The organism is Chryseolinea sp. T2 (genome assembly GCF_037203685.1).
Taxonomy (GTDB): Bacteria; Bacteroidota; Bacteroidia; order Cytophagales; family Cyclobacteriaceae; genus Chryseolinea.
Genome location: NZ_JBBCAU010000002.1, coordinates 57,672 through 115,342, shown reverse-complemented (window position 1 = coordinate 115,342; position 57,671 = coordinate 57,672). Strand labels below are relative to the sequence as shown.

Annotated in this window: 43 protein-coding genes and 1 tRNA gene (2 of these 44 cut by a window edge); 18 read left to right on the top strand and 26 right to left on the bottom strand. The window is 48.0% G+C overall.

Features of this window, described 5'->3' with window-relative positions:
• On the bottom strand, nucleotides 1-934 hold the beginning of the coding sequence (locus tag WBG78_RS05445; RefSeq protein ID WP_337325374.1) for a DUF7133 domain-containing protein. The gene continues 1,382 nt to the left of window position 1, outside the view; 934 of the gene's 2,316 nt are visible here — the first part of the coding sequence; it begins with the start codon at nucleotides 932-934; its stop codon lies beyond the left edge, outside the window.
• A 122-nt stretch (nucleotides 935-1,056) separates the two neighbouring features.
• Nucleotides 1,057-2,508: a DEAD/DEAH box helicase gene (locus tag WBG78_RS05440; protein WP_337325373.1), complete on the bottom strand. Its 1,452-nt coding sequence runs from the start codon at nucleotides 2,506-2,508 to the stop codon at nucleotides 1,057-1,059.
• A gap of 194 nt (nucleotides 2,509-2,702) precedes the next feature.
• Between WBG78_RS05440 and WBG78_RS05435 the strand changes: the two genes are divergently transcribed.
• Both WBG78_RS05435 and WBG78_RS05430 read left to right on the top strand, forming a co-directional pair.
• Entirely contained in the window at nucleotides 2,703-2,909 is a 207-nt protein-coding gene (locus WBG78_RS05435) for a hypothetical protein (protein ID WP_337325372.1), read from the top strand.
• A gap of 156 nt (nucleotides 2,910-3,065) precedes the next feature.
• Nucleotides 3,066-3,350: a hypothetical protein gene (locus WBG78_RS05430; protein ID WP_337325371.1), complete on the top strand. Its 285-nt coding sequence runs from the start codon at nucleotides 3,066-3,068 to the stop codon at nucleotides 3,348-3,350.
• Between the two features lie 64 nt (nucleotides 3,351-3,414).
• Here WBG78_RS05430 and WBG78_RS05425 read toward each other — a convergent pair whose 3' ends face one another.
• From WBG78_RS05425 to WBG78_RS05405, 5 genes are all read right to left on the bottom strand, one after another.
• Entirely contained in the window at nucleotides 3,415-3,675 is a 261-nt protein-coding gene (locus WBG78_RS05425; protein ID WP_337325370.1) for an Ada metal-binding domain-containing protein, read from the bottom strand.
• Between the two features lie 104 nt (nucleotides 3,676-3,779).
• On the bottom strand, nucleotides 3,780-3,998 hold the full coding sequence (locus tag WBG78_RS05420) for a hypothetical protein (protein ID WP_337325369.1): 219 nt from the start codon (nucleotides 3,996-3,998) through the stop codon (nucleotides 3,780-3,782).
• A gap of 156 nt (nucleotides 3,999-4,154) precedes the next feature.
• Nucleotides 4,155-4,889, bottom strand: coding sequence for a hypothetical protein (locus tag WBG78_RS05415; RefSeq protein WP_337325368.1), 735 nt, complete (start codon nucleotides 4,887-4,889; stop codon nucleotides 4,155-4,157).
• Nucleotides 4,890-4,914: 25 nt separating this feature from the next.
• A complete protein-coding gene (locus WBG78_RS05410; RefSeq protein ID WP_337325367.1) occupies nucleotides 4,915-5,721 on the bottom strand; it encodes an LVIVD repeat-containing protein in 807 nt (268 codons plus the stop codon).
• Nucleotides 5,721-6,251 carry a hypothetical protein gene (locus WBG78_RS05405; protein ID WP_337325366.1) on the bottom strand — a complete coding sequence of 177 codons (531 nt, stop codon included), beginning with the start codon at nucleotides 6,249-6,251 and terminating at the stop codon, nucleotides 5,721-5,723. The genes WBG78_RS05410 and WBG78_RS05405 overlap by 1 nt, the downstream gene beginning before the upstream one ends.
• A gap of 196 nt (nucleotides 6,252-6,447) precedes the next feature.
• On the opposite strand from WBG78_RS05405, the gene WBG78_RS05400 reads away from it, so the two are divergent.
• Complete coding sequence (locus tag WBG78_RS05400; RefSeq protein WP_337325365.1) at nucleotides 6,448-7,929, top strand: aminopeptidase P family protein; 1,482 nt, start codon at nucleotides 6,448-6,450, stop codon at nucleotides 7,927-7,929.
• A 477-nt stretch (nucleotides 7,930-8,406) separates the two neighbouring features.
• Here WBG78_RS05400 and WBG78_RS05395 read toward each other — a convergent pair whose 3' ends face one another.
• From WBG78_RS05395 to WBG78_RS05375, 5 genes are all read right to left on the bottom strand, one after another.
• Entirely contained in the window at nucleotides 8,407-10,419 is a 2,013-nt protein-coding gene (locus tag WBG78_RS05395) for a beta-L-arabinofuranosidase domain-containing protein (protein ID WP_337325364.1), read from the bottom strand.
• Nucleotides 10,420-10,441: 22 nt separating this feature from the next.
• The gene (locus tag WBG78_RS05390; RefSeq protein ID WP_337325363.1) at nucleotides 10,442-11,482 is read right to left on the bottom strand and encodes a glycoside hydrolase family 43 protein; all 1,041 of its coding nucleotides are present in this window, start codon (nucleotides 11,480-11,482) and stop codon (nucleotides 10,442-10,444) included.
• Nucleotides 11,483-11,636: 154 nt separating this feature from the next.
• On the bottom strand, nucleotides 11,637-14,096 hold the full coding sequence (locus WBG78_RS05385; RefSeq protein ID WP_337325362.1) for a glutaminase family protein: 2,460 nt from the start codon (nucleotides 14,094-14,096) through the stop codon (nucleotides 11,637-11,639).
• A 57-nt stretch (nucleotides 14,097-14,153) separates the two neighbouring features.
• Nucleotides 14,154-16,199 (bottom strand): plastocyanin/azurin family copper-binding protein, encoded by a 2,046-nt coding sequence (locus WBG78_RS05380; RefSeq protein ID WP_337325361.1) that lies wholly within the window; start codon nucleotides 16,197-16,199, stop codon nucleotides 14,154-14,156.
• Between the two features lie 8 nt (nucleotides 16,200-16,207).
• Nucleotides 16,208-18,043: a 3-keto-disaccharide hydrolase gene (locus WBG78_RS05375; RefSeq protein ID WP_337325360.1), complete on the bottom strand. Its 1,836-nt coding sequence runs from the start codon at nucleotides 18,041-18,043 to the stop codon at nucleotides 16,208-16,210.
• Between the two features lie 398 nt (nucleotides 18,044-18,441).
• Between WBG78_RS05375 and WBG78_RS05370 the strand changes: the two genes are divergently transcribed.
• The 9 genes from WBG78_RS05370 (at nucleotide 18,442) to WBG78_RS05330 (ending at nucleotide 30,504) form a co-directional block, all read left to right on the top strand.
• Entirely contained in the window at nucleotides 18,442-19,287 is an 846-nt protein-coding gene (locus WBG78_RS05370; RefSeq protein ID WP_337325359.1) for a PAS domain-containing protein, read from the top strand.
• A gap of 361 nt (nucleotides 19,288-19,648) precedes the next feature.
• Entirely contained in the window at nucleotides 19,649-21,478 is a 1,830-nt protein-coding gene (locus WBG78_RS05365) for an ABC transporter ATP-binding protein (RefSeq protein ID WP_337325358.1), read from the top strand.
• Between the two features lie 202 nt (nucleotides 21,479-21,680).
• On the top strand, nucleotides 21,681-22,109 hold the full coding sequence (locus WBG78_RS05360) for a DUF302 domain-containing protein (RefSeq protein ID WP_337325357.1): 429 nt from the start codon (nucleotides 21,681-21,683) through the stop codon (nucleotides 22,107-22,109).
• Nucleotides 22,110-22,427: 318 nt separating this feature from the next.
• On the top strand, nucleotides 22,428-25,088 hold the full coding sequence (locus WBG78_RS05355; RefSeq protein WP_337325356.1) for a c-type cytochrome: 2,661 nt from the start codon (nucleotides 22,428-22,430) through the stop codon (nucleotides 25,086-25,088).
• A 36-nt stretch (nucleotides 25,089-25,124) separates the two neighbouring features.
• Nucleotides 25,125-25,943: a 3-keto-disaccharide hydrolase gene (locus WBG78_RS05350; protein WP_337325355.1), complete on the top strand. Its 819-nt coding sequence runs from the start codon at nucleotides 25,125-25,127 to the stop codon at nucleotides 25,941-25,943.
• A gap of 5 nt (nucleotides 25,944-25,948) precedes the next feature.
• The gene (locus tag WBG78_RS05345; RefSeq protein ID WP_337325354.1) at nucleotides 25,949-27,010 is read left to right on the top strand and encodes an aldose 1-epimerase family protein; all 1,062 of its coding nucleotides are present in this window, start codon (nucleotides 25,949-25,951) and stop codon (nucleotides 27,008-27,010) included.
• Nucleotides 27,010-28,233 carry a hypothetical protein gene (locus WBG78_RS05340; RefSeq protein ID WP_337325353.1) on the top strand — a complete coding sequence of 408 codons (1,224 nt, stop codon included), beginning with the start codon at nucleotides 27,010-27,012 and terminating at the stop codon, nucleotides 28,231-28,233. Before WBG78_RS05345 ends, WBG78_RS05340 begins: the two co-directional genes overlap by 1 nt.
• Nucleotides 28,234-28,274: 41 nt before the next feature.
• Nucleotides 28,275-29,306, top strand: coding sequence for a sugar phosphate isomerase/epimerase family protein (locus tag WBG78_RS05335; protein WP_337325352.1), 1,032 nt, complete (start codon nucleotides 28,275-28,277; stop codon nucleotides 29,304-29,306).
• A gap of 37 nt (nucleotides 29,307-29,343) precedes the next feature.
• A complete protein-coding gene (locus tag WBG78_RS05330) occupies nucleotides 29,344-30,504 on the top strand; it encodes a Gfo/Idh/MocA family protein (protein ID WP_337325351.1) in 1,161 nt (386 codons plus the stop codon).
• Between the two features lie 153 nt (nucleotides 30,505-30,657).
• Here WBG78_RS05330 and WBG78_RS05325 read toward each other — a convergent pair whose 3' ends face one another.
• Nucleotides 30,658-31,347 carry a flavin reductase family protein gene (locus WBG78_RS05325; protein ID WP_337325350.1) on the bottom strand — a complete coding sequence of 230 codons (690 nt, stop codon included), beginning with the start codon at nucleotides 31,345-31,347 and terminating at the stop codon, nucleotides 30,658-30,660.
• A gap of 102 nt (nucleotides 31,348-31,449) precedes the next feature.
• Complete coding sequence (locus WBG78_RS05320; RefSeq protein ID WP_337325349.1) at nucleotides 31,450-34,467, bottom strand: PAS domain S-box protein; 3,018 nt, start codon at nucleotides 34,465-34,467, stop codon at nucleotides 31,450-31,452.
• Nucleotides 34,468-34,845: 378 nt separating this feature from the next.
• Here WBG78_RS05320 and WBG78_RS05315 point away from each other — a divergent pair, with 378 nt between their 5' ends.
• On the top strand, nucleotides 34,846-36,024 hold the full coding sequence (locus tag WBG78_RS05315) for an FAD-dependent oxidoreductase (protein WP_337325348.1): 1,179 nt from the start codon (nucleotides 34,846-34,848) through the stop codon (nucleotides 36,022-36,024).
• 168 nt (nucleotides 36,025-36,192) lie between these two features.
• Here WBG78_RS05315 and WBG78_RS05310 read toward each other — a convergent pair.
• Nucleotides 36,193-36,263 (bottom strand) — tRNA-Cys (locus WBG78_RS05310).
• A gap of 303 nt (nucleotides 36,264-36,566) precedes the next feature.
• Between WBG78_RS05310 and WBG78_RS05305 the strand changes: the two genes are divergently transcribed.
• Nucleotides 36,567-36,950: a DoxX family protein gene (locus WBG78_RS05305; RefSeq protein ID WP_337325347.1), complete on the top strand. Its 384-nt coding sequence runs from the start codon at nucleotides 36,567-36,569 to the stop codon at nucleotides 36,948-36,950.
• 183 nt (nucleotides 36,951-37,133) lie between these two features.
• On the opposite strand, the gene WBG78_RS05300 is transcribed toward WBG78_RS05305, so the two are convergent.
• Together WBG78_RS05300 and WBG78_RS05295 are read right to left on the bottom strand one after the other, a co-directional pair.
• A complete protein-coding gene (locus WBG78_RS05300) occupies nucleotides 37,134-37,901 on the bottom strand; it encodes a glycerophosphodiester phosphodiesterase (RefSeq protein WP_337325346.1) in 768 nt (255 codons plus the stop codon).
• A gap of 175 nt (nucleotides 37,902-38,076) precedes the next feature.
• Nucleotides 38,077-41,280 carry a TonB-dependent receptor gene (locus WBG78_RS05295; protein ID WP_337325345.1) on the bottom strand — a complete coding sequence of 1,068 codons (3,204 nt, stop codon included), beginning with the start codon at nucleotides 41,278-41,280 and terminating at the stop codon, nucleotides 38,077-38,079.
• Nucleotides 41,281-41,740: 460 nt separating this feature from the next.
• On the opposite strand from WBG78_RS05295, the gene WBG78_RS05290 reads away from it, so the two are divergent.
• A complete protein-coding gene (locus tag WBG78_RS05290; RefSeq protein WP_337325344.1) occupies nucleotides 41,741-42,355 on the top strand; it encodes a hypothetical protein in 615 nt (204 codons plus the stop codon).
• A 128-nt stretch (nucleotides 42,356-42,483) separates the two neighbouring features.
• On the opposite strand, the gene rpsA is transcribed toward WBG78_RS05290, so the two are convergent.
• The 5 genes from rpsA to WBG78_RS05265 all read right to left on the bottom strand — a co-directional run bounded on the left by rpsA (nucleotide 42,484) and on the right by WBG78_RS05265 (nucleotide 48,214).
• Nucleotides 42,484-44,490 carry a 30S ribosomal protein S1 gene (gene rpsA / locus WBG78_RS05285; protein WP_337325343.1) on the bottom strand — a complete coding sequence of 669 codons (2,007 nt, stop codon included), beginning with the start codon at nucleotides 44,488-44,490 and terminating at the stop codon, nucleotides 42,484-42,486.
• Between the two features lie 513 nt (nucleotides 44,491-45,003).
• On the bottom strand, nucleotides 45,004-46,356 hold the full coding sequence (locus tag WBG78_RS05280) for a TolC family protein (protein ID WP_337325342.1): 1,353 nt from the start codon (nucleotides 46,354-46,356) through the stop codon (nucleotides 45,004-45,006).
• Between the two features lie 43 nt (nucleotides 46,357-46,399).
• Nucleotides 46,400-47,092 carry an ABC transporter ATP-binding protein gene (locus WBG78_RS05275; RefSeq protein ID WP_337325341.1) on the bottom strand — a complete coding sequence of 231 codons (693 nt, stop codon included), beginning with the start codon at nucleotides 47,090-47,092 and terminating at the stop codon, nucleotides 46,400-46,402.
• Between the two features lie 285 nt (nucleotides 47,093-47,377).
• Nucleotides 47,378-47,788 (bottom strand): OmpA family protein, encoded by a 411-nt coding sequence (locus WBG78_RS05270; protein ID WP_337325340.1) that lies wholly within the window; start codon nucleotides 47,786-47,788, stop codon nucleotides 47,378-47,380.
• A gap of 60 nt (nucleotides 47,789-47,848) precedes the next feature.
• The gene (locus WBG78_RS05265; RefSeq protein ID WP_337325339.1) at nucleotides 47,849-48,214 is read right to left on the bottom strand and encodes a hypothetical protein; all 366 of its coding nucleotides are present in this window, start codon (nucleotides 48,212-48,214) and stop codon (nucleotides 47,849-47,851) included.
• On the opposite strand from WBG78_RS05265, the gene WBG78_RS05260 reads away from it, so the two are divergent.
• Together WBG78_RS05260 and WBG78_RS05255 are read left to right on the top strand one after the other, a co-directional pair.
• Nucleotides 48,122-48,916, top strand: a complete 795-nt coding sequence (locus WBG78_RS05260; RefSeq protein ID WP_443092777.1) for a helix-turn-helix domain-containing protein — start codon at nucleotides 48,122-48,124, stop codon at nucleotides 48,914-48,916. The two genes, WBG78_RS05265 and WBG78_RS05260, sit on opposite strands and share 93 nt — an antisense overlap.
• 85 nt (nucleotides 48,917-49,001) lie before the next feature.
• Nucleotides 49,002-49,838 (top strand): class I SAM-dependent methyltransferase, encoded by an 837-nt coding sequence (locus tag WBG78_RS05255; RefSeq protein ID WP_337325337.1) that lies wholly within the window; start codon nucleotides 49,002-49,004, stop codon nucleotides 49,836-49,838.
• A 169-nt stretch (nucleotides 49,839-50,007) separates the two neighbouring features.
• Here the strand turns inward: WBG78_RS05255 and ligD are convergent, their stop codons facing one another.
• From ligD to WBG78_RS05235, 4 genes are all read right to left on the bottom strand, one after another.
• Nucleotides 50,008-52,899 carry a DNA ligase D gene (ligD, locus tag WBG78_RS05250; protein WP_337325336.1) on the bottom strand — a complete coding sequence of 964 codons (2,892 nt, stop codon included), beginning with the start codon at nucleotides 52,897-52,899 and terminating at the stop codon, nucleotides 50,008-50,010.
• Nucleotides 52,900-53,198: 299 nt separating this feature from the next.
• Entirely contained in the window at nucleotides 53,199-54,776 is a 1,578-nt protein-coding gene (locus WBG78_RS05245) for an ATP-dependent DNA ligase (protein ID WP_337325335.1), read from the bottom strand.
• Nucleotides 54,777-55,919: a ligase-associated DNA damage response exonuclease gene (locus WBG78_RS05240; protein WP_337325334.1), complete on the bottom strand. Its 1,143-nt coding sequence runs from the start codon at nucleotides 55,917-55,919 to the stop codon at nucleotides 54,777-54,779.
• Between the two features lie 169 nt (nucleotides 55,920-56,088).
• Nucleotides 56,089-56,643 (bottom strand): nuclear transport factor 2 family protein, encoded by a 555-nt coding sequence (locus WBG78_RS05235; RefSeq protein WP_337325333.1) that lies wholly within the window; start codon nucleotides 56,641-56,643, stop codon nucleotides 56,089-56,091.
• Between the two features lie 83 nt (nucleotides 56,644-56,726).
• Between WBG78_RS05235 and WBG78_RS05230 the strand changes: the two genes are divergently transcribed.
• Nucleotides 56,727-57,671: the 5' portion of a tetratricopeptide repeat protein gene (locus tag WBG78_RS05230; protein ID WP_337325332.1), read on the top strand. Its footprint extends 258 nt past the window's final position; the window shows 945 of its 1,203 coding nt (coding positions 1-945); the start codon lies at nucleotides 56,727-56,729; its stop codon lies off the right edge, out of view.

Below are 57,671 nucleotides of genomic sequence, written 5' to 3'. Positions count from 1 at the left end.
ACGTAGTGTCAGGACGAATACGGGGCAGCCCGCCCTGAACGTCTGGAGTTTTTACGATTGGCCAAACCTGTCCAAATACTGAATCCACATAGGCATCGTTGAATTCAAGTTGCCCATAGGCAGGATTGATATGAAATCCGGAGCCGGCATTTTCCGCTCCTCCCCTTGCGTAAAAGAGACGACCATAGTTATCGTGGGTCAATCCCCACTGACCATTCGATCCGCTTAAAAGAGAATCAGCTGTTAATTGATTGTTTCTATATTTGAAACGAACAGGGTCTACCGTAATGTATATATAGTTGTCGAGGTTCCAGTCGAGTCCGCTTCGCTGATGTTCGAGATTTCCAAATGCGCGTTTGCCTGGATGATACACTAACCTCTTCTCATCTGCAACGCCATCGTTATTCGTGTCCTTGTATGCGTAGATATCATAGGTGTCGGTTACGTTCACCAGCAGCTCGTTGCCAACTGCGAGTATCATGCGCGGTAGCATGAGCTTATCGATATAGACGGTACGCTTGTCCATGCGGCCGTCATTATCGGTGTCTTCAAGCAGCAATATCCTGCTGGTGGCCACGTGCTCGCCGGTAGTATCTACGCTTTGCATGTACGTTTCCATCTGCGTCACGAACATGCGACCATTCCCGTCCCACGATATGGCTACAGGCTCGTTGAGCATGTCGTCATCAGCAACCACTTCAACATGATAACCTTTCGGCATGCGGAAGGATGAGAGACTTTCCTCGGTATTGAGATACGTTGGAGTCGCATCATTTTTTACTGTTCGGGGAGTTTTGAACCCAGGCTCCGGTGATGCTTTCTCCTCAGATGGTGCAGTCCGGCAACCACTGAGGAATGCGATAAGCAACACCGTAAACAGCGTTGTTGCAATCCAGCGATACGACAAATACGAATATGAAAGAATGGCACTCATACAATGATTCATTGTGAGTAACCAATTTAACGAACCCTGTGAAATAGACAATCTAATTTACGCGGCGCATTTAAGCCGCGCTTACAGGAGGCCACACAGGCGGATCAAGAGCTGGGCAATGCTCACGAAGGACGACGGCCGTGTTCTCCAGGTCGTCCGTTGCCGGCCGTACTCTTCTTCTTTGGATTGAAGTAACGACGCTTCTTTGGTCGTCCGGAAGTATCACCTGCCTTGTTCTGACTATGTCCCGGCTTGGTCTGTGAACTCTGACCTGATTTGTTCTGTGAACTATGACCGGAATTGTTCTGTGAATTATGGCCACTCCTATGTTGAGGATTGTATCCTCTCTCGCCCCTGCCGCCACCTTCGGATTGATTCTGCCGTTCCCTTTGGAGCGATACCACCTGCGCCGTTTTACCATTGGCATTAACAGAACTGCCCCCTTTGGTAAAAGGATGACTTACCACTTTTATATCACGCTTGATAAGCTTTTGAATGTCTTTCATCAAAGACTTCTCTTCATCATCACAAAACGACAGCGCAACACCCTGCTCCCCTGCCCGGCCAGTACGGCCAATGCGATGAACATAGGTCTCTGCAACATGCGGAATTTCGAAGTTAATAACATGAGAAAGCTTATCAACATCAATCCCCCGCGCCGCTATATCAGTAGCAATGAGCACACGCGTCTTTCCGCTCTTGAAGTTCGTTAATGCTGTCTGTCGCGCGCCCTGTGATTTGTCGCCGTGTATAGCCAGTGCGTTAATACCTTCCTTGCTTAGAAACTTCGCCACCCGGTCCGCACCATGTTTCGTTCTCACAAACACAAGCACAGAAGGAATATCCTTGGTCTGTAGTGTATGCAACAATAGCTTGCGCTTTTCATCTTTCGGCACGAAATACAGTTCCTGCTGTATTGTCTCTGCCGTTGATGATACTGGTGTCACTTCAACCCGCACCGGATTGTTCAATATCGAATTGGCAAGATCACGGATCTCACCTGGCATTGTTGCAGAAAAAAGAAGTGTTTGTCTTTTCGTCGGCAGCTTGGCAATCACCTTCCTTACATCATGGATAAAACCCATGTCGAGCATGCGATCAGCCTCGTCCAGCACGAAATATTTTACATGCTGAAGATTTACCAACCGTTGATTGATAAGATCCAGCAGGCGTCCAGGTGTTGCAATAAGCATATCAACTCCATCGCGAAGTGCTTTTACCTGCGGCACCTGAGATACTCCGCCGAACACAACTGTATGCTTAAGCCTGAGTAACTTTCCGTAGGCGGAAAAACTATCCGCAATTTGAATCGCCAGTTCACGCGTTGGAGTTAGAACCAATGCCTTGATTCCGACGGGTGCTTTCTTGTATAGCTCGTCTTCATGCAGGAGCTGAAGCACCGGGAGCGCAAACGCTGCCGTCTTTCCAGTACCGGTTTGTGCACAACCCAGCACATCGCTTCGCTTGAGCAACAACGGAATTGCCTTTTGCTGAATAGGCGTCGGCGCAGTATAACCCTCCGCCTTAAGGGCTTTTGTTAATGGCTCTATGAGCCCGAGATTTTCAAATGACATTAAATACTTTCAGATCTGTAAAAAATCAAAAACTGTAGGGCAGTTTGGATAGGTAAAGGGTGCAAAGATGCCCAAAAAATCCCGAATGATCGCAGGCCCTTATTCAAAAACTCTTTTCCCATATTTGGTTAAAGGATCATTTATCCAAAAATGGATCAAATTGATCTGTCTGAATGACGTGACGCAATCGAAACATGTGCATCAAAATGGCGGAAGTTGAATACACATATCTCGGCGACAAACAAACCGATCCTGCACGAAAGAAAGTGCAGTGCTCCGCCGTTAAAGATCTAAGAGGTAAATGTATTCGTGGGAAAAACGGCAACTTTCTGGTGCGTTTTGAGGACGGCACCAAATCAGTGGTCATCGGAAGGTTGCTGCGAAAGGTTTTGCACGAGTAGCCAGGCATTCTGTTGACTTCATGCCACACCGTTGGTCCGGCATTTGTAAGTTTGAAAACGGAATAACCCAGGTTTTAACCCTTCATCATTATTGGCAGTGGCTACTGGTTTTCTGGCACGATGATGATTGTGAGATTGTATAGTAACCGCACATATATGGAAAGCAAGGAAGAACTCTATCATCATGGCGAAAATCCGTTTTACTTCGAGGCCTTAAATGACAAGATGTGCACGAGGGTGCTTTTCGCATTAGAGGTGCTTCGGTTGCCCTATACGCGTGTGCCTCATGAAGATCATGGTGTGCGGGCCTTAAGATTCTATGTTCAGGACAGGCCGTCGCTTATCTCACTTCACAAATACCTTGACGAGTCACATCCTTCTATCGAAAAAGGTGATGGTTCGGGAAAGTATGAATTAGTGTACGAGAATTCGTTTATCTGATTATTAGTCGTGAGTCCTTGGTCGTGAGTCCTTGGTAATGTGTCGTTAGTCCTGAATCGTTAGTTTAATGTTGGTTTTCGCTTGATCGCGTACCTTTCCACTTAGCATATTCCATTCGCATACAATGGCCGCAGGGGCGATATCCCATCCGCACTGCTTCAGCATAGGATGAAAAAAATACGCGGTTCGATTGCTTCATTCTCTTACCGGAACGACACGATAATAAACCGTAAATCTTCAACTGCCTGTTACCAGCAAGCGCAATAGAGCCCGAGCGGATCAATTTTCTCAGGTCACGTTCCGCTATCTCTTCGTGCGGTATCATCCCTTTCAAGGTTGTGTCCGTTAATTAAAGCAATGACATCCAACAAAAAGAAAGAGGGTTGCCGAATGACAACCCTCAGTCCGATTTAGGTTAATGAAGAGTCTTCAGGCGATCGCTCCCAATTCCTTGGTACGATCGAGTTTTGTTGCGTTTTTGATTTCTTTCTTCATCGCCGATTTCACGTCTCTTCTCAGAGCCTTCTCTGCGCGCGACAATGCCTTGCGTGTCTTGCGCGACGGCTTCGATACGCGAAGCTGCTGCATTACTTCGGAAAGGGCTTTATTAACACTGGATTTGATTTCGGCTTTAACGGTCTTTTTCATAGGGAGGAATTTTTTAAGGCCTCAAAGATATCCTATGTTAATTTAAGGTTAAATACCTTAACATAAACTTAATATTTCAGCATCTTTTTGCGACGATAAGTCACTGAAGTCCAAGATTATGAAGAGAAATATGGCGCAACAACCAATGCCCCCTCCCTAAAGAAATCTGAAGCCTAAACGCGCTCCCAGCACAAATCTGGTTTTATTTGATAACTCCTCGTTTGGTGCAAATGGCCTCCAGTGAGGGCTATCATCGAAATACCTTATGTTCTCACCCACTGGTCTGGCTTTATAGGAGTAATTAATGTTACGAAACGCAATGCCGGAATTGATATCGAAAAAGAATCTCCGGTTATGCTTCCAACCCGGAAACATCAGCATGCCGAATTTAATTGCTGGCCCCATTTCCTCCACATGAACCGGATAAGTTACGGACTGATAATAATCACACATCCCGGTGTCGCAATTAAATCCGACAGTTTCTGTCCTGTTAAAACGAATACTGTGATAGTAGTACTCGCCCGATATATAAAATGGAACCATTGGCGATGGATGAAAGTAATAACGCAATTCAATTGCTCCGCGAAATCCACGTTTATCTTCGTAATCCAATGGATTCTCATAAGAACGAATTACCCAACCTCCCTCGTATTGAATTCCAAAATCCCGAAACAGCTTTTGCTCCAGTGAAAATTGCACCGACGGATAGAAATAAAACAGATGAAGCAGGCTCCATTTAACAGCAAGGTTGGGCTGCGTAATCTCGCTGGTTATAGGCGCACTACGGCCACCAGTATTGGCGTCCGCCTGTGCATGGATAGCCGTTGTTGAAAAACAGCATAGCCATACCGTTACTCCAATAATCCACCCTATTCTAACCGAACGAAACATCTCCAAATTATTTTGACCCTGATGACTATTGAATTGCTATGGTACTCAGCTTTCGTATGTTGTTCCGATCTGTGTAGTCGTACTGTATAATTCCATTTTTTCCCGTCAGCACCAGAAGCCCCGATTTTGTGATCACATCGTATGCATCAACATCCTGGTAGTCTTTCAACAGCTGCAGGTTCTTGGGGTCAGTTACATTAAATACTTTCAAACCGTTCTCACCTTCGCATACAAACAAAAGATCTCCGTCAATACCCAGGCCGTAAGGCGACTCGAGTGCGTACGAAGAGACAAGCAGTGGCTGTCTGACATCTTTTACATCAACAACCTCCAGTATATTGACCGAACTAGGGCGACAACTTGTGGTTCGCAGCGTGACAAATGCAAGCGTGTCCTGAACAACGACAGGATCACAACCAACGAAGTGGCTATGCTGTGACATTAAGATCGGATTTGAAGGACTCGAGATATCAAGTATAATCATTGCCTCGTTCGTCCCGATATACAATCTGTCGCCCATGGCCGCGATGGTTTCAACACCAGGGCCAAGGCTCACTTTATTTACACGTGATATTGCGCCGCCGTCCATGAACTGATAGACGTGTAATTCTTCGTTATCAACCGCATACAAATGCGTCGGCGATGTAGCGAAGCGCGCCAGCGATCCACCTTTGCCGGTGAGGTTTGCCTCAGCACCATCTTCACTGCAGCCTGATACGATTACCAGAATAAATATGATCATGAAGGTGGCACTGGCCAGGAAAGATGAATGCCTTCTAAAGAAGATAGCCACGCTATTCACCAATGAATGAATTCCTATAACTCGTTTCATCAGTGAAAACATTTTGGATTGTTAAGAGTCGCCAGGCGCCAGCCTTTCACTGCACCCCTTTCGGGGTCGACGCAGGCAAAGTATCGCATGCCTTCGGGAGGCAGGTTCATTGTCCATTGGGCCTGATGAATCCGGCTGATCTCTTTTGGTGCCTTCAGGTCGTGCACATCCAGTGCGACAAGATCACCGAGGTGATCCGCATACAACACATTGTTGCGAATGGCGGAGTCGACGTTTCCCGGAATGCGTAGAAATCCAACTGCTACCGGATGCGCGGGATCGGCATTGTCAAATATGTGAATGCCCTCAAAGCGTTCGTTCACTAACAACAAGGTACCGTACAAGTAAATCTTGCCCGGCTCATGAAGCTGTCGTGAGGGCTCGAACGCAATCTCGGTTTGGGAAGGGTCAGCGTATATGGGTTCGTAACCTTCCACAACTCCAGCAGGGAACGAAGGCTTGTAGGGCGGGTCATCGTAATAACAGCCCTGAAGCAGCAAAATCCCAACGATGAGGGTAAATCTATTCATAGGTAACTGGGTATCATAGGTAACTGGGTAGAGATCAACTCAAAGCGCAACGGCTAACGGTTTTCAGTTAATTGACACTCCCTGGGCGCTTAACGTTGGAACGATTTACCATATTGTTTTCGCTCACGCCGCTTATGTGAAATAGCCAGCAGCAAATTCACATTTCGCTAATTTAGCAGCAAAATCCGTATTCCTCATGATCAAGTCGCTACTGGTCCTTGCCTTAGTAAGCTTTTCGGTTATTCTGCAAGCACAATCTCAAAATTCAGCAACCGACGCACTGACCGCTGACTTTCATCGCACGCGGCGTGATGAGTTACGTCGCATCATGCCCGCAAAATCTGTGGCCGTCTTCTTCGCCAATCCTATAAGAAACAGGGCGGCAGATGTCTCCTATCGCTACCACCCGGATCCAAATTTCTTTTACCTCACCGGCCTCCGTGAACCCAACGCCGTATTGCTTGTCTTCAAAGACATGCAAACGATCAACAATGAAACATTCAACGAGCTGATATTCGTTCGTCCACATCAGGCACTGAAGGAACTCTACGACGGTGACCGTCTTGGAAAAGAAGGCGCCCGCGATCAACTGAAGTTCAAGGTTGCTTATGAGGGAACTGCATTCAAAACTTATCCGATCGATTTCTCTGCATACGACAAGGTTTTGTTCTACGACTTTCAGGACGATGTAAGAAACTCGCCCGAAGAAGCCGACCTGTACGAGCTCATCGAACAGTTCAAACAGAAAGTAGGATATCAGAAAAAAGAACTGAACGTTGCTATTGAACCAAAGAAGAATAACATCGATCTGGTAGGTCTCGACTTAATGATGAAGAAACTTCGCGGCATCAAAACGAAAGAAGAGATTGCCCTCTTAAAGAAAGCCGTTGATATCTCAACAGTAGGGCAACTGGAGGTGATGAAGTCTATCCGACCTGGGATGTCCGAAATGCAGATCCAGGGCTTGCACGAATTTATACACAAGAGCTACAGCGCGGCCGATCAGGGTTATGGCAGCATCGTTGGTGCGGGACACAATGGATGCGTTCTTCATTACGTAGACAATGAGAAGTCATCTATCGAAGATGGCGAACTCATTCTCATGGATGTGGGTGCCGAGTACCGCGGTTACACAGCCGACATCACCCGCACGATACCCGTGAACGGCAAGTTCTCAAAAGAGCAAAAGACCATATACGACCTTGTATATCGTGCGCAGGAAGCTGCCCGCAAAGCGTGTAAGGATGGCGTTGCATTCAAAACCCTCGAGCAAACAGCAAACACAGTCATCAACGAAGGACTGGTCCAGCTCGGAGTTTACAAAAGCACCGACAAGAACGACATGGTTGATCCGGCAACAGGAAGAAATCGCTACAATCCCCATGGCTGCTGCCACCATATCGGTCTCGACGTTCACGACAAGGGTGAATACGATTTGCTCAGGGAAGGAATGGTCATCACTATCGAGCCTGGTATTTACATTCGGAATAACAGTCCCGCCGAAAAGATGTGGTGGAACATTCCTGTTCGTATCGAAGACGACTTCCTCGTACAAAAGGATGGCTGCGAATTGTTGTCAACGATGGCCCCGCGCAAGAGCGAAGACATCGAACGCGTAATGCTCGAACCCAGCGCACTTGATGATCTGAAACTTCCGGATGTTGGAATTAAGAAGTGAAACATTTCCGATCAATCAGGAATTCAGATCCACTGCATGTTAGTCTTATGTTTTCATTTTATTTCAATTCATTTGCAATTCGCTTTTTGCCGTCAACACCAGTGCAGGACATGGCCGTGATCCTGCATATGCAGCTGCTGCATGACCCAAATATAAAACGCTCCGGATTATCACTTTTCAGTTACTTGCAGCTACATGGTGTTAACTGCAGATACTTGCCGTTAAGCAGAGGAATCGTTAACCCACATCGTAGTGGATCCTATGCGCTGAGCCTAATGAAAGCATGGCAAACCTTAGAGGAAGCTTAGAGAAAGTCTACAGAAAGCCTGGACAAACCTTAGAGAAAGCCTACAGAAACCTTAGAGAAAGTGTACAGCGGGCCTACGGCTAGCAGCCGGCAAGCATCCGTCTACCATATACTCAGAGGCCACAAAGTTAAGACAACGCGGCCACCGGGTTAAACCAAAGTGGCCGGAGCTATTTCACCACCGGAAACGCCACCACACGCACTTTCGTACATCCATACGGAATCAATACGATCTCTTCAACCGTCGGCGCGACTTCACCGCGATACAATCCAAACCTTTCCGTTACCGGCTGGTACGCAACGCCATCAATGGCCTTCCATCCAGGGATCTTCTTCGCTGGTGCAACGATAGAGACAGGCGCATTCTGCTGGTTCCATACAAATGATGAAGGCATTGCCTTAGTCGTCACCTTAAGCTGCTTCGGGTCTTTCACCACCGACTCCAGTATTCCATAGTTCCAGTCAGTCGTCGGGTAAATGCTGTAGTAGTCACCTTCAGTTGCTTCATTTCCCTTCTCCCACTTTTCCCCAACCTTCAGGGCATAAACCAACGGACCGCGTTCAATAGCCCGCGAGTTGCGTCCCCAGGTCGTGGTTGCAACGTCCATAGGCAAATGCAAACTGACTTTATCGTGGTTCTTCCACGCACGCTCCAGCGCAATAACTTTTCCGCCGGCCTCTTTGCGCAGCTCCTGCCCATTGATACTGATCACTGCCTCCCGGCACCACGTCGGAATTCGAAGATGAAACGGGAAACTCGCCTGCTTCTGCACTTCAATCTCAAATTCAATCTTATCCGCGAATGGATAATCCGTGCGTTCATGAATGGTGACATCCTGGTTGCCAACTTTTGTCTTTACATCACTCGGACTGTAATGAAGCGCTGCCAGTCCCCCATCAGGCGTGCTGTACCAAAGGTGCGAAGTGAACTTAGTCCATCCCTGATGCATGTTCGCCGTACAGCAGGTGTATCCGCTGCGCAAGCCAAACACGTTCGTCATTTCCCGATCAAACGGCAATGAGAAATCAAACACTCCCCGCGACACCTGCACCTGGTTGGCGATCTGAAAGTACTGTTTCATGTTGTAGTCGTCCGTGGTCTGCGTGGGCAGTGCATTAAACGTCATACGCTCCAGCGCATCCATGTATTGCACGTCGCCACTAATGCCGATAATATTTTCAAGCGAGAACATGGCCTCAACAATCGCACACAATTCAACGCCCTGGGTAGGCGCATTGCCATGGAGGTCCTCATCACCCGAAAAGATACCCATTGGCAGTCCATGCAATAACATCAGGTCATTCCAACCTGTCTTCAGCGACTCAAGATATTGAGGATCACTCGTGCGCTGATAATTGATTGCGGGCGCCTTCAACGCCATGCCTACATTCACCGCGTGACGCGTCATCCAGGCCTTGTCTCCCTGATAAGCAGCAGCATTCATAACCCAATTGCGATCACCCAACCACTTACTCCACGCAAATGACTGCCCGTCGATTTTCTTCGCCAGCCTCAGCAGCTTCTCATCCTTCGTGATGGAATAAAGCCACTGTGCAATCATCACATTATCCGAACCCCTCGACGTAGCCCACTCGGTCCATTTACCTATGGGACATTTATCGAGCACATTTAACTGATAGTGAAAGTATTTTGTCATGAACGGAATCACTCTCGGGTCCGCTGTAGCCGTGTAAAACTGCTGGAGCACCTTCAGCATGATCATCCTGGGCCACCAATCTTCCCCGGACTCACAGTTGTTTTCTGTTATTTGAATTCCCTTATCGCGTTCGTCTTTCGTGATGGGACCAAAATACCCCGATGGTCTCTGATGATCGAGCGTCCAGTTAATGTACTTCAGGACCTTGTCTTTCAACGCAGCATCATTGAGAAGAAAAGCAAGTGGCACAGCGCCGTCGAGCCAGTATGGAGTTTCTTCCCATCCATCACCCTTGCCGCCTAGCCATCCGTTGTCTTTAGCTACCTTTGGATGAACCTCATCGAGATGACCACTGGAACCGCGCGACATGATCTGCAATTGCTGCTGTAACCAACCCTGTGGCTTAACAGCGGTTAGCGGAAGTTCACGATATGCCTGCTTCGCAAGGCCATTCTGGGCAAGAGTATTCAACGATGCCGCAACCAGACCGGCAACAACTAGTGACTTAATAGTTTTCAAGATCATTGGTTTAACGTTATCATAGTCTCTAAGGTGCCTTCGAAGGTGCTGGTAAGGGAACTCCTGCCTTTAAAGGCTCACCAAACACAGGCAGATCATTCATCCATGTAAACTTCTGTGCACGCGGCGAACGCTTATTGCCACATCCCTGTCCAGATTCATCATTAGCATGATACAATATCCAATCCTCCTGGCCATCCGGTGACTTAAAGAATGAATTATGTCCGGGTGCAAATACTCCATTAGCCGTCGACTGATTAAACACCGGTTTCTCAGATTTTTTCCACGACGATGGATCAAGCAAATCAGCAGATTTATCGGCCTGTAACATTCCCAATGCATAGAAATCAGTCCAGCATGCGCTCGCCGAGTACACAATGAAGACGTTCTTGCCATGCTTCAGAAACTGCGGGCCTTCATTTACATCCACGTGCGGCGGATCATTTGGATTGTTAAGATCCCCGTGTCGCTCCCAATCGAGTTCAGGCTTCGAAATTCTAACACGCCTGCCCCTGATCGTCCATGGATTTTCCATCTCAGCAATGTAGATGTCCTGCCTTCCATTTTTGTCTCCTTCCCATCCCGACCAAATGAAATACAGCTTACCATGATGCTCAAACACCGAACCATCAATCGCCCACTTGTCGTCCTGATCAGCAACCTTACCTTTGAAGTTCCATGTTCCGGTCATTGGATCTGATGAGCTGTTCTCCAATACGTACATACGATGGTGATCATTGTTTCCATCATCAGCGGCGAAGTAAGCATACCACTTCCCATTGAGGTGATGTATCTCCGGTGCCCATAATTGTTTTGAATACATGGTATTCGGCGGCGGAGTCCAGATGGTCTTTCTCTCAGCTGTTTTCAATTGCGACAGGTCCTTCGTCTTCCATATGTCTACGCGATTGCCAAGAGTGTTGGTGTAATAGTAGTAACCATCAACGTAAATGTTCCATGGATCGGGTCCGGAGGGCAATAATGGGTTCGTGAAGGTTGATTGTGCCGCGGCCACTGTTGCCAGCAGACAACTCACAGCACTGAGCAGTATGACCTTTGATTGCTTCATAATGAGGTGTTGATCATCGCATTTTTTATAATGAGGTTGATCTTTGCATTCCTGATAGTTGGAACAGTCCGCTGTTGATCATTCGGCCGCTGACAATCTGTTTACTGTTGATTCCGCAATTGCTATGATTCAGTAAATACTACGAATCCTGTAACTACTGTTGATCCAGAAGCTTGATAAAATAGCCGCCGACAACGCTTCGTGCCTGAAAACCGACTTGTTTTCCATCCGTAGTTTCATTCCAATCACAGAGCGGAACACGGGTGGGAGTTTTCATCACATATTCATACACAGGCGCAATGAGGGCCCTGAAGTCATTTTGATTCGCTGCCAGCGTTGCCGTCCAGCAGATCCAATCCGATTTCGTATAGGTCTTGCGGCTGTCGAGAGGGAGTCCGTATGTGTTTTGTTTCTTCAGATAGTATGCGATCTCCTTGTCGTAAACCTCCTGAGGAAACAGATTTAACTTCAGAAGCTTGTCCCAAACCAGGTTGTACTTCTGACTCCACGTCCCCTTATTATCGAAAGTCAGTGTGTAATGATCACCATCGTCCGCCATCTTCATCCAACGGGCAGCATATTCGCTGGCTATTTTCCTGTACTTTGTTGCTACATCCTTCTCGCCGATCATATCGGCCATCATAGCATACGAACCGATCCCGACAATGGCCTTCATCGACAGGTTTGCATTGCGCGCAAGGTGTCCGGCAAAATCATCAGTGCACAACTGATTGGCTGGGTCAAAACCGTCCTTTACCAGAAACTCAACCCATTGGGAAAGTACCTTCCAGTGTTTCCTGGCATAGTCTCCTTTTCCCTCCGCCTTCGAGATCGCTCCTGTGAGGATGATCATATTGCCGGCTTCTTCTACCGGCATGTCCTCACCGTACACCTGACCATTGGCAAGAGGATAAGTCCCGATGTCGTGGGCCGCCCATGGCTTTGTCCACTTTCCACTCTCACTGTAATAGAATATTCCGTTCAGCATTCCCTTCAATAAATCCGGATTGTAGACAAGGTACAACGGCGCCGAAGGATAGGTTACGTCAACAGTATTAATGCAACCATTGCTGTAGTTCTCCTTCGAAAGGAACAAGATCTCTCCCTCAGGACTCTTCACCAGTTTGTGTGCAGCAATGCTTTGGCGATAGGCAAGCGCGCATAATTTCGCGTATTCTTCTCCGCCGGCTTTCTGTGCCCTGCTGAAAAGTTCTTTGTCAAATGTCTCGCATTTCCTGGCAATGGTTTCATAATCATTCATCGCTGCAATCAACTCCTGGTCTATGCTACGGGTACCGCCATTGCTCCACCAGGGCCGGAGATTTGTACCGAAATATTGAATAGAATACTCATCATCGTATCCAACCAGAAAAACCTGCTCCTTCCATTGTTCCGCAACCTTTCCCAACGTTGCCACGGTATTCAACAAAAGGTTCGTACCCTGAAGCTTGTTCGATTTCACATCGCCAAACGATATGTGCCCTGAACTGGTAATTGACTGAGTACTGTTCTCAGAAGATGCCGCCACATACAGGTATCCCCAGTCGATTCGAAGGTCATCGCCTTTCTTTTGTAGTACCGGCTGTGCTTTACTGCCTGCCTTCAGAATATTTAAAGATTTAGTGGTGGATAACTTCTTAACCATCTGCTCTGCCTTTACCTCCTGCGAAGACAAATTCACAGCAAGAGTGGATGATGCACCAAAGTAAACAGACACATCATGCGGCGATGCGTCGTTGGATTTTAACCGATACGACACATAAGACACCGGCCGCGATAACAGATCCAGATCGTCCATCAGCAATGGAGAAATGAATGTCAACTGCAGATCCACCTTACCGCAGGTAAGCTCATAGATGGTTCTCGTCGGAGTTACTGTTACCGAACGCTGCATTGCCTTCACAACCGATGCTTCATCTTTGGTAACAATCTGCTTCGAGAGCCCAACATCCAGCGAAGCACCGCCCGCAGTATTCTCAACATGAACAGCTATTACATTCCTGCCGTTTCTCAGATTCTTTTTGATGAGGTCCGATAATGCGAAATAGTTGAACTTGTTCAGCCAGCCTTTATAACCGTAAATCTGTACGCCGTTCAAAAATAGTTCGGCATTGTCGTCATGGAGCAGTTTGAGAAAGAGCTCATCTTTAACAGGTGTGTTCATTGAAAAAGTTCTGCGCACCCAGATGTCGCGTGTTTCCCATAACGTCTTGTCTGTCGCTCGGTTGTTACCAACGGGGGCCATACTGCGCTTCCACTGGCTATCATCAAAATCGGCATTCTGCCATCCGTCAGCTGGCTTTGCTTCTGTGTAAGTAATCTCATACGACTTTTCATCGGCGGCAGGTAGCACGGATTCGAACAGACGTTCCGGACTACCCAATACACGATACACCTTATCATCGACCTTTACAAAACCAGCAGTGGACTGATCACTTCCGGTCCAGTGCCGTGTGGTTGAAGCGTTAATCTCATCGGTCGCCGACCAAATGCTGAAGTACGGATCATGTGTGATTAAGGGATATGCAGGGGCCCTTGTGATTTGCGCTTCTGCACCCGGAGCGAGAAGGAAGAAAAGTATTATGATAGAGGATAACGTAATGCTTCTTTGCATTTGCCTGGTGGTTGAAAGTTTTCCGTTCTTCGTCTGCTTGATAAGTATTGACTTGCTCTATTTCACAACCTGCACAGGCACCTGCATAATCATTGCATGTCCCGGATAAGTGCACAGCAGCGTGTAGTCACCGGGTTTGTCGGGAGCAATGAAGTAGATCGTTTCTGAAGCTCCCGGCTGCAGCAAATTGGTATGGTTAAGGACCTTTACCGAGCCAGGAATGTAACTTAATTGTGCTCCGGTCAATCCCATATTGAACGCTGCATCGCCAACCTCCTTAGCACTACCCGGGGCAACAAACACGACATTGTGAGTCATGTCATCGTTGTTGTTGAAGATCAGTTTAATCTTTGAACCGGCCTTCATCTGCAAACTTGTCACGTCAAATTTAAGACCGGGCTTCGTCCCCAAACTGATCACCTGATCAGGTTGCTTCCAGTCTTTAGGCATGGTAAGCTGACGCTTTGCCATTTTCGCCGCTGGCGCGGTTGTCTTCTTAGTGGCTGATGCTGCCGCTGCAGTCGTCGCCGCCGCGGCTTCAGGCATCGCGTGATGATGTACTGCGACCTTTTGTTCTTCAGTAAGTGTGAGCGGTTCTCCGTCGGGCAAATGGTTCAGCGTATAGTACCCGGTATTGTGAACAAGATTGCTTCCATCGCCGGCAACAATGCCATTCAGCTTTACTTCGTGTATGAAACCTTCTCTGAGATTGTCGACGACGAGTCTCACGCTCATGTTATTGTTGGCCACAACAATGCCTTTCAGATTACATGCCTCCTGTTGAATGATCTCACTGCCATATTGATGATGATAGTGGTATGTAAATCCGCTCACGCTATAGTTCATGGCATTCTTCGCCACTTCGCGGTCTACGGGCTTTGTAAAAGTGATCTCGAAACCATCGGGCCTCGCTACGATGTTCTTCATTTCGAATGGCATCTTTCCGGACCAGACAAGACGCTGCAGCGCGTAATCCTCCCTCCCGGTGCTTGCCCATCCACGACTGGTCATACCCGCAAAGATGGAACCATCAATGCCCCATCGCAGGCGAAGCAATCCGGATGCAAATCCCTCCCTGAATGGAAAGCATGCACCCTGATATTCACCTTTCACCTTTTCCAGTGTCATCCGCATGATCTTGGAATGACCCTGATCGCCAACAAAGTACTGGCCTTCGAACGGACCGAATGCACCATGCGTAGTGTCCTCAAGAATATCCGATGTTGAAATACCCATCAGCGTCTGGGGGAACCAGACAGCCGGAACTTTCAATTCCTTGATGGTTTTCGCCGCTTCATGCATAGGCGCACCGTTGTCGACAGTGGCTAGTTGCTTCTTGGTGAGCTTCAATGGCGACTCCGGCTCGCTGGTCCAATTGAGACTCCCTGCGTTTCCGGCAAAGTCACCTTTCTCCAAATGTGTAACACGTCCCGACCCAACCCAGTCACCCTGGTTCTCGGCATAAAACACATCACCCGCAGAATTGATGGTAAAGCCCGCAGGTGAACGAAGTCCCGCCGCTATCGGCTCCATCTTTCCATCCTTGTTTATCTTCAACAACCATCCGTGCCATTTACCAAGGCTCTCCCCGTAACCGATCCACGCAACATTCAGCGTTACATACATGTTGCCGTCGCGGTCAAACAACGGACCGTAAGCGTACTCATGATAGTTACCACTGATATCAAACCGGTATACCGATTCATATCGGTCCGCTCTTCCATCTCCATCAACATCGATCACCTTTGTAAGCTCTCCTCGTTGTGTGGTATAGAACGCGCCATTGTAATAGGCCAGCCCCAAAGTCTCATGCATCCCGGAGGCGAACCTTGAAAACCTTGGTTGGCCTGAAGTCATGTAGGCATTCTCAATGGACCATATCTCCCCACGCCGGGTACTGACGGCAATGCTACCATCATTCAGCACCGCGATTCCACCCACTTCCAGCTTTACTTCTTCGGGAATAGGAATGGTTTTGATGTAGTAAAAATCTTCTTCCGTCTGGGGACGGCTGCTCTGAGCCTGTACACTATTGACGCTTATGCATGCTGCAGCAAACAGCAGTTGTATATATCGGTTCGTTTTCACGGATATTTTCATCATGAGTGTACTTACCAAATGATCGAATAAGAAATTGACATGGCAGACTTCAGCGGCAGTATCAGCACCTGTCCCGAGCTGCCACTTACGATCTGAGCTTCGCTCCTATCATCTGCCAACCGGATGTAGTAACGCTGGTCAATGACGTAGAGACGCTTGTCGATCTTCGTGATCTTCGAGCCCTCACCCAAAACGACGGTAGCATTTGCAGAGGGTCCTGAAAACGTCAATGTGCGTGTAAGGCCGTCGTTACCGCTTGCCGGTTTGATCAGGTCTGCTACGTGCAGGCTTCCCACCGAGTACATGAAAGTTGGTATGCGTGCACCGTCCAAAGTATAACCTTCGTACGCCATGGCAACGGAATCACGGCTTACTCCGTCGGGCCAGATCGGTGCTTTTCCTGACAGATCTACAACGGCTCCCATAGGCGCCGAAGTCTGCGGCTCGCCTCTCTCGTACCACATGTCCGTTGCATTCAGGAACGGGCCGCGCCACACCTTCATAATCGCCCCCTGATCGAGGTTAAGTGCATAGTTAATTCCTTCAGGCAATCCGACAGAGAGAACGTGAGTCTTCTTCTTGCCCTTATAAAACATAAATGATCGAATGATCTCCGGCTCTCGCTGCGGCTCGATAGCGATCAAAGGCTCTGGCGGAATTACCGGAATGGAAGCCTCAGCATGCATGGCAAAAGGTCGTGCATTCGCGGTACCAATCAGAAAACCAATTCCAGATGGTGCCCACGAATAGTTCTTCATGTAGGTTAGCACAAAAGTATGTTCGCCTTTCGCCAAATCGATCCATACCGACTCCTCACCAAACAGATCGTGCTGCCTGATTACTTCTTTGCCGTCGACGCTAAGGCTTAAATGTCCCCAGCGCTGAACAATGAATTGATAGGGCCGTTGCTCAGCGATCTGAAACTTTCCGGTAAAGATCAGGCCGGCAGCATTAATGTTATCGGCCAACGTAACGTCTACTGCATTCGCCTTGCCTCTCCGCGTAACGCGTTCTTCCGTAAGGTCTGCAAACGAGTTGAACTTTCCTTCGTAATAAACATACTGGAGATCGGTGAGCTCTACCTTGAAATCGTTCAGCAACGCGTAGTTGATATTGCGCATTGCCAATGGACCGTGATCTCCCTGAATTACTAACGGCCCCGAGGCCTTTTCGTCCTGGAAAGCCGACGAACGGGTGGGCCCGTTCACAATCACGTTCTCATGAAGGATCACGCCATTCAGCGTTACCTTTATAAAGCGCGCGGGCGAAATCTTCTTTCCATCAGACGAAAACCTCGGCGCCTGAAACTGAATCTCCAGGTGCTGCCAAAGGTTTGGAGCGAAACTCGCATTTACGTCGGGAGCATGACCCTCAAACCCTTTCTTTCCTTCCGGTCTTGAATCATCCCATCGCTCGTATATGCTTCCGCAGTCGGCAACATGAAGTACCGACGACTTCCAACTGTCAAACAATTGAACCTCATATCGTCCCTGCAGATAGATGCCGGCATTGGAACCTTTGGGCATCATGAAATCAAGCGAGAGGAAAAGATCGCCATGCTCGAGTTTGGATACGAGATTGGCCTCGGGCTTGAATTGGATCTTCGGATTAAACTGATTGACAAGAACACCAGTTCCCTTGTCGATTTTTAGTGACGCGTCTTCAAAGCTCCCATTCACGCCTGCGGCCAACGTCCAGTTTGGAGCGGGCGAGACAAAGGCATTCATCGATGTCAGATCAATGGGGGTGGTAACAAATCGCTGCTGTGCCGTCGCGGTGTCTGTTAATCCGCAGGCAAGTGCCAGCGATGCGCAAAGTGTCATGCGCAATCTTGAGATACGGTTCATTCTTCTCTTTCGATCTAGATACTTTTTCGCCTGGTTTAAACGCTCCAGTGCTCAGGATTTACCCTGGCTCTGGTTATTGCTCTAAGACCAGGCCTCCCAATCTCGCACGGCGTCAGATAAAAAACAACAACATTTCTGAGCTGACGCATTTGAAATAACCCAATTGTTGTGATCGGTAGCGCAAACCGCCCATTGAAGAAGCAAAAGAATGACCTCCAATCGCTTACCCGAAAGTGGATTTTGATGCTTTTTCAATCAATAACCAGGAGTTCCACTTATATTGTCATAACGACCACATGCTCATTTGCTTTGAACTGGAACACCGGCATGTTTCGTTATTTATTACCTTGATAAACTCTTTATTAGTCACCCAATCACGTTGAACGATAACCATCCGTATGAAATTATCGCGTAAGCGCTTCCGGATATTAGTGTACTTATGCCTGGGGACCATTTTGATTTCACTCCTGGTCATTTTGGGCGCGAGTATCAACAAGCCAAATTCTGAAGCCACTATCATTGCCAGTCTCATAGGAACATGCTGTTGCGTTGTTATGCTGTTCGTGGTTGATCGCGCAAAGCGTGATCGAAACGTAGTAGAGGCCGTTGCCGCCGAAAATGTGGCACGATACCATGCTATAATCGCCGCATCGAAAACAGGTGCCTGGGAATATCATACAGACACTCAATATCAATGGTGCAGCCCCGAGTACTTCGAAATGTTGGGATATGATCAAAGTACCTTCCTCGATAACAAGCCGCTGAAAATTCAGAACATCTGGATGCGCCTGCTCCATCCCGATGATCGCCAAAAAGCTATCGAAGACTTTTCTAATTATCTGGGCAAAAGATCGCCCGAGATGTATGAAGCCACCTTCCGCATGAAACACTTGAATGGTGAGTATCGGTGGATATGGTCACGCGGTCGCACGCTGCTCAAACCTGACGGCACGGTGACCAACATAACACTGGGAACTCACATCGACATCACGGAGCGAAAGAATATGGAAATTGATCTGGTCACGTACAATGAGAAGCTAATCAAGTACGCACACCTGACAGCGCATGAAGTTCGTGGTCCTCTCGCAAGATTGCTGGGGCTTATCCAGGTGTCGAAGATGACGAAGGACGCAGATTATCCCTGGTTCTTTGATAAGTTAAAAGGCGAGGCGCACGATATCGATAAAGTTCTCAAAGAAATTACTGAAGAGCTCAGTGAAATTGATGAGCACCACAGTGCCTAGCCCACTGCAAACAGGACGCTTTGCCTAGAGAACATCCAATAATCTGTCGAAATCAGGCTGGAAACCGTGTAGACCCGGCCAAAAACCTCAAAATTGAGCTGGTAAATTTGACCCCACCAGCACCTTTTACGTCTAACGGACAAAATCAAGTCGCCGCCTGTTAACGGTTTTCTCCAGAGTTTGTCAGTACCCCTCATCAGGCTGCTCCGGTTTCCTCGCGAAGAAAGTAACATAAGAATAACGCCACCGACGAACAATACAGTAACATGCCGTTTTAGTTCCGCGTTTCTAAATTATGTACTTTGATCTGTGCTATTACAACGACGATGATTCCAATCGCTAATCCCGAATCCTCTGTGCGGTGAGCAAGGACAACACACCACACGACAAAGGTCTCTTCGCCATTGCATTTAAGGCGATAGGCTTCGCGTGGCGTACAGACCGCAAAACATTTCTCCTTCTGATTTTGCTCAATGTATTTAATGGCTCAATCGTTTATCTTCAATTCACAAGCTTCTCAGCAATCGTTGATGATATCATCGCTATAAAGCAGGGTACATCAACCATGAACGATCTTATTCGTTCAGCCGTGATCCTCGGGCTTTCCTTTCTCGTTCCTACGCTGCTGGCTAACCTCGTCGGCTTTCTTCGAACCAAATTTCGAATGGCGCAGGATCTCTACCTCGACATGTATCGGGTAGACAAGCAAAGTGCACTCGATATTGGAACAATAGAAAGTAGTTCCTATCAGAACCTTCTTCGCAGTGCCCATGAATGGGGAACCAATAGCATACTCGGCCTACAGGATTTCGTATTTACCTCTGCTTCCAGCTTTGCCGGCATCTTCACCTCAATGATTATCCTCTGGTCGTTAAGTCCCTGGCTGGTGCTGTTCGCTGCACTTGCCGCCGCTCCCATATACTTCTTCTATAAAAAGTACAGCATGGAAGTGTTTCGTATACGCTGGCTATCTATCGAAGATTACCGTGTGATCAGCAACCGGCTATCGCACTTCGAAGAGATGCAAAAGGCAGTAGACCTGATCCTGCTCAAGCTGAAGGATTGGTTCAGGGGACAGATCTACGACCGGCTTTCGAATTACAACAGTAAGGTGATACGCGCGGAAAGAAAAAAGTCTCTCTCCTATGGCGTACTTAGTCTCTGGTACCTGCTGTTTCTGTTTGCTGCCATTGCCCTGATGACGAAACAATCGCTTACTGGCAGCATAGCCGTCGGAGCACTGCTGCTGGCATTCAACACTTACACTCGGTTCTATCAGACTGTTAATGGTTATATTGAATCTATATCCATTACAGAAGAATCGTCGCGGTATGCGGCACGCTGGTTCGATCTTTTTGCTCTTGAACCAAAATTAACATCGTCGCCCAATGCCATGCGCGTAAAGTTTGAACAACCACCACGCGTCGAGTTCAGAAACGTTTCTTTTCGTTATCCGGGTGAAGATGCTGAATCGCCTCTCGTCGTTAAGAATATCAGCTTTACCATCAGCCCGGGCGAAAAGATTGCAATCATCGGAGTGAACGGATCGGGGAAAACCACGCTCATCAAATTATTGTGCCGAACCTACGATCCTACAGAAGGACAGATTCTGGTCAATGGTGTCGACCTGAAGGACATTAATCTGCGCGACTGGCAAAGTGCAATCGGCGTCCTGTTCCAGGATTTCCCGCTTTATCATCTCACTATTCGCGAATCCATCGGATTGGGAAATATTCTGACGCCTGTCGACGAATCGAAAATGGCTGAAGCTGCCCGCTATTCGGGAGCTGACGAATTCATTGAAACATTTCCCCGCAAATTTGACCAGCTGATATGGAAAGAATTCCGCGAAGGCACTGATCTTTCCAAAGGGCAACATCAACGCCTTGCTGTGGCACGAATGTTTTATCGCAATGCGGCTATCACAATACTTGACGAACCAACGGCATCAATAGACGCCGTTACAGAAGAAAAGATATTTAGTTCACTGGAAGAGAACATGGAGGGAAAGACAGTGATCTTAATCACGCATCGTTTTAGCTCTGTAAAAAATGCCGACAAGATTCTTATGCTTGAACAAGGTCATATCATTGAGCAGGGTTCACACAAGGAGTTGATGGCACTCAACAAGAAATATGCCGCTCTCTATACAATGCAGGCAAGCCGGTATTTGCAGGAAGATGAGTCATGAAAGGGTTGTACCAACAACAATTCAATGTTACTTCCCGATGTTTTTTTCATGGTTGAATCGTGACCATTTGATATACTTCACCTCGAAAGAATAATCCCTCTCCATAACCTGATAAAAATCAGCAATCATTCTGACGATACAGGGAACACTTACAGCTAATTGTACATAACTTTGTTTCGCGATTAAACTTAAACTCATCACGATGGCTTACTACGTTCGAAAAATCAGAATGCCCTTCCAGGAAGTGCTTGAGAAAGTAACACAAAATCTTCGGTCGCAAGGCTTTGGCGTCATTACATCCATCGATGTTCAGGACACGTTCAACAAGACGCTCAACATCAAGTTTCGCAACTACAAGATACTCGCTGCCTGCAACCCGCAATTCGCTTACAAAGCGATCAGTATGGAGTCTCATCTGGGCATGATGCTTCCCTGCAACATAGTCGTGCAGGAACACGAAAATGGAGAAGTAGAAGTATCGGCCATCAATCCGCTCGACAACGTCGATAATACTTTTAACACAACATTGTTAAAAAGCCTGGCACAGGAAGTTGGCACTAAGCTCAGAGCTACTATTGATTGTATTCAAAGAGACTTACCTGAATTTCATAGTGAGGCTCTGCCCCATTGAAGTATCGCTTTGCAGATTCTTAGAAGTCCAGTGAAGTAACAAAAGAACAAGTTAAAGGCTGTCTCGAAAAAGGCGGCCTTCTTTGCATGTGCGCATTTTGCGCAGGCAAACCCTCATGAATCGCAATTAGCGAAGACGATATTCATCATAAATATTCATAAGGTATGCATGAATTACCGCAGATGTGCGGGATCGACCGTCGCTCATAATCATGCAGGACGCGGCAGGATGGACATCCGTATTTTTGAGTTCACTTTCCTGTTTGAACTATAAGCATCAGCAATAATTGATATCGCACTCATGATTACACTCCCCCGAATGACGAGAATCGCGCTCATTGCCATTTCATGCGCGCTGTTGTGCACCGCTTGCACCAACGATAAGCCTACTGGGAAACCTTCAGCCCTTGATTCAAAGATTGAGAAGTTGAAGATTCTTCCCGGCTTTACCGTTAAACACTTGTACAGTCCGTCTGCAAAGGGGCAAGGCTCCTGGGTAGCCATGACCTTCGATTCAAAAGGACGCCTGATTACCTCCGACCAGTACGGGGCGCTTTATCGGCTCCAGGTGTCCCCTGACGTCGACTCAGTGCTTAGTGTTGAAAAACTTGTTATCGGCAAGATCGATCCTTCCCTCCCCGATTCGATAAAGTCGCGAGTACAGATGGGATTCTCGCAGGGGCTGCTTTATGCATTTAACAGTCTCTATGTAATGGTCAATAACCGTGAAAGCGATGACTTCGAACGCCCCAGCGGGTTATATCGGCTGCAGGACACAGACGGCGACGATCAGTTTGACAAGATCACACTCCTGAAACAGCTTGAGGGATATGGTGAACACGGCCCTCACAGCGTTGTACTGTCTCCTGACAAGAAGTCCATCTACGTAATTGCCGGCAATCATACCAATGTTCCGCCAATGGATGCATACCGGTTGCCCAAAGTATGGCAGGAAGACAATATGTTCCCTTTGATCAAGGATCCCCGAGGGCATGCAAATGACCGGCTAGCACCTGGAGGCTGGATCGCCCATATTGACTCACTTGGCAAGAATTGGGAGCTTGTGAGTGCAGGTTATCGGAATGCTTTCGACGTAGCATTTAATGAGGATGGCGAGATGTTCGCCTACGATTCTGATATGGAGTGGGACTTTGGAATGCCGTGGTATCGCCCTACCCGGATTTGTCATGCTACCAGCGGAAGTGAATTTGGATGGCGAACCGGTAACAGTAAATGGTCGCCTGCATTTCCAGATAACTTACCTCCGGTGATCAACATTGGGCAGGGTTCGCCAACGAACCTCATTCATGGAATGAATGCTAAGTTTCCGGGTAAGTACAAAAGCGCATTGTTCGCCTCCGACTGGAGCTTCGGTATAATCTATGCCATTCACCTTAAGCCAAACGGTTCTTCTTACACAGCTGAACCGGAAGAATTTCTTTCTGGCGCACCGCTACCTCTTACAGATGGAATTATCGGCCCTGATGGTGCTTTGTATTTCCTTACAGGAGGTCGTCGCCTGGAATCAGATCTGTATCGCGTAACCTACACAGGTACTGACGACGGATCGCAGCAAGCAGCATCACCGGATCAGGAAGCAGCCAACGCAAGGGATACACGAAAAAAACTTGAAGCGTTCCATGGTGCGCCTAACAAAGAAGCGGTCGAGTTCGCCTGGCCATATCTGAAACATAAAGATCGCTTTATCCGCTACGCCGCCCGTGTCGCTGTTGAACATCAACCCGTATCGCAGTGGGAAGGCCGCGCCTTGAAAGAAAAGGATCCTGAGACTGCCATTGAAGCGATGATTGCACTGGCCCACCATGGCAAACCAGCGGCAAGAACAGCAATGCTCAAATTATTGACTTCTATTCCATTTGAGAGTCTTTCTGAAGAGAGACAGATCGACGTAATGCGTGCACTGGAGATAACCATTTTAAGAATGGGAATGCCGGAACCTGCCACGAAGAACCTGGTTATTACTTATCTGGATAAGCAGTTTCCAGCTAAAGCGAACAACCTCAATCGAAACCTCAGCAAATTGCTGGCTTACCTTGAAGCACCTAGCGCAGTGAGCAAAACCATGGCTTTGATTGAGAATGCAAAGGATGATCCGTCTGAAAAAACGGCAAGTCAGTCTTCAGATCTTATCCTGCGCAATCCTCAATACGGTATGGATATCGCCGGCATGTTGTCACGTATTCCTCCGGCACAACAAACTTACTATGCAGTTGTCCTGATGAATACAAAGACCGGCTGGACACCTGAACTGCGTGACAAGTACTTCACCTGGTTTAAGAATGCGTTCGGCTATAAGGGCGGAAACAGCTATGTGGGATTCATAAACAAGGCACGGCTTGCTGCGCTGGCCAACGTACCGGCTAGTGACTCGACTAAATATAAAGAAGCTTCCGGTGAAGCTCTCCTTTCTAAATCAGGCAACGACCTCATTCAGGGGCCGCAGCCTGAAGGTCCCGGAAAGCGCTGGACTGTTGACGAAGCGTTTGCCAGTGTCGACGGTCACCTGTCAGGTCGCAATTTTGAGAAAGGTAAGATGATGTTTGCCGCAGGACGCTGTGCTTCATGTCATGCGATACGTGGCGAGGGTGGCGCTATTGGCCCCGATCTCACTCAATTGGGAACGCGCTTTTCGCCCAAAGACATGCTGGAGTCAATCATCGAACCCAACAAGACTGTTTCCGATCAGTATGCGGCTACTGTCTTCACGATGAAAGATGGATCATCGATTCTCGGACGATTGATCAACGAAAACGACAAATCGTATTCTATATCGCAAAATCCATTCGCCCCGGACGCGCTGCGTGAAATAGCCAAGGCCGATGTGGCTAGCACCAAATACTCATATATATCCGTCATGTATCCCGGATTGATCAACAACATGAACGAAGATGAAGTGAGAGATCTTGTTGCCTTTCTCATGTCTGGCGGTGACGAGAAAAACGAAGCATTTAAAAAATAGTATCATTACTACTGTAAACCCAATACAGCGCTCATTATGCCCATCACACTCGATCTCAATAACCGAATCCGTCAGGTAGCTTTGGTTACCTCTGTTGTCCTCTTCTGTCTTTCAGCCTGCAAGAAGCCGGCAGAGCCAGTAGCAGTAGATGAACCTGCCGACTCCATTGCCGAGCCTGAGTTTGTATCCATCTTCAATGGTACTTCCCTCGAGGGCTGGACAGGTGACACCACATACTGGCGCGCCGAGAATGGAGTTCTCATTGGAGAGGTTACTCCTCAAACATTGCTAAAGAGCAACACCTTTATCGTATGGAACGGTGGCACTCCCGGAGACTTTGAACTAAAACTAGAATTCAAAATAGCGGAAACCGGCAACTCGGGTATTAATTACAGAAGTGTTGTATTCCCCGACGTACCTTTCGCATTAAGAGGCTATCAGGCAGATATTGATGGTAAGATCCACTACACTGGTCAAAACTATGAAGAGCGTGGCCGTACTACACTTGCCTATCGTGGCGAACGGGCAACGATACATTCACAGGACAATCCTACAGACCCTGAGTCGCTGAAGGCTGCCGTCAAAAACAACGCATGGACTAAGCGCGACGTTACAGGTACCTTAGGTCATCCCGATTCCCTCAAAGCCATAATCAAAAGTGGTGACTGGAATTCATGTCACATCATTGCCCGCGGTAATCAACTCGAGCACTACATCAATGGTGTACTCATGAGCGCCGTAACAGACGACGATACAGTGAACCGAAAGATGTCCGGTCTGATCGGTGTGCAGGTTCACGTTGGTCCGCCCATGACAGTCGAGTACCGTAACATCATGCTGAAACAATTTAACTAGTAGCATTGATTCAGCCCTGGCATCATAAGATATCCAATGTCGCACAGCTCGGCGGGATAGAGACCGCAGTGATCGACAACGGTCCTGGAAGAGGAACGCGCATAGCCTGGATAAACACTGGTACTGGCCTTCGATATAAAGTCGTGATCGATCGTGCGATGGATATTGCCGAGGCATTTTATAATGAACACAGCCTCGCCTGGCTAAGTCATGTTGGCATTACGTCGCCACAACCTTTTTCATCGCATGGCATGGATTGGATCAGGACGTTCGGCGGAGGACTTCTTACAACGTGTGGGCTATCTCACGTCGGAGGACCAGAGACTGACGAATTCGGAGAACGGGGTCTGCATGGTGGCGTAAGCAATCTTCCAGCCGAGCTTGAATCCATTAAACAGCCTGATCCTTTGCGCGGCGACTTAAGCATGAGTATTACGGCAAAGATCAAACAGACTCAGGTATTCGGACCAAGCCTTGAGCTGAAGCGCACAATTTCAGGTACGCTTGGTCAACCCCTGATTCGCATCCACGACGAAGTATATAACTCCGGGAATACAGCGCAGCCTCATATGTTGTTATACCATTTCAACTTTGGCTGGCCGCTCGTCGATGAAGGAACAACGTTGCATTGGAAGGGAAAATGGTCTTCCGGTTCCGCAGATAATCCTTCCAGAATATTCAAAGAGGGAAACAATTTCAGAACTGCACCCGCACCACTTGAATCCCACAACGGCACCGGTGAAGAAGTGGCAGTGATCGATCCGCCGGCCGGCGACGATGGACTTTGTTTCTGTGGGCTTTACAATGCCAAATTGCGTGTGGCCGTATCGTTGAAATTTAAAAAGGATCAATTGCCCTGGCTTACCAACTGGCAGCACTGGGGCCAGGGAGAATATGTCACAGGTCTTGAGCCTGGCACCCATCCTCCCATCGGGCAGGCACGTGCACGGAAAGAAAACCAACTGATCTTTCTGCAACCCGGAGCTTCACGATCATACAATCTTGAGTTAGAAGTACTAACTTCAGAGAACTCCATCAATGAACTACAAATGAAAACCAAACCATAATGGCAACGACTGGAAAATCAGGTCTGGCTGAAAAAGCACTGGACCAGGGAAAAGGCATCCTCAGACTCGCACCTACCTGGGTGCCCCGATCGTTTTGTGTTCCCGGACGAAGAATTAAACTCCATCCCGATGACTACTACGTACTGGGAGGAATTCGTGGTGGCATAGACGAACGCTGGCTGTCATCCACCACACCCGCCAAGAATGGTCCGCTCACTGGTGAAAATGAAGGATTAAGTGCCATTGTCGTTAAGGATGGTTCACGTCATGAGCAGGTTCTTTTGAAAGATGCCATTGATGAGCTGAAGGGTTCCATCATTGGTGATCGCCTTTGGAAGAAGTATGCAAGCTGGCCTATGTATTCGAAGTTCTTCGACAACATGGGACCGCTTCCACATCATACACATCACAACGACAAATACGCAAGCATGGTCGGACAGCTGGGCAAGCCGGAAGCTTACTACTTCCCTCCACAGCTGAACAATCATGGTGGAGATTTTCCTTATACATTCTTTGGCATCGCTCCGGGTACAACCAAAGAGCAGATCCGCGAATGCTTAGTGAATTTCACTAAGGGAGATAACAAGATCACGAATTACTCTGCGGCCTACCGACTCGAACCCGGAACAGGCTGGGATGTTCCTCCCGGATTATTACACGCGCCAGGCAGCATGTGCACGTATGAGCCTCAGAAAGCTTCCGACGTATTTGCCATGTATCAGTCACTTGTAAATGAAGCGATCGTTCCTGAAGAGTTGCTTTGGAACGGAACACCTAAAGATCGCATCGGTGACTTCGACCTTCTGATAGAAGTACTTGACTGGGACCTCAACGTAGACCCTAACATGATGGCCAACCGGTTCATGGCACCCAAACCGGTTGTTGCAGGAAGTTCACTGAAGAATGATGGGTTCATCGAAAACTGGATCTGTTACAAGTCGCACGACTTCAGTGCTAAAGAACTTACTGTTGCGCCTGGCGCCACCGTTACTGTGAAAGACAGTGCGGCCTATGGAATCATTGTGATGCAGGGTCGTGGTAAGATGGGGGCATGGAACATTGAAACTCCCTCCCTGATCAGATATGGTCAGCTCACCAATGATGAGTTTTTTATCACTGAAAGTGCTGCACGCGAAGGTGTAAAGATCGTAAACGAATCTGACACAGACCCGATCGTTATACTCAAGCACTTTGGCCCCGACAATCCGGACCTCAGCTTGTAATAAACAACGAAAATATTCCTGAATCTTAGACGCAAACTACTATGGCAGAAAACAATTTTCCCAAACTGCACAACGCCACCTGGCCGGGAATCGTCGGCAAGGGGCCCGATTCGGAACCTGTTATTCCATTCGATACGATGTTGAAAATGACCGCTGCCGCCGAAGTCGGCGGTGTTAAGTTCGATGGCGTCGACCTCGGATTGCTGGATCCTCACATCGGCATAGACATGACCGATGATGAAATCAAACGACTCGCCGATAAGATCACTAAACACAATCTTAAAATAGGAAGTCTCGTTGCTCCGATATGGGGAGGCCCTGCCATGGGAACCAAAGAGCAGCGAAAGCATTTTGTAGAGATGGTGAAGAAGGCATGTCACATTGGAAAAGTATTGCGCGACATTGGTGCACGCCCTCATGGTGTTGTGCGCATCGATTCCGCCAGCTCACCTGAGCAGTGGGACAAAGATCCTGCTAACAACACAAAGCTGATTGCTGAAACATTCCGTGAAGCATGCGATGTGGCTGCAGACTTCAATGAGAAGCTTGCCGCCGAAGGAGAGATCTGCTGGGGCGGAATGCACAGCTGGAAAACAATGGTCGAAACACTCGAGGCCGTTGAGCGCCCTAATATCGGCTTCCAGGCAGACATGTCACATACGCTTCTCTATCTGCTGGGTTATAACCGTCCTCAGGACCGTATCCTTCCCAAAGAATTCGACTGGAAGGACCGCGCCACACTTACTGAAGGTTTGAAAACAGTAACCAAAGCGTTGCGGCCCTGGACACTGGACTTCCACGTAGCACAAAACGATGGCACTGTGTACGGTCAGGGTTCACACGACAAAACAGGTCGCCACTGTCTGGCTACCGATCCTAATGGAAAACTCGATATCGCCAAAGATGCCGGCTACTGGCTTCGGGATGAGAACGGCAAGCTTACGAAAGCATTCAAGCACATTTGCTGGGATGGTTGTATGTTCCCGAACGACGTTATGATGAAGCAGCAAACCTGGAACGACATTCTCGCAACGATGATTAAGGTCCGCCAGCAACACGGATGGCATGAGTAACATCAAAGAATGTCTGGTTGTAATAATTGAATAAGATATGACAAAGAAAAGTCTACGCATAGGATTGATCGGCTGTGGATTCATGGGCCGTACTCACTCCAACGGGTATAACCGTATCAAAAATTTCTTTCCTGAGCTGCAGTATCAGCCTGTACTCAAGGCCGTATGCGCCCGAAGAGAAGACAGAGCAAAAGATTTCGCAGCTCAATGGGGTTATGAGTCATGGGAAACAGACTGGAAGAAGCTCATTGCCCGTGATGATATCGACGCCATCGACATTTGTACGCCCAATGATACGCATGCAGAGATCGCTATTGCTGCTGCAGCCAAAGGCAAGATGATTCTTTGCGAAAAACCACTATCCCGCACGTTGGAAGAAGGTCAGAAGATGGTCGATGCCGTCGAGAAAGCAAAGGTAGCCAACACCATCTGGTACAATTACCGCAGGCTACCCGCCGTTACATTGGCCAAATCGATCATCGAGTCCGGAAAGCTTGGCAAGATATTTCACTTTCGCGCCAACTTCCTTCAGGACTGGACGATTAGTCCTGAACTGCCACAGGGCGGCGAAGGACTATGGAGACTCGACGTTGATGCCGCTGGTTCCGGTGTAACAGGAGATCTGCTCGCGCATTGCATCGACACAGCAATGTGGCTTAATGGAGCAATCACCGATGTGTCCGCAGTAACGGAAACCTTCATCAAGGAACGCGTGCATACTGCGAGCGGCAAAGTTCAAAAGGTTGGCATCGACGACGCCTGCATATTCCATTGCCACTTTAAGAATGGCTCCCTTGGATTGTTTGAATCCACACGCTATGCACGTGGTCACAAAGCGCTGTATACTTTTGAGATCAACGGTGAACACGCATCTATCAAATGGGACCTTCACGACCTCAATCGCCTTGAATACTTCGATCACCGCGATGAATCTATTGTCCGCGGCTGGCGATCAATATTGGTTACTGATGGCGATCAACCCTTCATGAAACGTTGGTGGGTGCCCGGCCTGATCATCGGTTATGAACATAGCTTCATCCATCAGGCAGCGGATTTCCTTGCCAGCCTGGAAAAAGGTGAGCCTTGTCATCCAACGTTTCGTGATGCACTGGAAACGCAAAAGGTATGCGCGGCAGTTATTGAATCAGCAAATACGAGAAGCTGGAAAGACACGAAAGTGTCTGATGACGTCGGATAGTTCTCAGATGATCAACTAATCCGTCAGGACGCCTTCGGTGTGAAATCAAATCAGCGAACACACCGAAGGCGTTAAATGAAATCTAGTCAACGAGCACGTAGACGGCAATATCGTGTACAACTCCCCTGCCGTTTGGTGCTTGTCAAAAGCAACTCAGGCTGACCTGACGACCCGTTCATGCGTCGTCGTCGTAACTTCCGTATCGCGTGTTCGGTACAACATCTCGGGTACCTGGGCCAGTGCAGAAGAATGCACCTTCTCCCCCAGCCCGTAGAATTCCTGAAAACTCATGATCAAGGGTTTCCATTTATCGGGATCAACACGATTGGGGTTGTTGGTCATCGTGATCGACTGTTCAAGATGCACGCGCAGGATCTTAAGTTCGATTGCAACAACCCGCACTTCCTGAAACCCATTCTCCGCTCCTATCGGATGCATCCCCACGAAAGATGCTTCCATCTGCACCGGACATTCCTTAACCCTCGGCGCACTTACCAGATCGGCCTCCGCTGGCGTGAGTCCGCTGTGTGCAAACTTATCGCTTACGTGCGCATAGCCCTTCAGTAGTTTTCCAGGCGGTACTGGATTTGAACCAGTCGTCAATGCGAGCCTGTTCACAAATTTCGCTTCCTCAACTGATGGCAGATTCAGTACACACTCCTTCGTGCGTAGAATATTTTCAGTGGTTTTTGAGACTGCCGAGATGCCAATGATACACCGGTATCCTAACCAGAAAACGGAAGATATCGGGGCTACATTAAAAGTATCATCACCATTTCGCGTGCCCACCAGGACTACGGGGGTTCCAAAATAAAGTATAGAAGGATTGCTCACCTGATGCATAGATTCTGTCTTTGATTTAATCAAAGGTGAGAGAATCTAAACTGAGCCGAAACCCGTTTCTTGCTGAGATGATATTGTTAGTGACTGACTTCTCTGTCCGGCTTAATTGATGGCAAGATCAGGCAATGAAATGATAAACTTGCTGCCCTCACCCTTCACCGACTTTACTTCGACTTTCCCGCGCATCTTATTGACCATCTCGTTCACTATATAAAGTCCAATGCCGGAACCGGAACTTCGGCTCGTTGCGCGAAAGAACATTTCAAAGATCCGTGGCAAATGTTCAGATGAGATACCTTCGCCATTATCATTTACGCTGAGCGTAATTCCCTTGCCATTTTGTTCGACGCACACTTCGACATATGAACGATCTTTTCTGAGGTCGCAGTACTTAATGGCATTCGAAATCAGATTATTAAGAATGATAGAGATTCTCTTTTCATCGCCCGAAAATTTCAGCTCCGGTGAAATCAGAATTCTTCTTTCAATCCTTGCAAGCGCATCCATATGATGAAGCTGCTCGAAGATCCCCTCAACGATCGATCTGAAGTCGACAGGAGCCAGTTCAATTTCAACCCGGTTGTTACGTGAATAACTGACGATATCCTGAATAAAGTTATCGAGCTTATGAAGACTTCGCTCCTGCATATCGAGCAATGAAGAGATTCCGTCCATGTCCCTCTCGGCACGTGCTACGGCGATGAGTCCCAACAGAGAGGCTATGGGCGCACGCAAATCGTGAGATGCGCTGTACACAAAACGATCGAGTTCTGCATTGGTCTTGACGAGTTCCTCATTCTTCAACTTAATCGCCGCCTCAATCTGACGACGTTCACTGATGTTGAGAAACATTACTGCTACGCGATTGCGACCCGCCTGAAATGCGTATACCTCGAACACACCGTTGATCGTCCCGTTGTTGAAGTAAAAGTCCTCGATCACCCAGGGTTTACCGTAAACGGCAGCCTCGAGATATCTGGCCGGCATCTCCGTATTTTCAAGTCCGGGGAACGCCTCTTCAAGGGTCTTGCCCACAAGCTTTTGATTTTCGATTCCTGTTAGAATGTCGGCGGCGGGGTTGGTATCTGCCAGGACCAGTTTGCCACGTGCATCGACCTCATACACATAAATACCCATCGGACTCGATTGAATGATTTGGCGGAACTTGAGCTCACTCTCCTTGAGTTCGTTAACATGTTGCTCCAGTTCTTCATTCAATGCGTTGAGTTCCTGCTCCAGTTTCTTCCTTGATGATATATCAAATGAAATACACAGGATATGTGAGATCTCGCCCGCTTCATTTAACATCGGCGCATACCGCGTTGCATAAGTAATTCCAAAAATTGTTACCTCGTTCTCGATCACCTCTCCTTTCAATGCACGGCCGATGGCATCGGTAATCTCGGGAACATCGCCATACATCTCGTACACTGACTTGCCAATAACCTCGCCGGCCTTTAATCCAAGTGCCGCGAGACCAAGTCCCTCCGACAATCTGAATCTTCCCTGCTGATCAATGATGTATATGATCGCGGATGCATTCTGAACAACGCTCTTAAACAACTTCTCACTTTCCTTCAAAGCAAGCTCAACCTCCAACTGCTGCGTGATGTCGCGAAATGTCCCAAGGACACCGAACACCTTGCCGCCGTCGTCGAGTAAGGGGACTTTCGTAACAAGATTGTAGTGAATCTTTCCATCGGCATTGCGCAATGGTTCGACGTAGTAAAGCTTGGAGGTGTTCGTCTCCATCACCTCACGATCGTCGGCACGTAATTGTTCGGCGTGCTCAAGCCATGGCATGTCAAAATCTGTTTTACCCAAAAGCTCTTCTTCACTGTTGCAGTTGGCAACCTTCATAAACAGTGCATTTGCACCAAGGTATTTTGATTCTCTGTCCTTCCAGAATACACAATCAGGTATATAGTTGAGAATAGTCTGCAGGAAGCGGTGTGACGTTCGGAGCTTTTCCTCCGATAGTTTGCGATCAGTCACGTCGTTGACGACAGCACAATGATATTCCTGATCATCGAACTCCAGATGGTGAGTGCGCACCTCTACGTCGATCTCGGATCCATCCTTTCGGCGATGCTTGGTTAAAAAAGTCAACGTCTGCAGTTGCCGGAGGCGCTCCCAATGCGCTGGCCAATCTTTCGCTTCGTAATTCGGATCTATATCCGGAATACGGAGTTTGAGAAGCTCTTCACGACTGTACTGAAGCAAGTGAGAGAAAGCAGGATTGAAGTCTACGATGCGGCCGTCGGATGCAACCCATAACATTGAACTTGTTGCAATGTTGATTGAAAAGCGCGCCAGCTTCAGGTCCAGTTCGGCCTTTTTGCGCAGCGTGATGTCATCGTATGTTCCAAGCAAGCCGATCACCGAACCATCTGTATTCCTCAAGGGAACCTTGCTTGTTAATTTCCACTGTGACGTACCGTTTGCCTGTGGTAATGTTTCTTCAAAAAACAAGCTCGGAGTATTGGACCTCATCACGCGACGATCATCTTCAAGAAATCTGTTCGCGACTTCTTTTGGGTACAGGTCGAAATCAGTTTTGCCAATTAATTCAGCTGGCGAGGAATAGCCAGCGTCATTGGCGGCCCATCGATTACAGCCGACGATGATAGAGTTTTTGTCTTTCCAAAAGACCCGGGTAGGTATGCTATCCAATACCAGCTGCAGGAAACGCTCGGAATCTTTAAATGCTCTCTCCGTTAATCGCTGCCGTGAGATATCATGAAGCACCATGAGAATGGCTGACCGATTGTGCCACGTGATCATATGGGCAAAAACGCGGGCATAGAGAATGCCATTCCGCGTTGAGTACTTTAGCACATAGCCCTCAAGGCGGCGGTTGTTTTGGCGAAACGTTTCCAGCGCTCGTTCAACTTCAATTCGCGAAGCGAAGCCTGTATCAATCGGTGTTCTACCGATAAGGTCCGCACGGGCCAAACCGTGAAGGGTACAATAAGCATGGTTGACGTCAAGAAATACGCCTTCATTCGTGATTATTGCCTGCGGCAGTGGACTGGTGTCGAACAACATCGTCTTCAAATCGGCAACACCGTTCTGATGCCTGAACGTAGAATTCAACCATGTCTTAATTCTGTCGATCATTGTTTGTCGGGCAAAGTATGAACATGGCAAATACCATTGCTTTCATCGATTGACATTCCGGGCCGAATGAAAAACCAAGTCAAACAAGTCATTCCCACTTATGAAGTAGTTGCTTTGACGTTGAGAAATCCTATGATACGCTGTTACTAATTTACCGAAAAAAGAATGGGAAAATGAAAGCAATATAATGTGCCGTACACTCGATCTGCACGATTCCGCAGTTACAGGTCATTGGCTTTGCCGCTGCCACAGGTCATCTACGGTGAATCCGCTTCGGACAGGCGTTATTTACGTTTACGACTATTTTATGATCATGAAGGACTATTTCATCCCCTTTCTACATCAGATCTTTGTATTGCTATCAGTACATAGAAGACTATGAAAAACATTCTTAAAGACAGGAAAGTCGCAATCGCTGGCGGAGGACCTGCAGGTCTGACCCTTGCGCGACTGCTTCAACTTAAAGGTATTAGTGTATCCGTTTATGAAAGAGATGCCGATAAGTCAGTAAGGCAGCAGGGTGCCACACTGGACTTGCATGAAGATTCGGGGTTAGCTGCGCTTAAGAAAGCCGGGCTCCTGGACGAATTCAGAAAGCTGTACCGGCCTGGCGCAGATAAAATGAGAATAACCGATGAGCATGGTACCATCGTCCATGACGATCATGACCAAAAACCCGAAGACGATTTTGGCAATGAACACTTCAGGCCAGAGATTGATCGCGGTCCTTTAAGAGACATGCTGATTGATTCATTGATACCCGGAACGATTCAATGGAACTCCCATTTCAAAGAAATGAAGCCATCAGGAAACGGTTGGGAATTGTTATTTGCAAACGGCGGATCGGAATACGCAGACATCGTGATTGCTACTGATGGTGCCAACTCTAAACTGAGAAAATACGTCACCGATATTGAACCTCTGTATTCGGGTATCACAATTATTGAAGGAAACATTTACAACGCCGCCGTCAACGCACCAAAACTATGGGCACTTACAAAAGGCGGGAAAGTATTTGCTATGGGTGAAGAGAAGACAATCATTCTGAGCGCGAAGGGAGATGGGTCATTGTCATTTTATACGGGTACCAAAGAGTCAGAGCACTGGGCAACGCAAAGTGGGATTGACTTCAGTAACCGCCACCAGCTGATTGATTGGTTCAGGGGCCGCTACGCCGAATGGTCAGACATCTGGCTCGAGCTGTTCAATAGCGATGATGCCTACTTTGTCGCGCGACCTCAATACTACTGTCCCTACGATCAAAGCTGGAATACAAATCAAAACATTACCCTGATCGGTGATGCAGCACATCGGATGCCCCCGTATGCCGGTGAAGGGGTTAACATGGCCATGCAGGACGCGTTGGAATTATATGAAGCCCTCTGCGAGAGTGACTTTGACACCACAACTGATGCACTGAGGCATTTTGAATCGAACATGCTGAAGCGGGCCGCGGAAGTCACTTTTGAAACAATGGAGTCGACGGAAAGAATGCACAGCAAAGGGGCTTTGCAGAAGCTATTGGCGTTCTTTACGGAGGCCGCGCTTCCTGAATAATTTAGTTATAGCGACTGACCTTTGCTCACAGTTAGAATCTGAGCTGGCGCACAGAGGGCCTGGCGGGACGGCCGGCAAAACACTGCTTTTCCGTAATCAACTGAATGTCAACCCAGTTTAAAATGAAAATGCCATCAGGGACGAACCTGATGGCATTTTGGTTTTTAGAGGTCTCAAGCGGATTCGAACCGCTGTAGGAGCTTTTGCAGAGCTCTGCCTAGCCACTCGGCCATGAGACCCTTTCCGGATCAATTTTACTTCAGGGCAGGTGCCCAAAAGTGGCACAAAACTAATCAAATAAGGCCTCAATGCAACTTCTAGCCACAAGAAACCTGCCGGAACGCCAATCCAACGGATAAGCTCACTACCGCGAACCAGCCCGTTATGGAAACCCAGCAGGATACAGCCGCAAAGCCCTGTTGACTCGAAATTGTGATTGCCGTTGATTCAAACTATAAAACCACCCCTTTCGTTGATCGGGTATTTTGTAAATTGGAGAAAGGACCCTAATGGTCATAATAACTCCCAATTCCTTCCTGCCTATGATCGACAAGACCTTCATTTTAAGAGCCGCCGTGGCCATCATCCTACTTACCCATAGCCTGCCCGGTATGTTCGACGGAGGCGTGAATGCATTTGGAGAATCATACCTCAATCAGGTAGGCTTTGCCCCTCTGGGAGTACCCATAGCGTGGGCCATCAAACTCTCGCACGTTGTATGTGCAATCCTGCTTGTGCTCAATCGCTATATTAAACCAGCAGCGATCGTCACTATAATCATCTTGTTTATGGGAATTGTGATGGTACACTTTAAGGAAGGATGGTTTGTAGTCGGTGGCGGTAGAAATGGCATGGAGTACAACTTCCTCCTCATCTGCGCCCTGGTGTACATCATGTTCCCAAATGGGCTGCGGTCAAGGGCGTGAGATAAAACTTTATTCTCTCCGGCGGTTCGCGTCCGCTCGAGATCCAATAAAATCTATTTGTTGTTCGTTTCTGAATCATCTGCCGAAGGATCAATAAGAAGTGAGACAAAAAAGAAAGGCAGCCCTCGCAAGCCACCTTCCAAACCCAAATTCTTATGAATGTGATCAGCCTGATTGATGAGGCTACTTCTTTGTCATCTTCAACGCCATCTCGGGCTCATCAGTGGTGATGAAGTCTACTTTCTGATCGATAAAGGATTGCAGCATAGCCTCCTCGTTGACGGTCCAGACATTCACCGTTAGCTTTCGTTCTTTGGCGTCCGTTACCCAGGCCTGATTCTTTTCAAACAGCTTGTAGTAGTAGTCAATCCCCCAGAGTCCATCCTTTTCAATCTGCTCTGGTGATTTGTCGCCAAGTAAATAGGCAATGTTTGCTTTTGCATCGAGTTTCTCTATGGCCAGGCAGGCGTCATAATCAAAAAGGATGAAGTCAACGATTTTCTTTGCCCTGGCTGCCTCCACAGCAGCATAAGTTTTTTGTGCCGTTACAATCGAGCGCTCCTTGCTGATCTTTGATGGCTTAATATCAAGCACCAGTCGTGTGGCTTTTTGTTTCGTGATGATGTCCAGAAACTGATCAAGCGTCGCGATAGATTCACCGTTTGGATGCTTCACTGCCAGCAACTGCTGATAGGTAGATGTCTCCACTGACAATTCATAGAAGTGTGGATCGTGGTTTACAACGAGCACGCTATCTGCCGTCATCCAGATGTCGCACTCGCTTCCGAACACTCCCAACCTGAGGGCAGCATTCAACGAGCTGATAGAGTTTTGCGGCAGGCTGGTATTCTTCCATGCGCCGCGATGCGCAATTACTTTGGTCTTCGACTTCTGTCCGTAGGCGAAGGCGCAACAAAGCATTAAGAGTGTGACGAGTATTTTCGCTTTCATTGGGAGTAAGAATCAGGTTAAGAACTATTAAATAGGTGTTTAGGGAGGTTGAGTGAGTGTGAGAGTGAGAGTGAGAGTGGGAGCGAGAGTGAGAGTGAAGCTTAGATCAGGATTAAGGGTGAAGGCGGGGCTGCAAAGCCCCGACCCCCCAATTCATAATTCTTAATTCTTAATTCTAATTAAAGCTATACCTCAGCCCCACCTGAAACTGATACGGGTTGCCTGATGGCGTCACCACACCCGCGGTGTTCACGCGGTAGTTGAAGCGTTGGTTTGCCGCATCAAATCCGGGAACTGCCGGCGACGTTGCTGTAGCCGGAATTCCAAGAGCATAAAGTGCCTGAGAACCCAGTGACTCGTTTCTACCCCATTCCTTGTTAAGAAGGTTGGCAACGTTGAAGATGTCAATTGAAAGTTCGATTCCATGTGTCTCGTTGATGTTGAACTTCTTGTAGGCCCTGAGATCCCAAATTCCGTAGAAGCCATTCACGCCTCCGTTGCGTTCGGCGATTCTGCCAGAATACTTCGTGATGTAATCCTTCACGCTCTGGCTCGCGTTCGGATTATCAAGCACTGCCTGAAGGCCAGCTCTGACATTCTCCGGAACGCTGCCGCTGTTTCTATCGAAGATGAAAGCAAGGTCGTTCGTACTCGATACAAAGTCGGCATTGCTGTTTGCACCGGAAAGCAGTGAATAACGCGTGCCACCGATACCGGAATAGCGTACCCCTACCGTTATACCCCAGAACGAAGGGGCTGATCCGTAGAACACAACCTTATGACGAAACTGATTGTCGGAATAAGTCATTTGACTCAAGTCCCGGGGATTGTCTCTCACAGGCAATGAAAGGGTCGCAGTGTTGGCCACGTTTCCATTGAACGAGGTATTATCTTTGGTATCATTCCAGGTGTAGCTTACATTGAAAACCCCATCCTTGAAGTATTGATAGGTAACATCAGCAACCAGCGCATACTGATTTATCTCTCCTTCACTTACAAGTTCAAGAACACGTCCGAACTTTGTGCTTTTACGACCCTTAAGCCAGTCGCCTGCGCCATTCGCTGGCATGGTATTCAACGGCACGTATACGCCACGATCGCCTTCCTGAGGCAGTGTGAAGTATGGATCATCAACCATGTTGCGATCAACATAGGTGTAGTTATTGCGTCCCAATGTTGCAAAGCCGCTTACACCGACCTTAAGTCGTTCGTTGATAAAATGGTGATAAGATGCATTTGCCTTGTAGATCACAGGAACCTTTGCGTCAGCACCATTCGTGTTGATGGTTGGCAACTGAAAGGCATCAAGTGTAGGGATGCTTCCGTAGTTGTTACGATATGCGGCAAAGTCTGGAGTTGGAATATTCGGGGCACGTACGTCCACCGTTGCAAGGTGCTTGCCATCGAACGTCAGGTTATTGATCAGTACGTAGTTGTTGATGTCGGATGCAAAGATGCCTCCGCCTATCCGGATGATGTCTTTATGATTTTCGTTTACGTCCCAGGTAACCTGCAATCTCGGCTGCAGCACTGAAGACTTTAAGCGATTGTCGGTGCGGATACCCAATTCATCATACAATTCCTGGTTAAGGGGCGACGTCGGATAGTAGGCATAGTCATAACGAAGACCGGCTGTCACATTGAATCCTGTGAACAGCGATGTCGACATTTGTCCGTAGATACCTGCATTAAATATGTTTCCTTTTACACCCCAGTCGTCCATCAAAGGAACCTCGCGGTAGTAGCGGTAGGGTTGCAAAGCTTCAAACTTGGCGAGGGCATCCTTTCCTGCAGCGGCATCAACAGTGTAATGGAATCTGCCGTTTACCTCGCTGCCGTAAACAGAATGCGCACTTGTGTACATGAAGTCAACACCAAAGGTGTAGTCGATTTTATCCGTGCTCAGGTAAATGTTATCGATCAGCTGGATCACATGGTTCTTGAAGGATTCCTGCGCGAAACGGTGACCGCCCATCTGTATGTTTGTTGAACGTGTAGTTCCATCGCTCAGTGTCGACACAACGCCTTCTACAATGTTCCTTGGAATGTTCGCCTCAGGCAACTGATCGCCGGGGCTGCTCTTCTGATAAGTATAGAGGTATTGAAGCTTTGCTTCGTTCGTGAGACGAGGCTTGATGGATGTACGTAACGATGCGAGTATGCTGTTATCAACGTTGTAGTCGTTACCATACGACTCCAGGATATTGATCGCAGTATTGTCGGCAAGGCCCAGCTTATTCATATCGCGCGTATAGTTGTCGCGAATGGTGAGCAGGTTCTTGTCATTGATCTGCCAGTCGATACGTGCAAAGGCTGCATCTGATCCGCGCTTTTTGTCGAAGCTACCGTATTGATCATCCTGAGATACTCCGTATTCATTACGGGCAATATTTACGAAGCGATCGAGAGTCGATGTGGTAATATTAAAACGGTTTTCATCGGCCGGACTCTGAATGTCTGCAATGATGAGGGGACGGCTGTCCTGCTGATGGTCCCATGCCACGAAGAAGTGGAGCTTGTCTTTGATGATCGGACCTCCAAGCGTAAAACCAAATTGATTTGTCGCAAAGTCAGCGGTGCTTTTGTTTCCACGTATGTCGTACCTGCTGGACATCCAGTCGGCGCGGCTGTAGTTAAAGAGGCTTCCCGAAAATTTGTTCGTTCCTGATTTAGTAACAGCGCTAACAGTACCGCCACCGCTTCTTCCATAAGTGACATCATAGGCATTGGTCACAACCTGAAATTCTCTCACGGCTTCCATGGAGATAGAATAGGGTGCACCACTTCTGCTCGTTGTTGAACCTGCCGAGGTAGGATTCTTGGCATTCATGCCGTCGATGGTAAAGTTTGTTGAAGAGCCAAGCTGACCGGCAATGTTACCGCCGCGACTGAGTGGCGACAGGTCCATAAGGGACGTGAAGTTTCGTCCGTTTACGGGAAGCTTATTGATGTCGTTGGCGGATATTGATGTTGATGCGCCAAAGTTCTCAATCTGATTGTGAAGGCTTGATGCCTGAACCTCCACTGCGTTGAGTGTCTCGTTCGATTCCTGCAGGTTCGCCTTAATTCGAATGGCATCGCCCTGATGAAGAACAAATCCCGTCTGTTTAAATTCTGAGTATCCTATGAAAGAGACCGTCACAGTATAGGGTCCGCCAAGAGGCATTTGTTTAAACAGGAAGTCTCCCTGTGCATTGGTTTGGGTACCTGTTGTAAAACCGGTGGATTCGTTCCTGACCATGACTGTTGCTCCAGCCATAGCGTTGGTTTTCTGGTCGCCAACATTTCCGGAAATAGTAGCGTGCGTTGTCTGTGCGTCGGCTATAACAGCATTTAATAGCAAACACACGAAGATTACAAAACGGTAGTAATGATTCATGCAGTTAGAGTTAGTGGATTTGGGCGCAAGAAATGCAACCAACGTAATCTATATGTTACCCTAGCGTTACCGTTGCTTAATTGCTGATGCCCGTAAAGTTTCCAAAGTGTTAAGAATCATTAATCTGAAAATCGATTGGGTAATTAGGTCTACAATGCAGACTTGTGGAAGGGTGTCGCCAAAGAGATAGCTGAACCTTCACCGGATGCTTGTCATAACGCGCAATTGAGTCTGGCATAGTCTTTTCGGAGTCTCAGATGCGTATGAATAGATGCGTGGACGATATGCACATTGAAGATGATATGCATGTTGAAAGAGATGAGATGAATGTTCAAGATGAATATTCAATGTAGATGCATACAGGAATTGGATGCCTGTTGCGTCAGATGCATGTTTTATACCGATGCATGCATACAAAATTGAATGCACATATAGAATCAGTTACTTAAACACAACAGCTATGAAAACGATCATAAAAACAATATCACTTGCCGCGTGCGGCTTTCTCCTGAGTGTTTCAGCATTTGCTCAAACAACGCAGGACACTCAAAATCCTCAAACCCAGGACTCACGCTTGAATCAGACCACCCCTGCTGCTACGGGATTCCAATCCGGCACGACACTACAGTCCGGTACTGCTCAACCGGGAGCAACTCAATCGGGGACAACTCAATCCGGAACTACCTTCCAATCAGGAACAACTGGTCAGGGGACAACGGGAACCATGAACACGATCCCGGGAACAACGCCAGCTGCACCTGGCACAACGGGAAGCAATACCTATAATTCCGGAGCACAGCCTTCTTCCAGCCAGACACCTTCTGTAACACCGACTAACCCTACCGTACCTCAGTCGACGCCGGCGGGTTCAACGGCTACACCTTCAACGGCGCCTGCTCTGTCTTATCCAAGTCAGACTCAGCCGCAGGCTCCGGGAACGCAAGGAAGCTCAATAACTACTCCGACAATGATGCAGCCATCATTAACACCAAACAATCAATTAAGCCAACCTAATAATGGCAACCAGAACAGTCTGCAGCAGCAGCCGTCAACGACCGTACCAAGACAGAACTGAAAGAATCAGAGTGAGTGTGTAGTGTGAGAGCGAGGAGAAGAATCAGAGTGAGTGTGTGCGAAACCTATAGAAATAAGAAAGGTGACCATTAACTGGTCACCTTTCCAAACCTGTAAAACTATCAGATCTTATTCTGACTTATCACCGCCAGACATTTTTTCCTTCAAGGCTGCAAGTGCATCGAGATCTCCCAGCGTAGACTTTTCAGACTGCTGATTGATTGACTGCACAGTGCTTGTCTTTCCAGCTGCAGGCTTCTTACCACCCTTACCGGCTGCCGGTGCAGGACGATCTTCTTCTGCAGACCATGTCGCCTTGTGCGACAACGCGATACGGCGGTCTTCCTTAGAGAATTCAAGGACTTTGAAATCCAGTGACTCTCCAACTTCTGCCTTCGAGTTATCTTCTTTTGCAAGGTTCTTAGCTGCGCAGAATCCTTCGATACCATACGGCAATTCGAGGATAGCACCTTTGTCGTTCTTGTTGATAACAGTACACTTATGCACTGAACCGATCGTAAAGATCGTCTCGAAAGTATCCCAGGGGTTTTCTTCGAGGTGCTTATGGCTGAGAGCGAGGCGGCGGTTAGCTGCATCGAGCTCGAGCACTTGTACTTCCATTGTATCACCCACCTTCACGAACTCTGAAGGATGCTTGATCTTACGAGTCCAGCTCAGGTCAGACACGTGTACGAGACCGTCGATACCCTCTTCGAGCTCGATGAAGAGACCGAAGTTAGTAAGGTTACGAACGATACCCTTGTGGCGTGTACCCACAGCGTACTTAGTAAGAACATCCTGTCTTGTCCAAGGATCTTCAGTGAGTTGCTTGATACCAAGTGACATCTTGCGCTCATCGCGATCGAGTGTCAGCACAACTGCTTCAACCTCATCACCCACTTTCATGAAGTCCTGAGGATTGCGCAGGTGTTGTGACCAGCTCATTTCGCTTACGTGGATGAGGCCTTCAACGCCAGGCTGAAGTTCGAGGAACGCGCCATAGTCAGCAACGTTAACGATCTTGCCTTTAACTTTCGAGCCAACCTGGATTTCAGCAGGCAGTGCATCCCATGGATGAGGCGTAAGTTGCTTCATACCAAGAGAGATACGCTTCTTGTCGCCATCGAAGTCGAGAACAACAACCTTCACGGTCTGATCGAGCTTCAATACTTCTTCCGGATGGTTGATGCGACCCCAGCTGATATCTGTGATGTGGAGGAGACCATCTACGCCACCAAGATCGATGAACACACCGAAGTTTGTCATGTTCTTGATAACGCCTTCCAATACCTGACCTTTCTCGAGGTTGGTGAGGATAACGGCCTTTTGCTGCTCGAGGTCTTTCTCGATGAGCACCTTGTGCGATACAACTACGTTGTCGTTCGTGTAGTTGATTTTCACAACCTTCACCTCGATCGACTTGTTAACATAGATATCGAAATCGCGGATAGGCTTAACATCGATCTGCGAACCAGGAAGGAACGCTTCGATGCCATACACATCCACAATAAGACCACCTTTAGTTCTGCGCTTAACAAAGCCTTCAATGATGAGGTCCTTGTCGAGAGCTTCCTGAACGTATTCCCATCCTTTCACAAGTTTCGCCTTGCGACGGCTGAGAACGAGCTGACCCATTGCGTTTTCACGCTCTTCAATGAAGAGGTCAACTACATCACCGATCTTCAGGTTAGTCATTTCCTTGAATTCAGCCAGTGGCACGAGACCATCAGACTTAAATCCAATGTTCAGGATCACGTCGCGGTTGTTAATACCTACAACAGTTCCTTTTACAACTTCGCCAGAATCAACAGATGTAACCGTACCGGAGTACATCTTTTCCATTTCGGCCTTCTTCTCTTTCGAGTATCCTTCGCCGAACCCCTTAGAGTCGAATGCTTCAAAGTCGAACTGACCAGGGATCTGCTTTTCGTACTTTGCTTTTTTGAGTTCAGAAACCGGAATGGCTTCTGTTGAGATTTCTTCCTTCTGAGCGGATCTGATCTCTGCCAACGGATCGTCTTCGTCTACCTCGATCTTTGTTGACTTTTCCTTCTTCGCTGCTGCTTTCGCTGCATCGTCTGCTGCAGATGGAGCAGGTTTTCTGGGTCTTTCACCCGGTTTTGAGGCTTTAGCCATGATTAAACCCTGATTTACATGCACCCGGCGGGCCGACGAATGCAACTTAGTTTTAGATACTGATGGCCAACACGTTGGACCTCCAGCCTGCTTACTTAAGCAGGGGTGCAAAGGTAGGAAAGAATTAAGAATTAAGAGTTAAGAATTAAGAATTATAGGAGAAGAGTGAGGGTGAGGGTGAGAGCGGAGTGAAGAGCTCACGCGAATGTGACGATAAGTCAGTTCGGAAGCGCATCTGAGGAGGTAAAGAAGAAAAAACGCAACCATGAGGGGCTTATTGCGACAGCATTCCCTCTCCTCAAAAAGGAGTTGTAGGTTTTATTGACCTTCGGTCAAGGGTTTATTGAGGTTCGATCGAAAGCCCACGGAAAGAATCTGACCTACCTAGTGTGCCATGTTGTCACAATCAGGGTGTCCTTTAAACATCATAACCCCGCATGTGCGGGGTTATGACGTGCAATCAGCCGAAGGCTGGCAACTATTTCTTAACTCTTAATTCTTAATTCTTAATTTCTAAGGGATGTCCTCCATCTGCAGAGTGCCCATCGCGTAGTCGATGAGGATGCGCTGGAACATCAGGCCGAATCTCGCATTCTCCATGTCACCCTGTGCCTTGACGTAAGTCTGGTTCACGGTAGACAATTGAACGATGTTGGAAATTCCAAGGTCATAACGCTCCTTCTCCATGCGATAGGCCAGTTCTGCGGCCCGAAGCTGTGACTGGGAAGTTTTGTAATTAGAACGGGCATCTGCAAAGTTCTGGTAAGCCAAAAGGACATCAGACTTCACAACAACCTCTACGTTCTTGCGGCGAATTGTTGCATTTCGATACTGCATTCTTGTCGACGCTGCCTGTGCTCTGGTCAACAGACCATTCCAAATCGGGATCGTAATGCTGACACCGTAGTTCAACTGCGTGTTATCAGTGTAAAACTGATCATGGAAGCTTCGATTGTCTTCACCCTGCACATAGTTGTAACGCGAACCGTACTGTATGTTAGCATAAGCATTTGGGAACCATCTACCCCTTGTGGCTGCATATCCGAATTGGAAAGAGCGTTCCGCATATGAAGCCTGCTTCAGATCACTGCGACGATCAGCCGCCACCTTATACATTTCTTCAAGGGTGGTAGAATCCTGGATTTGAGCATTTATATCCCAATCAACTTCACCCACATCGAACGTTGCAGGATCGGTTCCTATCGTTACTGCCAATGTCGCTTTGTCGTTCTTGAAAGTGTTTTGTGCTCTCAGCAAAAGCAGCTCGGCATTTCTCAGCAAATATTCCTGGTTGACCATGTCGGCCTCAGCCTTTGCACCAAGGCGTGCCTGTTCGCTGATCTGATCATACGTTGCCTGTTGTGTACGGACGTTTTCATCGGCTACCTTAATCAGCTCGCGATCGCGGAGGCAGGCCAGGTACTGATTTGAAACGTCACGCATCACATCCTGCGTTGATCGCACGACCTGATGCAGTTGTGCTTCATTGGCATTCTTCGCAGCACGGTGGGTATTAAGCATTCCAAAGCCAGTGAACACCGGCATTGAAGCGCTTACCGAACCGCCTACGTAGTCGATCACACCATTCACCACTTGTCCCTCGTTCGGGTTGAAAGAGTTACCATCAGTGCGATAAAGATCCCAATTTCCCTGCACGGATGGTCCCATCTGAAGCAAAGTTGACGTCTTGTTGATTTCCGTGTATTCTAACTGGTTCCTTTGCTGAGTAAGTGCCAGGTTGTTTTGCATGCCAAGCTTTACGGCATCTTTAAATGATAACACCCTGATCGAATTGTCCTGGGCAATACCCGACAAAGAATTCAATAATAACGAACAACCAACAGCAACAGCCGATAAGTACCTCATATACATTTTAAACTTTCTTTTCCCCTCTGAATTCCAGAATTATCTACGCATTTGCACTTTCCACTACCTGCTCATCTGCAACGATAGCGCCATCCGCCACTCTGATGATGCGCTTACCATACCGCGCATTTTCCTCCGAGTGAGTTACCTGGATGATGGTTATGCCTTCATCATTCAGCTTCTTGAATATTTCCATGATCTGGCGACCCTGATCTGAGTGCAGGTTTCCGGTAGGTTCATCTGCCAGCAATAATTTCGGTTGACCAACAATGGCACGGGCGATGCCCACCAATTGTTGTTGCCCGCCACTAAGTTGTTCAGGGAACAGATCTTTCTTAGCCACCATGTTGAAACGGTCGAGCATTTCAGCAACCATGCTTTTTCGCTGCGCGCTGCTCACACCTTTGTACAACAGTGGTGTTTCAATGTTTTCGTAAACGGTAAGTTCATCGATCAGGTGATATGCCTGGAAGATGAAACCGATGTAGTTCTTGTGCATATCGGATTTCTGTTTCTCCTTCATCTTATGCACAGGCTCGTCGAAGAAATAATACTCGCCGGCAGATGGTTCATCCAGCATACCGATGATGTTCATCAGTGTGGATTTGCCCGCGCCGCTGGGTCCCATGATGGTGAGAAACTCTCCCTGATTTACGGTCAGGTTGACGCCCTTTAATACAAATGTCCGCTGGAAGCGGGAGTCGACGTACTTGTCGATGTCGTTCAGTTTTATCATGAATGTGCCGTTTAGGGTGTATGAAACGAGCCCCGGCACCCCAAAGCCAACAAATGTGCCAATGGGTCCGGAGCCTATGTAAAGGCCGAATTTAATGGTTACCGGCGATCATTCCGTCCGAATGTGCAAATAGGTGTCCTAAAACGAACAAGTCATTTGGAGAGGTTTTGAGGTGGAGATTTGGAGAGTCGGGGTCGCGCGCAAGGCGCGCGGTGAAGCTTTACAGGCCTGAAATCAATACCGGCAGAGGGCCAGGCCCAGGGATTATCAGGGACTTGTAATGCTTCAGAAAATGATCGGATACAGGATCACATCCACACGACGGTTCATTTCCATACCGCGATAGGTTGTATTGCTATAAACGGGATTTTCGAGGCCCCAGTCCTTGATCGATATCTTATGTTCGGGGATGGCCATTTGGTACAACAGCTGCTGAACCGTTTCGCTCCGCATCTTCGAAAGCCATTCGTTGTACTCGCGCCCGCCGATCGGGTCAGTGTGGCTGATCAGGTGGATATCGTACTTATCAAGAAGGTTTGGTATCGAGTCAAGCCAGTCGAAAAGTTGTGTGGCCTGATCTTCATCGACGTCGTAGCTGCCGCCTCCGAAATAGATGCTCTTGCGTATTTCATCCTGCTGCGCGATGGCGGTGATCGCGCACGAAAGCAGAACAAAAAATACTGCGAGCTGCTTCATGTCATTAAGTTAGCGATATGCAGCAACATGAACAATTCCTTATTCTTTAATCTTGTTACTTCAGATTCGATCTCCGATCTGAAAGGTGGCGCTTGCATAAAATGGCTCTTCCGATTTGGCAACTCTGGCATTCAGATTTGATAGATGGTTCGAATCAGGATCCCTATATGCTCGTGTAACCAGGTTGGTTCCACTTGGGGGAAACCCTATGCCTCCTCCCGTCGTAACAGTGGCATCGAACGTTCCCCAAAACCCGTGTTCAACGTTTACGATAACATAAGAAACAAACCTGACTATTACAGGCAGCTCCAAAGCGGTGATTCGCTTGTCACGCTGTTTCATTGCAATACGCAAAATAAAACGGAGGATGTCTGGAGCCACTGCAACTACATCGTATATGCGGTCGATGGCTGTAAAGTATGGCACACCTCACAGGGTTCTTATCGTTTACAAACTGGAGATTGCTTATTCGTCCGCAAGGGAGCCTGTATCGTTGAGCATACTTCCGATGACGCACCCTGCTTCATGTTCTTCTTCGTTCCGGACGAGTTCATTGCCGAAACACTGAAAGAGAAGGCAAACACCATAACGCGCCTTAAGAAGACATCGGACCTCATTATTCCGATCGACAACAGCGCTATCATGCAGGCATTCTTTCATTCCATGATACCGTATTTTGGCAGCCAGCGAAAGCCTGATGAAGCGTTGCTCTCTCTTAAGTTCAAAGAGTTGCTGCTGACGCTGGTTGACAATGAAGCGAATGAAGACCTCTGTGGATATTTTGGTTCACTCCTCCAGCAGCCGCGTACAATGACATTGCAGGAAGTGATGGAATCAAACTTCTGCTTCAACCTGAAGCTTGAAGAATTTGCGCGACTCGCGGCGCGTAGTCTCTCCGCCTTTAAGCGTGACTTCGAAAACCTGTATCATACAACACCCGGAAAGTGGTTACTTGAAAAACGCCTTAATCATTCGTTGCACTTGCTTACAAATGTTGGAAAGACTGTACGTGAAGCATCCATTGAAAGCGGATTTGAAAGTGCTTCGCATTTCAGCCGAGCGTTTCGTCAATATTTTGGTACACCTCCCACGGCTGTAAGGATGATGGCCGATGAATTGAACTTCTGAGTCAACTCTTTGGACTTCTCAGTAAAGCTACGCGGCTAACACTGCATACACTTTAGCGTTCATAGGAGTAAAACAACTTATAACCATGTCAACTAAAACAATGACCCCTGTGAATCCAAACAAAGCTTTGTGGGAAAAAGGAGATTTCACTCAACTGGCAGCGACCATGAGAGAGAGTGGAGAAGAACTCGTAAAAAAGATCGGTGTATCGAAGGGAATGAGTGTGCTTGACCTCGGATGTGGTGACGGTACAACTGCGCTGCCTGAAGCAAGACTTGGAGCCAGGGTGCTCGGCGTCGACATAGCATCCAACCTTGTTGAAGCCGGAAATCGTCGTGCGGAAAGCGAGGGTCTTTCTAATTGCAGATTCGAAGAAGGCGATGCCTCTGCTCTCCAAAATCTCGAAGACCATAGCTTTGACATGGTTGTGTCCGTATTCGGTGCCATGTTTGCTCCACGGCCTTACGATGTGGCGAGTGAAATGGTTCGTGTTACACGACCCGGAGGAAAGATTGTGATGGGCAACTGGATACCCGGTGACCCAACGCTCGTGGCCCAGATCCTCAAGATCAGTTCGGCCTATACTCCCGCTCCTCCTGCCGGTTTTATCAGTCCGATGCTGTGGGGTGTTGAAGATCAGGTGATCGATCGCTTCGAAAAGGCTGGTATCAGCAAGGAAAACATTTCCTTCGAAAAGGATACGTTTACATTCCAGGCTGCATTTCCCTCCTCCACGTTTCTTGATAAGTTCCGATACTACTATGGCCCTACAATGAATGCATTTGAAGCGGCACAGAAGGAGGGTAAGGAGCAACAGCTTCTTGCTGAACTGCAGGACTTATTCAGGAAGCAAAACAGGCACCCTAACGAAAACTGCACCTCCATCCCTGCGACGTTTCTAAGGGTGACTGTTCAGTGTTGATTTCAGAAATTTCCGAATAGCGGTCCCGTTGTATAACAACCAACTCACAGTCGAAGACGTTTGACAAAGTCAGGCAACGAAATCCTGAATTCTTAATGTATATATTCACCGGTTATCAATTGCAATCTTACGTTGGTAGCCGGTGACACCGCTTCGCCAGTCGACATGATCACTTTTTCGACTCCTTCAGCATAGCCTCAAGCTTCTTAGCGGGCTTTTCCAGTTTAATTGCTTTACCGATAACCGGCTTGAAGATATCGCCCTCAGAGCGAAGTCTCTCTACTGCATTAAAGATGGTAAAGTCCTTCATCGTCAAACCCTTCTTTACTTCCTCCCAGTACAACGGCATGGATACTGTTGCGCCAGGTTTCGGCCTCAGTGAATACGGCGCTGCGAGAGTTGCCTGGGGTCTGTTCTGGAGAAAGTCGAGATACATTTTGCCTTTGCGATTCGATACGATGCGTTCGATGCTTGTAAACGACGGGATCCTCTGATTGACTACCGTAACGACTGCACGCGCGAACTCCTTGGATTCCTCATAGGTGTATTGCGCTGCCATGGGGATATAGATGTGCATGCCGGTAGATCCGCTGGTCTTGCAATGCGACTTCAGGCCGATCTCGTCGAGAACATCCTTCGTTACCAGCGCAGCTTCAATCACCTGGTCAAAAGTGTTCTTTCCTGGATCAAGGTCAATGATGCACCAATCCGGATTGTCAGGGGTTTGAATTGTGCTGCTCCAGGGATGAAGTTCGATGCATCCCATATTTGCCATCAACAGAATATCGGCTTCGGATTGAGGAACCATGAAATGCTTGTCCTCGGTTGAATCGCTGCTGTGATATAGGAATCGTTCTACCCAATCGGGCACTTTACCTGTGACATCCTTCTGATAAAAGCTCTTGCCGTTGATTCCGTTCGGGAATCTGTTCAGTGACTGAGGTCTGTCCTTAAGGTAGGGCAACAGATAGGGCGCAACCTGATAATAATAATTGATCATTTCACGCTTCGACACATCTGATTCAGGCCAGTATATCTTCGAAAGGTTTGTGAATTTTAGCTCGTGCCCGCCTACTTCGCGCACCTGTGTTTCATCTTTTGGATTCAACAATGTTTTACGGGCTTGTTTCGTTGTTGCTTTTACGACTCGTTTGGCCATAGGTTCATCGTTTACTAAGGATTCGGTTGGCATTGGAGTTTCACGGACAACTGTTGATGCCTTCTTATCATCGCGCATTCCCTCGAAGGACGGATGCCGCATAACGCCATCGCTGGTCATCTCTGTGAAACTTACTTCACACACAAGTTCAGGTTTGAGCCATGTTGCCCTTGCTGCCGGTGGCGACGGTCTGAAACGGGATGGCTTGTTGACATCCGGCTCGACGTCGAATGGTGACTCAGAAACTATGCGTGGTTTGAATTGTTTCATCATGTCTGTCTGCATCTCGCCATTGAATCCAGTGCCAACCTTACCGATATACGTCAACTGTTTACCGTCATGTACCCCAACAAGCAGCGAGCTGAATGCTCTGTCCGAACCTTCATTCAGGGTAAATCCACCAATGACGACTTCCTGACGTTTCTTTACTTTTATCTTCAGCCAGTCTGGCGATCTTCTGCCTGCCTCATAAATGCTGTCCGCACGCTTTGCAATCAATCCCTCAAGACCGAGCTTATCCGCAACAGCATACAGTTCAATTCCCGACATCTCAAAGCTTTCACTCATTCTTACGGAATCACTCCAGGGAATGGCTTTCGCGAGCATCTTCTTTCGTTCTGTCAATGGGAGGTGCGTAAGGTCGGTACCTTTCAACCAAAGAAGATCGAATACATAATAAATCAACATGCCATCCGCTTCGCTTCTCCAATTTTGCAGTGCTCCAAAGTTTGAGTGGCCGCGTTCGTCGAGTACTAATACCTCGCCATCTACAATTGCATCCATATTCCATTGAGACAACTCATCGTAGATGGGATAGAATTTTTCATTGAATGTTTTGGCATTCCTCGACATCAGTTCAACATTGCCATTCTGAACAAATCCCAGTGCGCGATACCCATCCCATTTAACTTCGTAAACCCATCCTTCCTTATGAAATGGTTTATCAACCAGCGTTGCCAGCATGGGCTGAAGTGACGGGAATTTGCCTTTAGGAGATCCGGATGGTTTAACATTTCGTCCACCGCTAATATCTCCAGCCTTAGAACGTTTGGGAGTGATTCTGCGGGAGGTTGCAACGGTTCGTTTCTTAGCTTGAGCCTTTGTGCGTCCTGGTTGCTTCACCGCTTGCCTCGTTGACGCATTGATCGCCTTCTTTCCTGCTACTCGTTTAACCGACGATTTGCCCGCGCGTTTTACTGAAGACGATTTGGCACCTCTTTCGGGAGTTGATTTCGCAGCTTTTACAGAGGATTCCTTTGCCTTTGCTGAAGTGGATTTCGTTCGCTTTAATGAAGGTGATTTCTCTCCATAGATGCGCGCAGGATGCGTGCCGATGCCTGCCATCGTCCGCCGTGATACGACAGATCGATCATGCAAAAGAACATCATCTGACGATGCATACTTATCATCGAGTTTCATCAGGAGCCACGAGTTCTCGCCTCTCCCGCTGGCCTTCACCAGTGCGAACAGTCCTTTCAGTTTTTTTCCATTCAGTACAAATTTGATCTTACCGCTATGCAGTTGACGCCGAAGCATCTTGTCCATCTCTTCTTTAGACGTCTTTTTGTCCAATTCGGCGGGTTGATAGAATCCTTCATCCCAAACCATTACTGTTCCTGCACCATAGTTTCCCTTTGGAATTACGCCTTCAAATGTCCGGTAGTCGAAAGGATGATCCTCAACCATCATGGCGAGCCGTTTAACGCTGGTATCGAGGGAAGGCCCCTTGGGCACCGCCCAGCTTTTCAATACGCCCTCCATCTCCAACCGAAAATCATAATGAAGATGTGAGGCGTCGTGTTTCTGTACAACGAACCGAAGCTTTGAGCCCGACGATTGCCCTCCCGTTGGTTCAGGAGTTTCTTCGAAGGACCTTTTCTTTTTGTATCTGACAAGTGACATCGCTGTGATTTTTGTTAAACAATTCAGTCCGTATAAAATGCCTGAAGAACCCGCCCGGGGAAGAATTATGGAATTCTATTTTTTCAGATCACATCAAATGTTATCCACCACCCGACCACTATACATTTACATCATTCTGCAGAAATAAATCCACAAAACTTCTTAGCTGCAGTGGCGCCAGATGAATGTCGAACACCATTTAATATATCATTTGCATGCGCGAAATAAAAGTCTAAAAAACCGTGCCGGTTGTAAGGGCTTTCACCCGATGGTGTTCCCGACGAACAAGTCAGGTAGTTTCATTTGCCGATTAACTTCATCAGATCTTCCAGTTTATTCGCCTCGGATGGTGGCTTGTCCTTTCTCCACCTGGCGATGCGCGGAAAGCGCAAAGCGATACCCGATTTATGACGTGTTGAACGCGCAATGCCCTCAAAGGCAATTTCGAAAACGAGTTGTGGAGTGACGCTTCTGACAGGTCCGAATTTTTCAATAGTGTGTTGCCTTATCCACCGATCCACTTCCCGTATTTCTTCGTCGGTAAGACCACTGTAGGCTTTGGTGAATGGGACTAATTGATTGTCGTTCCAGACGGCAAATGTATAATCGGTATACAAATTCGCGCGACGACCATGACCGCTCATGGCATAGATCATCACTGCGTCAACGGTACGTGGATCAATCTTCCACTTCCACCAGTCACCGCGGCGGCGGCCATCGCGGTATATCGAGTCTTTGCGCTTGAGCATGATGCCTTCACTAAGCATGTCGCGTGAACGTTCCCTCTCCCGACGGAGATCTTCCCATGTCGTAAAGTTTACTATCGGAGAGAGCTGAAGAGAAGAGGGGCTTCCCAGAGCGATTTCTTCAAGTTTAGCCCGTCGCTGATACAGGGGCCATTCGCGTATATCGACCCCGTTGTACTCCAGCAAATCATAGGCGACAAAAGCAACGGGGGCGTCGCGCTGGATTTTTGGTGTAAGGTTCTTTCTTCCTATACGCGTTTGAAGCACACTGAACGGCAGCGGCCTGCCGTCCTTATAAGGAAGTATTTCACCATCGAGGACAACGCCCTGCGGTAGCGTCGTCAGCAATGGCACGTACTCAGGATACTTATCTGTTACAAGCTCTTCTCCCCGGGACCAAACGAAGAGGTTTTGGTTCCTTACGATGATTTGTCCTCTGATGCCATCCCATTTCCATTCGGCCTGCCAGTCTTCGGGCTTCCCGAGGGACTCCACTTCGTCTTCTAACGCATAGGCAAGATAAAATGGGTAGGGCCTTGAGTCATCATGAGTTTCCTCTGAGAGCACAAGGTCTTTGTAGGTGTTGTCTACTGGTGACCAATTCCCCATGAGGCGGTGTGCAACGGTGTTCTCTCTGACGCCGGCATGCTGCGCCAATGCTTTAACCATAAGCGATTGGGAGACTCCGATTCGAAAGCTTCCGGTAATAAGTTTGTTGAAGACAAACCGATCGCCCGATGCAAGGCGCATCCACGCACCGACTATGCGCGCGCGCTTTTCATCAATGGAGAGTGGTTCGAGCGACTTGATGAAGTTAATCCAGTAGGTGAGCGATTCATCGGAGACTTCCGTTGGCGGCGGCAGAACGAGGGTAATCGTTTCTGCAAGATCACCGACCACGTGATAAGATTCTTCAAACAGCCAGGAGGGCAGCAAGGCCAGCTCGGAGGCCCATGTTGCCAGCAACGTAGCGTTCACCGTGCGGCGCGGTCGCCGATGAGAGAGGATAGCAATCGCCCACAGCTTGTCCCCGTCGGGAGCTACCTCAAAATAAGCAACAAGGGCCTTGATCTTCTCAAGAGTCTTTGTCGTCTGATCGAGGGCGGTAAAAAGCTGCGTGAACCTCTTCATTCAGATATCGTGATTCTCTTCATCATCTAAACGTAAGGCGGATCCCGGGACATCCTGTGAACCAGCGCCTCCAGGATCAATCGATTCCCCGACAGGCTTGTTCTCTTCACCCTGTTCGCCGACAGTCTTATTCTCTTCGGCGCCGCCTTCTGCAATTTCTCCCAGCTCACCCTCATATTGCGTTCTCACTTCATGGGCTTCAATGCCAAGTCCGGTCAGCCATTTAGCAAAGATCGAAGAGTAGCCATGGGTAACGAATACCCTTGACGCACCAGTCTCTCTAACGGCCAGGTTAAGCGCAGGCCAGTCTGCATGATCGGAAAGTACGAACCCCCGGTCAGCTCCTCTCCTTCTTCGCGCACCTCTAAGTCCCATCCACCCGGATGCAATGCCAAGAGAATAAGGATCAAACCTTCTGAGCCACGGCGTTCCGAGGGCAGACGGTGGACATATCACCAGTGCGGCTTCAAATTCCTTTTTCTTCATCTCCGGTGAGACGTATGTAGTTTCGGGGAGATCCTTCACTGAAGAAAATAAAGCGGTAACTGAGCGGATGGCGCCGTGTAAGAAGATCCGGCCTATTGAAGGATCAACGTTCCGAAGTATGCGCTGACTCTTGCCCAATGCATAGCCCGCAATAACGGACACCTTACCCGCAGATTGATTTTTTCTCCACCAATCGTTGATGTCATTAAAAATTTCCTTTTGCTGCTTCCAGTTATAGACGGGCAGGCCGAAAGTGCTTTCCGTAATGAAGGTGTGGCATCTTACCGGTTCGAAGGGTTCCGATATCCCGTCATGCTCAAGTTTGTAGTCTCCGCTGAATACCCATACCTCTCCCCCGTCTGATACTCGTATTTGTGCCGACCCTGGAATGTGACCAGCCGGATGAAACGAGAATTCTACGTTATTGATGAAAATCTTCTCATAGAAGTCGACGGTCTCAAGATTGTCCGTAAGATTGAGCCGATGCCGGATTACCGGAGCAGCCGCCTTAGTACAGAGGTAGCGCTGATGTCCCCAGCGCGCATGGTCAGAATGTCCATGCGTGATAAGTGCCTTCTTTACAGGCTTCCACGGGTCGAGATATACGCCTGCCTTTGGACAGTAAATTCCCTCCGACGTAAACTCCAGTAGCGCCATCGCAGTAAATTTTTATTGAATCAGGCAGCACCTTCTTCTGCTTGAAAGCTCAATGTCGGGGACAATTATTGTGCCGTGAAGTCCGATAACTGGCTTTAGAACGGCGGCATAAAAATGTCCCGATCTAAAGTGTATAACGCAATACAGTGAACAACGCATAACGTCTGCCCTACTGCGCATGCTTCTTGACGATGTCGGCAGGAATGTTGCATTCTGTACTCCTGCGGGTGTCTGCGAGATGAAAAATCTTCCATGTCCCTCCATCTTTAAAAAGCTGGAACGCATCTACCCCACAATGGCTAAATTTGTTTCCGAGATAAAAGGCGTAGTCGCACCAAACCTGAGCAAGCAAACCATCAATGGAAACCTTCACATTCCAGATTTCTTCGTACCACTTGTCCGGATGAGGTGTTCCAATTGCTTTCAGGAAACCTGCTACTCCCGCGTCTCTTGTAAGCACGAGTTGTCCTTCTTTGGTGGTTTTCACAGTTGCCACTGTTACTTGTGGCATAAAAGATTTACGTGCCATGGCGCTGTCACCTAGCTCCATGCCCTTGAACAGCTGCGCCACGACACTCCGAACCTGTTGTTCCTCGGATGATTGAGCCAGGCAATCGGGTCTGAGACATATCAGTTGAAGGGCGATTGCCAGTGCTACAAAAAAAGGACGATACGCGACGGACCGGGCACACGCCGCCGAGGTCAGGATTAATTCTTTAGTCATAGAAACATTGATGGGATGTTATCAAGGCGCACAACGGTGCTAATATGGAGAAAGTTATTAATTTTAGACCGCACCGTGCACTCATGATTTCTAAAACTTTGTTGGTTGTAATGCTGTTCGTGACGACCCTCTCGTCGGTGGCGCAACGCGCTGACAGCCTTGTTGCTCAACTTGATTCTGTGCGTAATGAGCGACGCGTCAAAACGCTTAATCTTCTTTCCGGGGAGTATGTAGATTCGGATCCCGTGAAAGCATTTGGCTATGCCCGGGAGGCTTTGAACCTGGCTACTGAGATCGGCGACCGGCGCGGACTTGCTGCTGCTTACAACAATCTCGGCGTCTTGTATAAGGCACAGGGTGCATTGGATAAGTCACTTGAATACTACATGAAGTCGTTGCACATCTACGACACGCTTCAACTAAAGGACTCTACCGTAATGAAGCTTGGTGTGGCATCCATCAAGAATAACATGGCCAACATTTATTCACTTAAGAAGGACCACAACCTGGCCACTAAGTATCTGGAGGAGTCGCACAAATTGTTCGTTGAGCTGAAGGACGATCGTCATATCATCGGTTCTCTTAATAACCTGGGAATACTTTATTCCGACATTGACATGGATGATCGCGCGATGCAATACTTCATCGAGGCGACGTCTCTTGGGGAAAAAATCGGTCTGAAGAACAGTGATTCCTATAACAATGTCGGTAACATCTTTTTCAGCCAGGGAAACTTTCAACGTGCCGTAGAGTTCTATGAGAAGGCACTGCAGATCGCGAGGGACAAAAATGACAGGGTGGGGATTCTGAAGACTGCGATTAATCTTGGAGTCACCTATGCCAAGGCCCGGCAGCCGGCCGCCGCTAAAGTGTACCTTGATGAGGCACTGGTGCTTTGCAACGACTTACAGGCATATGCTGATCTTCCCGCCATATACAAGGCGATGGCAAGCAACGAGGCGATCCAAAACAACTTCAAGGGAGCCTACGAAATGCAGCTGAGGTATGACGACGCGCGGCAGAAAATC

Excerpts from the sequence above, each read along its gene's own strand:
- WBG78_RS05350 (WP_337325355.1), top strand. The coding sequence starts at position 25,125 with ATGCCCATCACACTCGATCTCAATAACCGAATCCGTCAGGTAGCTTTG.
- ligD (WP_337325336.1), bottom strand. The coding sequence starts at position 52,899 with ATGTCACTTGTCAGATACAAAAAGAAAAGGTCCTTCGAAGAAACTCCT.
- WBG78_RS05410 (WP_337325367.1), bottom strand. The coding sequence starts at position 5,721 with ATGAAACGAGTTATAGGAATTCATTCATTGGTGAATAGCGTGGCTATC.
- WBG78_RS05435 (WP_337325372.1), top strand. The coding sequence starts at position 2,703 with ATGTGCATCAAAATGGCGGAAGTTGAATACACATATCTCGGCGACAAA.
- WBG78_RS05330 (WP_337325351.1), top strand. The coding sequence starts at position 29,344 with ATGACAAAGAAAAGTCTACGCATAGGATTGATCGGCTGTGGATTCATG.
- WBG78_RS05425 (WP_337325370.1), bottom strand. The coding sequence starts at position 3,675 with ATGATACCGCACGAAGAGATAGCGGAACGTGACCTGAGAAAATTGATC.
- WBG78_RS05340 (WP_337325353.1), top strand. The coding sequence starts at position 27,010 with ATGGCAACGACTGGAAAATCAGGTCTGGCTGAAAAAGCACTGGACCAG.
- WBG78_RS05245 (WP_337325335.1), bottom strand. The coding sequence starts at position 54,776 with ATGAAGAGGTTCACGCAGCTTTTTACCGCCCTCGATCAGACGACAAAG.
- WBG78_RS05370 (WP_337325359.1), top strand. The coding sequence starts at position 18,442 with ATGAAATTATCGCGTAAGCGCTTCCGGATATTAGTGTACTTATGCCTG.
- WBG78_RS05420 (WP_337325369.1), bottom strand. The coding sequence starts at position 3,998 with ATGAAAAAGACCGTTAAAGCCGAAATCAAATCCAGTGTTAATAAAGCC.
- WBG78_RS05405 (WP_337325366.1), bottom strand. The coding sequence starts at position 6,251 with ATGAATAGATTTACCCTCATCGTTGGGATTTTGCTGCTTCAGGGCTGT.
- WBG78_RS05295 (WP_337325345.1), bottom strand. The coding sequence starts at position 41,280 with ATGAATCATTACTACCGTTTTGTAATCTTCGTGTGTTTGCTATTAAAT.
- WBG78_RS05305 (WP_337325347.1), top strand. The coding sequence starts at position 36,567 with ATGATCGACAAGACCTTCATTTTAAGAGCCGCCGTGGCCATCATCCTA.
- WBG78_RS05315 (WP_337325348.1), top strand. The coding sequence starts at position 34,846 with ATGAAAAACATTCTTAAAGACAGGAAAGTCGCAATCGCTGGCGGAGGA.
- WBG78_RS05240 (WP_337325334.1), bottom strand. The coding sequence starts at position 55,919 with ATGGCGCTACTGGAGTTTACGTCGGAGGGAATTTACTGTCCAAAGGCA.
- WBG78_RS05235 (WP_337325333.1), bottom strand. The coding sequence starts at position 56,643 with ATGACTAAAGAATTAATCCTGACCTCGGCGGCGTGTGCCCGGTCCGTC.
- WBG78_RS05440 (WP_337325373.1), bottom strand. The coding sequence starts at position 2,508 with ATGTCATTTGAAAATCTCGGGCTCATAGAGCCATTAACAAAAGCCCTT.
- WBG78_RS05355 (WP_337325356.1), top strand. The coding sequence starts at position 22,428 with ATGACGAGAATCGCGCTCATTGCCATTTCATGCGCGCTGTTGTGCACC.
- WBG78_RS05395 (WP_337325364.1), bottom strand. The coding sequence starts at position 10,419 with ATGATCTTGAAAACTATTAAGTCACTAGTTGTTGCCGGTCTGGTTGCG.
- WBG78_RS05325 (WP_337325350.1), bottom strand. The coding sequence starts at position 31,347 with ATGCATCAGGTGAGCAATCCTTCTATACTTTATTTTGGAACCCCCGTA.
- WBG78_RS05390 (WP_337325363.1), bottom strand. The coding sequence starts at position 11,482 with ATGAAGCAATCAAAGGTCATACTGCTCAGTGCTGTGAGTTGTCTGCTG.
- WBG78_RS05275 (WP_337325341.1), bottom strand. The coding sequence starts at position 47,092 with ATGATAAAACTGAACGACATCGACAAGTACGTCGACTCCCGCTTCCAG.
- WBG78_RS05375 (WP_337325360.1), bottom strand. The coding sequence starts at position 18,043 with ATGAACCGTATCTCAAGATTGCGCATGACACTTTGCGCATCGCTGGCA.
- WBG78_RS05430 (WP_337325371.1), top strand. The coding sequence starts at position 3,066 with ATGGAAAGCAAGGAAGAACTCTATCATCATGGCGAAAATCCGTTTTAC.
- WBG78_RS05335 (WP_337325352.1), top strand. The coding sequence starts at position 28,275 with ATGGCAGAAAACAATTTTCCCAAACTGCACAACGCCACCTGGCCGGGA.
- WBG78_RS05270 (WP_337325340.1), bottom strand. The coding sequence starts at position 47,788 with ATGAAGCAGCTCGCAGTATTTTTTGTTCTGCTTTCGTGCGCGATCACC.
- rpsA (WP_337325343.1), bottom strand. The coding sequence starts at position 44,490 with ATGGCTAAAGCCTCAAAACCGGGTGAAAGACCCAGAAAACCTGCTCCA.
- WBG78_RS05385 (WP_337325362.1), bottom strand. The coding sequence starts at position 14,096 with ATGCAAAGAAGCATTACGTTATCCTCTATCATAATACTTTTCTTCCTT.
- WBG78_RS05415 (WP_337325368.1), bottom strand. The coding sequence starts at position 4,889 with ATGTTTCGTTCGGTTAGAATAGGGTGGATTATTGGAGTAACGGTATGG.
- WBG78_RS05290 (WP_337325344.1), top strand. The coding sequence starts at position 41,741 with ATGAAAACGATCATAAAAACAATATCACTTGCCGCGTGCGGCTTTCTC.
- WBG78_RS05360 (WP_337325357.1), top strand. The coding sequence starts at position 21,681 with ATGGCTTACTACGTTCGAAAAATCAGAATGCCCTTCCAGGAAGTGCTT.
- WBG78_RS05380 (WP_337325361.1), bottom strand. The coding sequence starts at position 16,199 with ATGATGAAAATATCCGTGAAAACGAACCGATATATACAACTGCTGTTT.
- WBG78_RS05400 (WP_337325365.1), top strand. The coding sequence starts at position 6,448 with ATGATCAAGTCGCTACTGGTCCTTGCCTTAGTAAGCTTTTCGGTTATT.
- WBG78_RS05320 (WP_337325349.1), bottom strand. The coding sequence starts at position 34,467 with ATGATCGACAGAATTAAGACATGGTTGAATTCTACGTTCAGGCATCAG.
- WBG78_RS05300 (WP_337325346.1), bottom strand. The coding sequence starts at position 37,901 with ATGAAAGCGAAAATACTCGTCACACTCTTAATGCTTTGTTGCGCCTTC.
- WBG78_RS05280 (WP_337325342.1), bottom strand. The coding sequence starts at position 46,356 with ATGAGGTACTTATCGGCTGTTGCTGTTGGTTGTTCGTTATTATTGAAT.
- WBG78_RS05255 (WP_337325337.1), top strand. The coding sequence starts at position 49,002 with ATGTCAACTAAAACAATGACCCCTGTGAATCCAAACAAAGCTTTGTGG.